Here is a 56436-nt window from a genome sequence, read left to right as displayed (position 1 = left end):
CTGGCCGCCTCGGGTGACGGTCAGGCGGTCCGTGCCCTCGCGCAGCAGGACACTCAGGGCGCTGCGGGCGTTCAGGGTCTCCTCGACCGCCACGGCTGGCAGGGGGGAGGCTGCCCCGCCTGTGCCCGCGCGGCCCGGCTGCAACCCATCTGGGCCGTGCAGGGCCACCATGAAGCGGCCCACCGGCTGACCCGCGAGCTGGCGCAGCGCGGCGTCCTCACCCAGGAACTGCCGCACGAAGTCACTGACAGGCCGGTAAATCAGGTCGTCGGGCGTACCGAACTGCTCAAGCCGCCCGGCGTTCATCAGGGCTACGCGGTCCCCGAGGCGCAGCGCCTCGTCGATATCGTGCGTGACCATCACGACCGTCTTGCGCAGTCGCCGCTGAATGTCACGGAAGGCGTCCTGAAGGCGGTCGCGGGCCAGGGGATCAAGCGCCCCGAACGGTTCGTCCATCAGCAGTACAGGTGGATCGGCGGCCAGGGCGCGGGCCACGCCCACCCGCTGCGCCTGCCCGCCCGAGAGCTCACCGGGCCGCTTGTGCCGGAAGGTGTCCGGGTCCAGGCCCACGAGGTCCAGCAGTTCATCCACGCGGGCGGCCGTGGCCCGGCGGTCGCGGCCCAGCAGGTCCGGCACGGTCGCCACGTTCTGCGCGACGTTCAGATGCGGGAACAGACCCACCTGCTGGATCACGTACCCGATGCCCCGGCGCAGCGCCTCGGGTTTCAGGGTGCGGGTGTCCTGCCCGCCCAGCAGCACGCGGCCCCCGCTGGGTTCAGTCAGGCGGTTGATCATGCGCAGCGTGGTCGTCTTGCCGCAGCCGGACGGGCCCAGCAGCGCCGTGAGTTCCCCGTCCGGGAAGATGAGGTTCAGGTCCTGCACGGCGAGCGACCCGCCGAACCGTTTCTCCAGGTGGTGCAGTTCGATCACGCAGCCCTCCCCAGGCGCCTTCCCAGCAGTGTTTCCAGGCCGCGCAGCGCCGCGTCGACCGCGACGGCCAGCAGCGCCGCCGGGACGGCGCCCAGCAGGATCAGGTCGGTTGCGGCACTCTGAAGGCCCTTGAAGATGTACGTGCCCAGCCCGCCCGCGCCGATCAGCGAGGCCACGGCCGCCACGCCCACCAGCAGCACCGCCGCCTGCCGCACCCCGCTGAGCCACACCGGAAGCGCCAGCGGCAACTCGACCCGCCAGAAGCGCTGCGCGGCCGTCATGCCCATGCCGCGCGCCGCGTCCACCGCGCCGGCCGGCACGCCCAGCAGGGCCACCACGCCGTTTCTCAGCACCGGTAGCAGCGCGTACAGGGTCATGGCCGTCAGGGCCGGGGCGACCCCGATACCACTCACGCCCGCCGATCGCAGCGCCGGGAAGGCGTTCGCCAGGGCCGAGAGCGGCGCGATCAGCAGGCCCAGCAGGGCCAGACTGGGAATAGTCTGCACGGCGTTCGCCACGCCCAGCACGGCCGCCGCCACCCGCTCGCGCCCGGACGCCCACACGGCCAGCGGCGCGCCGATCAGAACGGCCAGCCCCAGTGCCGTGCTGACCAGCCGCAGGTGCTGCGCGAGCTCCTGCACCCAGCGCGGCCCCTCGCTGCGCGCCTCGACGAGCACCGACCAGTTCGACAGTGTGCCGTTCAGCAGCAGCGCCCCCACTCCCGCCGCCCACAGCAGCCCAGTCCAGGCGGGACGGCCCGCCGCTCGGGTACACAGCCGCGCCCCGTACAGGGCCACGCCCGCCCCCAGCAGGGTCAGCCACGCGCCGCTGGCAGCACTGGCCCGCGCGAACGCCGCCTGCCCGACCAGCGCCGCGCCCGTGCGGGTGCCCAGCAGCCACACGGCCAGCAGCAGCGCCAGCGTGGCCGGGACCCAGGTCAGCGCAGGCCGCCAGCGGGCCGCGGCGAGCGGTAGCAGTGCCAGGACCAGCAGCGCCGCCACCCACACGGGCGGCAGGCGCAGGTACTCGCCCGGCGCCAGGCGGTTGGGGCGCAGCAGCACCCAGGGCAACCACGCCCCCGCCAGCATCGGCAGGGCCGCCAGGAGCAGCACCGCCTGCACGTCGCCCCGCGCGCCTGCCCCTGACCGGGGGGCAGAAGCAGGGCCAGCAAAAGAGGGGGCCGGCAGCCTCTCGGCTCCTACCCCCCTGTCTGCCGGATCACTCATGGACGGCCCGCATGCGGAGGGGGAAAGTCCCAGCGCGGAAAGAAACTTCGGCCAGCCCACCCCAGTGCAGCGCCCCCATCCACGGCGCTTACCTGATCAGCCCTTTGGCTTTCAGGTATTCCTGCGCCACGGCCTGCGCCGTGCGGCCTTCGAGCGCCACCTTGGCATTCAGGCCCTGCATGGTCGCCTGGGACAGCGTGGCGAAGGTCTTGTTCAGGATCGCCTCGATCTGCGGGTTGGCTTTCAGGGTCGCCGTACGGATGATCGGGGAGGGCTGGTACACCGCCTGGGCACCCTTGGGGTCTTTCAGGGCCACCAACTTCAGCGCCGCCAGCGTGCCGTCCGTGCCGTAGGCCATCGCAGCGTTCACGCCGTTCGTGCCGTTCGCGGCGGCCTGCTGCGTCTGGGGGGGCGTGGCGCCCGCCAGGATCAGCTTCTGATCGGCCTTCAGCTTGAAGCCGTACGCCTCTTCAAAAGCTGGCATGGTGTCGGGCCGGTTGAAGAATTCAGGGTTGCCCGCCAGTTTCAGCTTGCCGCCGCCGTTCACGTAACGGGCAAGGTCCGCGACCGTGTTCAGCCGGGCGCTTTTCGCCAGGACTCCGGGGACCGCGATCACCCAGGTGTTGTTCACGGCCGCCGGTTTGAGCCACGTGACGCCGTTCTTGCTGTCCAGCTGACGCGCCAGCCCGTAGATGGTGCCAGTATTGCCCGCCTGCTTGGCCGTGATCTTCGCCTTCGGGAAGAGGTACACAGCGTTACCGGTGTACTCGGGGTACACGTCGATCTCGCCCGCCAGGATAGCCTTGCGGTTCACGCCGGTATCCCCCAGGTTCGTGCGGTCAGTCACGTCCAGGCCCGCGTTCTTCAGGCTCAGCACGATCATCTGACCCAGGATCTGCGCTTCCGGGTCGAGTTTGCTGCCCACCACGATGGGCTTGGCGGACGCGGCGCTGGCCAGAGAGGTGCCCAGAAGCAGGGCAGGCAGAAGGAGTGTGCGGCGCATACGGTCAACGTACCCGCCGACCCAGGAGATACCGGTAGGGCAGGTCACAAAACCCGCAGGCCTCTAAAGACTTCTTAAACGCGCCCCGCTTCCCCCTACCGCTCCTGGCTCTCGTCGAGTCCCACCCCGAAGCCCTGATCCAGCAGCGCCTCGTTGTACGTGCGGAATGCCAGCATCGTCTGCGTGCGCGCGATGCCCTCGACCTTGCGCAGGTGCCCGGTCACCACGTCGTCCAGGTCCTCGTAGCGGGCAATTTTCAGGATCGCCACGATGTCCCACTCGCCCGTCACGGAGTAGACCTCGCGCACGCCCGGCACGCCGGCCAGCGCCTCGGCTGTCTCCTGCACCCGCTGCCGCTCTGCTTGAACCATCACGATCGCCGTTACCATGCCCGCCATTGTGCGCCCACACCGGCCCCCACTGCACCCGCCTGACCGTTCGTTCGGGGACGTTTCGCCGCCCCGCCGGCGCGTATGGTGCAGACATGACCGCACCCGCCGCCGCGCCCAAGCCTGCCCCCACGCCACGCGAGCAGCTCCTGAACCGCATTCAACGCGACATCCCCATCACCCGGCGGCCCTACGCCGTCATCGCGCAGGACGTCGGCCTGACCGAAGCCGAGGCCCTGAGCATCCTGCGCGAGGTGAAAGCCCAGGGCGTGCTGCGGCAGGTCAGCGCCATCTTCGACACCCGCACCCTGGGCTACCAGAGCAGCCTCGTGGCCGCCGTGCACGACGAGGACCAGCTTGACGCCGGGGCCGAGATCGTGAACCAGCACCCCGGCGTCAGCCACAACTACAAACGCAACCACCGCTTCAACCTCTGGTACACCATCGCCGTGCCGCCCGAAAGTGACCTGGAGGCGCACGTGCAGAAACTCCATGAACTGAGCGGCGCGCGCCTGACCCGCCTGATGCCCACCCTGCACCTGTTCAAGATCGGCGTGGAATTCGACATGACCGGCAAGGAAGACTGGAACGCCAAGGCCAAACCCCAGTACACCAGCGAGCAGCGCAACATCGGCTACGCGGTCACGGACCTCGACCGGGCCTTCGTCACGGAATTCCAGAAGGACCTGCCGGTCACCGAGGAACCCTACGCCGACGCCTGCGCCGCGCTGGGCCTGAGCATCGACGAGGTCGCCGCGCACGCCGAGAAGATGAAAGCCGCCGGAGCGCTGCGCCGCGTCTCCGCCGTGTTCCGCCACCAGAAAGCCGGTTTCACCTTCAACGCCATGGGCGTCTGGGCCGTCCCGCAGGACAGCGTGGCCGAAGTCGGCCGCCAGATGGCCGAATTCAAGGCCGTCTCACACTGCTACCTGCGGCCCACCTACCCCGAATGGCCCTACACCATCTTCACCATGGTTCACGGCCGCAGCAAGGAAGAAGCCTTCGGGAAGATCAGCGCCATCGAGCAGGAAGTCGCGCAGGGCGTTCCACACGACATCCTGTACTCCACCAAGGAATACAAGAAAGTGCGCCTGGAATTCTACAAACCGGAATTCTACGGCTGGGCCAAAGAACACCTGGGCACCGAGGCGTAAGCCGCAACGGGCAGAGCGAGTGGGAATAGACGGCAGTCCGTAGCAGATATGATACGGATTCCGATTAATTCGGCATACTTCCGGATCAATCCGAGCGGATGCGAGTGGGAACAGCATACGAATTGGGCGGTATGGAGCCGCAGGCGGCGCCTTTCCGACGGTGGTGTCATACGGGCGCTTACAGCACCAGCAGGATGGGCTGCTCCAGCGTCCCGGCCACCTGCGCCAGGAACTTCGCGGCGCGGGCGGCGTCCACGTCACCGTTCAGGCTCAGCGGAGCGCGGCCATCGTGCGTGCGGCCCACGCTGAGGGTCAGGGTGTGCGGGTAGTGCAGGTCATCCAGACCATGCGCGCTGGCGTCCACGATCAGCAGGTCCGGGGCGTCGCCGTCGTACGCGGTGTCCAGCTGCGCCAGCGCGTCGCGCAGACTGCCGGTCCCGACCGGGTGCGTGTGGCGGTCGCCCTGCACGGCCACACGGCCCAGGTTCAGGGTATCCGCGTGACGCACGGCGGCGCGGGCCACCAGCAGGCCCAGCGGAAGCGCCTGATTCAGCGCGGCGCTGACCTGACCTTGCAGGTCGTGCAGCGCGGCCACGTTCGCGTCGCGGCGCAGGTACGCACCGAACCACACGGCGTTCGCCGGGCTCACCTCGCCCGGCGCGTGCACGACCTGCGTGGAGTTGGTCGCGGCCACCACGACCGGCGCGACCAGCACCTGGGGTTCCTGCTCCGGGTCAGGCTGAAGCTCCCCGGCCGGAGCAGCTTTTATCGGCTCCTCCTCTGCGGCGGCTGGGGTCGCCTGTGCTTCTTTAACTGGCGCTGCGTCTTTAATCGGCGCTGCGTCCGTAGCAGGTGCGGCGGCCTGGGCCGGTTCCGTCCAGGCGTGATCGTCGGCCTGACGGCCATCCGTCCAGGTGGGCATGGCGGGCGTCCAGGCGTGATCTGGCCCGGGCCTGGCCTCTGGCACTTCCGGTTGGACAGCTGGGGTGGCGCCGAAGTGGAACGCGGGCACGCTGCTGGGCGCCGCTGGCGCCATAACCTGCACGTCGGGTACTGTCAGATCGGACAGGTGGAGCGGGGGTGCGGTCACTTCTGGCTCGGCGGCCATGGGCGCCGTGAAGGCGGGCGTCGTGACAGACACCGTGATCGCAGGCGCAGTGATGGCAGGAGCAGTGGCCTGCGGGGCAGTTTCCGGCGTGAGTTTCGGGTACAGGAGTGAAAGCTGGCTGCCCAGGCTGGCAGCCAGTCCAGGCGCGGCGGTATCGGCGATCTGCGGAGCGGCCAGGACTGGCGTACGGTCGTCCAGTTCGAATTCCAGGTCCACGTCGGCCAGGGTGCTGGCGGGCGGGGTGGCGGGCAGCTGCGGCGAGGCCGTGCGCGCCTGCTCCACGAACGGGGTGATGTCGCTATCGACGCCCGCGCGGCTGAGCATGTCGGCGTTCATGCCAGCCTTGTTCAGGATGTCGGCGCTGGGAATCTCATCCCCGGTCCAGCCGGCGGGGGTGGGGTCCACCGGCGTGCTGGGCGGATCTTCCTCGCCGCTCATGACGCGGGAAAGGTAATTCAGGATGTCCTGTTCGACGATCATCCCGTCGCTTCCGGTCCCGTTGAGTTTCTGCCAGTCAATCCCGTTCGCTTCTGCCAGAATTTTGGCGAGCGGAGCAATCCGTTCCATTCAATTCCCCCTCTGTTCGCCCCATTGTAAGGGACTTCAGTCTGCCGGAACACCAAGTTTTTTCATGTGGCTGCAGGGAACCACGCAGAATGCAGGGCGGGACACCAGCATGAGCATGCTTGCAGGGTCGGGCGTCTGACAGCGTTCACCGTGCTCTTTCACGCCGTTGCTGACCTCCGGGCCACGGTAGGCGGGTCCCGCGGCGCGCAGGGGACGGGGGGGCCAGGACCCCCGCGCGCCTCCCTGCTGTTGCGGCGGCGGGGGCGGTGGTAGGCTTCAGGGCGTTACCGCGCGCCGCAGCAGTGGCGGGCGGGCGCGGCACAGGAGTCCCGAATGTTGATACTTGAGGAGATGCAGTCACGCGGCCATGAAGCCCTGACGTTATTGCACCACGCTCCCAGTGGCCTGCGCGCCGCACTGGCGATTCACTCGACCGTGCTGGGGCCCGCCATTGCCGGGGTGCGGTTACGCGAACAGGATGAAGAACTGGCGGTGCAGGGCGCGCTGGCGCTCTCGGAAAGCCTGACCCTGAAAGCCGCGCTGGCCGGCCTGAATTACGGCGGTGGCGCGTGCGTCCTGATGATGCCGGAATCCGGCGTGGAAGACCCGCATGCCAGAGAAGCGCTGTTCCGCGCGCTGGGCCGGCAGGTGCGGCCCATGGAGTCCCGCGTGGTCCTGACCGAGGACATCGGGGTCAGCCCGGCCGACATTGCCTTCGTGGCGCAGGAAACCGGGTCCACGCTGGGCATGCACACCGATACCAGCTCCGTCACCGGGTACGGCGTGTACCGGGGCATGAAAGCCGCCGCCCGGCACGCCCTGGGGTCCGAGAGCATGCGTGGCGTGCGCGTGGCCATCATGGGCGTCGGGGCGGTCGGGCGCGCGCTGGCCGTTCACCTGCACCGCGAGGGCGCCCGCCTGACCGTGGCCGACGACCGCCCGGAGCGCGCGCAGGCCCTGGCCGAATCGCTGAGCGGCGTGAGCGTCGTGGGGTGCCATGAACTGCTGGACGTGCCGTGCGACATCCTGGCCCCCTGCGGGTACGGGCACTCCATCCGCAGTCAGGACGTGCCGCGACTCCAATGCCGATTGATCGCCGGTGGCGAGCACCACCCCCTGACCCGCCGGGGTGAGGAGGCTGTCAAGGAAGCCGGAATCGTGTACATGCCGGACTTCGCCATCAACTCTGCGGGGCTGATCTCGGCGGCCACGGGTCTGGACATGAACCAGTCGGCTGAGCGCATCTACCAGACGGTGAACCGCATCACGGGCGTCGCCGAGCAGTACGGCAAGGCCCCGCACGTCGTGGCGCGCCGCATGGCCGAGCGCCGCATTGACCTGATCGGCAGCCTGGGCGGGAAGGGCGCGTGAGCGTTCCGTTCATGATCGGCGTGGCCGGCGGGTCCGGCAGCGGCAAGACCACCGTGACCCGCCGCGTGATCGAAACGGTCGGGCCCGGGGGCGTGGCCGTCTTAAACCAGGACAACTACTACCGCAACCAGGACGACATTCCCTTCGAGTCCCGCCTGAAAACCAATTACGACCACCCCGCCGCGTTCGACTGGGCGCTGCTGGGCCGACACGTGGACGCGCTGCTGTCCGGGGTGCCCATCGACATGCCCGAGTACGACTTCACGAACCACACCCGCTCGGCGCAGACCACCAAGGTGCTGCCCGGCCCGGTCGTGGTGCTGGAAGGGTTTTTCGCGTTGTACGACGAGGCGCTGCGCGCCCGCATGCACCTGAAAGTGTTCGTGGACGCCGACGCCGACGTGCGCTTTATCCGCCGCCTGCTGCGCGACACGCAGGAACGCGGCCGCACGCCCGAAAGTGTGATCGAGCAGTACCTGGAGTACGTGCGGCCCATGCACCTGAGTTTCGTGGAACCCACCAAACGCTACGCGGACGTGATCATTCCGCACGGCGGCATGAACGAACCGGCGCTGGACATGCTGGCCGCCCGCATCCGTACCACCATCTGATACGGATTCCGCTCCATTCCGCCGCAGTCGGAAAGACACCCCCTGCGGCTCCATACCGCGAAGGGGCGTCTGCCCTTCCTCCTCGCATCCGCCCGGACTCCATCGGAACGGCACCGAATTGGCCGCAGTCCGTATGGCACGCCCTGCCCGGAGGCTGCCTGCCCCGACTGCGGGCCGCGGCCGCGTTCCGGACACTCCTTTGGATGGACGACCCGGCAGGCCCCTGCACCGCACCATGGACCGTTCCGGCCGCTCCGGGCTGAGCTGCTCGGTTTCCCGTTCGCCCACTGCCGCTGTTTTTCCCCTTTAGGATGTGCCTGTGACCGATGCTGCCCCCACCCGCGACGCGCCTGCCCAGGGCGGAATGACCGTTCCGCCGCCGTCCCGTCACCCCTGGACTCCAGCGCTGCTGGGTCTGATCCTGCTGTCCCTGATTCCGGCGCTGCTGCTGGCCGTCGGGCGCGTGAACTACGAACGAGGCGAGAAGACGGCCGCGCTGGTCATGGACTACCCGGCCGTGGCCACGCAGGCCCGCCGGTTCGGCATGGAACCGCAGGCGCTGATGGACCGCTACCAGAAACTGGGCGTGAACAGCGTCGCCATCTACGAGGACGTCATCGGGAACCTCGCGCAGCGCGGCGAGGTGTACCAGCGCAGCGGCGCGGACCTGAAAGCCGACTTTCCCGGCGCGGCCGTGAATCCGCAGAACGTGTACGTGCGGTCCCTGAAACCAGGCGTGGCCGAGGGCCTCTCCGCCCGCTTCACCATTCCGACCCGGCAGGTGCAGGTCGGCGGGTTCACCTGGACCGAGTGGCCCACGGACCCCACCTTCCTGCCGACCGGCCCGAACGCCGCCCTGATCAGCGAACTGAAAGCCAAGGGGTACATGGTCGTGTACCGCCCGTACGCCGACGACGCCGTGCGCGAGCCCGGCGCGGACTGGCCGGATGTGCCGTTCATCGCCTTTAACGGCGACGAGGTCATCGGGGCGCGCACACCGGAGTTGCTGGACCAGATCAACGAACGCATGGGCAAACGCATTCCCGCGCTGATCGAGGCGACCCCGCAGCGCGGCCTGGACACGCTGATCGCCACACACGGCGCGGCCCGGGCGTTCAGCGTGAACCCCGCCTGGCAAAACCGCCTGGACCCCCTCACGCTGGCCAGCAAGTACAACCTCGCGGCCCGCGAGCGCTCCATGCGCCTGCTGTACCTGCGCCCCTACCCGACCATCAACGAGACCGAGGAACTGCTGGCGCGCACCACCGAACTGCTGGGCAGGTCCGGCGTGAAGATCGCCGAGCCGGTCATCACGCCCTTCACCGAGAACACGACCCTGCGCCTCCTGAGCCTGATCGGGCCGGTCGCGGCGCTGCTGCTGCTGGGCCTGAGCTTCCCGCTCGCCCGCCTGGGCCTGCTGGTCGCTGCCGCCAGTGGCGCGCTGGCCCTGCTCCTGAACGGCCTTGATCCCTTTGCGGGCGGCGCGCTGATCGCCGCCGTGACTTTCCCTGCACTCGGCATGGTACTGCGCCGCGCCCGCGTGACCGACTGGTTCATCGCGACCGGCCTGAGCCTGTGCGGCGTGCTGTTCGTGTCGGCGCTCGGCGCGAACCGCGACAGCGTGCTGGGCCTCGAACCGTTCCGGGGTGTGGGCCTGACCCTGGCGCTGCCGCTGCTGCTGGTCGCCCTGAGCTTCCTGCCCCGCCAGGACCTGCGGCAGACCGCGCGGGACATCTACAAAGCGCCCATCAAGCTGGGTGACGTGGTCGTGATGGGCCTGGCGCTGGCCGTGTTCACGCTGGTGTTCCTGCGGCGCGGGAACGCCACCGGAGCCAGCGTCAGCGACACCGAGGCCCGCATCCGCCAGGACCTGCAAGACAGCCTCGTGCGCCCGCGCTTCAAGGAGATGGCCGGGCACCCACTGGGCCTCATCGGCCTGAGCGGCGTGCTGCCCGGTTACTTCGGCGCCATGCTGATCCTGGGTGGCGTGGTCGGTCAGTCCAGCATCCTGAACACCTTCTCTCACTTTCACACGCCGCTGCTGATCAGTGCCACGCGCTGCTTCCTGGGCCTGGGCATCGGGTTGATCGCCGGTCTGATCGGTATCTGGGCTGTGCGCACGGCGCTGCGCCTGTGGCACACGCACGGGGCGCGGCTGGCGAAGGCATGACCCGCGCCACCGTCACCGTCAGCGGCTACTACGGCTTCGGGAACACCGGCGACGAGGCCATCGCCCTGGCCATCACCCGCGAACTGCGCAAGTACAGCGCCGAGCCGCTGCTGCTGTCGAACACCCCCGCCGAGACCGCGCGCACCTACGACTGCCAGAGCGCCGAACGCATGAAACCCGCCGCCGTGCTGGGCGCCCTCATGCGCTCGCGCGTGCTGCTGTCCGGCGGGGGCGGCCTGCTCCAGGACAGGACGAGTGCCCGCACGCTCACGTACTACCTGGCGATCATCCGCCTTGCGAAATTCATGGGCCTGCGCGTGGTCGTGTTCAATCAGAGTGTCGGCCCCCTGAGCGAACAGGGCGGCCGCCGCGTGGCCCGCGCGCTGCGCGGCGTGACCGTGATCGTGCGCGACCAGGGCAGCCTGGACACCCTGGGCAGCCTGGGCGTGCGCGCCGAACTGGGCGGCGACCCCGCCCTGCTGCTGAGCGCCGCGCCCACCGTGCGCGACCTGAGACGCGTGATCGTCGCCCCGCGCGGCGACGTGACCGACGCCACCGGAAAACTCAGGGACGTGATCCGCCGCCTGCGCGACGAGGGCCGACACGTCACCGCCCTGAGCTTCATGCCCGACCAGGACGACGAGGCCGCGTACAGCCTCGGCGCGGACGACGTGATCAGCACCCGCGACCCGCAGGTAGCGCTGGACGCCATCGCCGCCAGCGGGTACGTGATCGGGGTTCGCCTGCACGCCGTGATCCTGGCCGCCGCGACCGGCACGCCCTTTACCGGCGTCGCCTACGATCCCAAGGTGCAGGGCTTCTGCGCCGACGCTGGCGCGCCCGCCCACCCCACCGACCTGAACGCCGCGCAGGTGGCCGAGGAAGCCCTGCGGCGGGTCGTGCCTGACTGGAACGCCGTCGAGGACATGAAACTCCGGGCCGCGCAGAGCTTCGGCCGCGCCCTGTACCGTTAGGTTCCTGCCCGCGTGACCCGACCGGACTACCGTCCACCGGCAGGCCACCGCCGCCTGCTGCTGCGGGTCGCCTGGGACGGCGCGCCGTTCGCCGGCTGGCAATCGCAGCCCGCGCTGCCCAGCGTGCAGGACGCCCTGCACGGCGCGCTGGCGCAGCTGGGCGGCGGTGAGTTCCGTCCCGTCGCGGCCGGCCGCACGGACGCCGGCGTGCACGCCGAGGCCATGCCCGTGCACGTGGACGTACCCGACACCTTCCGCGTGCCCCCCGCCAGACTGGCCCGCGCCCTGAACGCCCACCTGCCGCCCACGGTGGCCGCCCTGCACGCCGCCGACGCGCCCGCCGGGTTCCACGCGCGCTTCTCGTGCACCGAGCGGCAGTACGTGTACCGCCTGCTGATGCACCCGCAGCGGCACCCGCACTGGCACGGCCGCGCCCTGCACGTCCCCCAGCCCCTGAACCCAGACGCCATGAACGCCGCCGCCGCCGCGCTGACCGGCACGCACGACTTCGCGGCGTTCGCCACCCAGGAAGACCGCCAGACCGTGCGCGAACTCAGGGAGCTGCGCGTGCAGCCCGGCCCCCTGATCTGGGAAATCCACGTGCACGGCGAGAGCTTCCTGCGGCACATGGTCCGCGGACTGGTCGGCACGCTGCTGCTGGCCGGGCAGGGCCGCCTGAGCCCCGCGCAGGCCGCCGCCATCCTGCACTCGCGGCAGCGGTCACAGGCCGGCGCGAACGTCCCCGCGCACGGCCTGTCCTTCACCGGCGCCCGCTATTCGGGATTCGAGGCTGACGAGGGCTTCCCGGAGATCGGGTCCGCGTGACCCACGACCCCCACGCCCTCACCGGCCCGCGCCCCCCGCACGACGGCGGCCAGGGCAACGTGCGCGGCGCGCTGGTCGGTTGCGGCCCCCTGAGCGCCGCGTGCCTGCTGCGGTGGCACGCCGACCGACTGGAGCGGCCCCTGCCGCCACGCGGCCCCCTGCCGCCACGCGGCGCGCTGGCCGCCGAACTGCTGAGCGCGCAGCGGGCCTTCATCGTCCCCGCCAGCGGGGGGCAACGCGCCGCACTGCCCTGGGACTGGCTGACCGGCACGAACGCCTGGCTGCGCGCACAGGGCCCTGGGCTGCGGGCACGCGGCCTGTGGGGCGTGCGCCGCGCCGACGCGCTGGAACGCCACCTGCACCGCCTGTTCACCGCCGGAACGCCCGCTGTGGGTCTGGAATTCAGCGCGCGCCTCCGGCATCACGGCCTGCTGAGCGCCTACCAGCCCGGCGCGATCCTGCCTGCCACGCTCCTCGTGGACGGCAGCGAACTGCACCTCGCGCCCCGCGTCGGCGTGGGCGGCGTGTTCTGGATCGAGAGGGGGTAGCTCTGCCTCCCTGGCCTACCCGAGCTGCACCCTGAGTTCCTGCGGGCCGCGCAGGATGAGGTTCGCCTTGAACGGGGGCGTAGGGTCGGTGACGGTCAGGTTCGGGAAGCGGCGGGCGAGCGCGGCGTATACTTCCGCGATTTCCAGGCGGGCCAGGGACGCGCCCAGGCAGTAGTGCGCGCCGGCGGCGAAGGCGAGGTGCCGGGCGCTGTTGGGGCGGTCCCAGTCAATACGGTCGGGGTCGGGGAACACGCTGGGGTCGCGGTTGGCGGCGGCCAGCAGGGTCTGCACGTGCATTCCGACCGGGAGGGTCAGGGGCTGGCCGTCCGCGCCGCTGGTGGTCAGGTCGCCGGACAGGCTGCGCCCGTCGAGTTGCACGGGGGACACGACGCGCAGCAGTTCGTCCGCGACGTTCGGGTGGTCCGGGCGGGCGACCAGGGCGGCCCAGGCCTGGGGTTGCCGGGCGAGTTCCAGGAGGCCGCCGGGAATCAGGTTGCTGGTCGTCTCATGCCCGGCGGCCAGCAGCAGCACGGCGTTCGAGAGCAGTTCGTCGCTGCTCAGGCGCCCTCGCCCGTCCTGGGCGGCGGCCATGGCGCTCAGCAGGCCGGGTTGCGGGTGGGCGCGCAGTTCGTCGGCCAGGTCACGGAAGTACGCGCGCATCTCCCTGGCGTCCGCCTCGATGCGGGCCAGCAGCTCCGGGTTGCCTTGCGCGCCGCCCAGCAGGTCCGCGACGCTCTGGGTCCAGCGCATGAATCTTGCCTCGTCATCGCCGCGCAGGCCTAGCATCCGCATGATCACGCGGGCCGGGAGCGGCGCGGCCAGTCCGGCCACGAGGTCCACGTCCCGTTCGGTGGGCAGGGCGTCCAGCAGCTCGGTCAGTACCGTCTGCACCAGTTCGCGCTGCGCCTCGACCACGCGCGGCGTGAAGGCCGCCTGCACCAGCCCCCGCAACCGGGCGTGCGAGGGGCCGTTGTGGAACAGCATCATGGGTTGCAGCAGTCGGGTGGCCTGCGTGTCGCCCGGCACCTGCGAGATGGCGGCGCCCGAACGCGCCAGCGGGGAGCGCAGCACGGCGCTGTTCACCGCGTGCGACGTGACGAACGTCACGTGCCATTCCGGCACGCTCAGCACGCCCGACGGGTTCAGGTCGCGCAGCGCCGCGTACGCCGGGTACGGGTCCGGGATGGTTTGCGGGTGCCACAGAGACTGCACGGATGCCTGCACGGACGCCTGCATGCGCTGCTGTTCGGGCATGAACGGCGTCTGTGCTGCCGTCCCTGCCGCCGTCCCTGCCGTCGTCTGGGCCGCCTGCGCTGGATTGGTCATGCTCCAGCGTGCGCCCCGGTCTACTCGACCGTCAAGCACCCGCGTCGAGTAGACCGGGTGGGGCGCGCTACGCTGCGGGCATGCCGCGAGCCTGGACGCGCCTGGAAGACCCGCACGCCGCCCGGCTGGCCCTGAACCCCGCCTACACCGACCTGCTGCGCCTCCTGATGACCCGCGAGTGGACGGCCGCCCCGCTGGCCGCCGCCGCCGGGCAACCCCTGAACGCCGCGCACCACCGCCTGGGCCGCCTGCAGGGCGCCGGGCTGATCCGCGTCACGCGTCTCGAGGCGCGCCGGGGCCGCCCGCTGCGGCACTACCGGGCCGTCAGTGACGCCCTGCTCATCCCGTACCACCTGACGCCGCTGGGCAGCCTGGAAGACCTGATCTCGCTGCACGAGGACACCTTCAGTGAGCGCTTCCGGCGCGCGGTCGTGCAGGCCGGGGTGCCGCTGATCCGGCGCGAGAACGACATCGCCGTTCGCCTGTACCGCCACGCGGGCAGTGTGGTCATGGACGTCACGCCCACTGCCGAGGAGTTCGACGTGCACGACCTGCTGCGTCCCGAAGCGCCCGCCCTGAGCGTCGAGTGGGGCACCCTGCACCTGAGCCGCGAGGACGCCAAGGCCCTGCAACGCGACCTGCACGACCTGCTGGCCCGCTACGCCGCCCGGGACGGGCCGCACCTGTACCTGTACCGCGTGAACCTCGCGCCCGACACCGGCGAGTAGACCGGGGGGAAAGTCGGGAATGGAGGCGGGAACGCCAGTCTACCGCCCACTCCCGACCTTCCCCACCCGCCCACTTTTTCCTCAGGTTTTCTCAGGCCCGGCGGGTCACGCCGTCGAGCGTCAGCAGTGACCCGTACAGTTCGGGGCGGCGGTCGCGGAAAAAGCCCATGCCAGCGCGGAATTTGCGGGCCTCGGCGATGTTCAGGGTGTGGATCAGGGCGCCTTCCTCGGTTTCGGCCAGTTCCGCGACGATTTCGCCCGTGTAGTCACTGATGAAGGTGTGCCCGTAGTACGTCTGGTTCAGGCCGCCCACGACCTCGGTCCCGATGCGGTTGGCGGCGGCCACGTAGGTGCTGTTGCTCACGGCGTGGCCGACCATGGCGCGCTGCCACATGTGGTGGCTGTTGGGCGTCTGGACCTCGGCCGGTTCACTGCCGATGGCGGTGGGGTACAGCAGGAAATCCGCGCCCTGAAGCATGAGGGCGCGCGCCGTTTCCGGGTACCACTGGTCCCAGCAGATGCCCACGCCCACGCGCCCGAAGCGGGTGGGCCAGACCCTGAAGCCGGTGTCGCCGGGATTGAAGTAGTACTTCTCCTCGTAGCCGGGGCCGTCCGGGATGTGCGTCTTGCGGTAGTTGCCCAGCAGGGTGCCGTCCGCGTCGATGCACACGAGGCTGTTGTAGTGCGCCTGCCCGGCCGCCTCGAAATACGACACGGGCAGCACGACGCCCAGTTCGCGCGCCAGTTCCTGAAAACGCCCGATGAACGGGTGGCCTTCGAGCGGGTGCGCCAGCGCAAAGTACTCCTCGCGTTCCACCTGACAGAAGTACAGATTCTCGAACAGTTCCGGCAGCAAGATCACCTGCGCGCCCTGCGCGGCGGCGCTGCGCACGTGCGCGGCGGCGCGCGTGACGTTGTCTTCGAGTTGATCCGTGACGTGCATCTGCACGACGGCCAGCTTCACGGTGTCGGGGGCTCTCATGCCCCCCACGCTACCGGATGCGGCCCGTCAGGATGGTGCGCCCCGTCCGGTGTGCCCGGGAGGGCCGGTCTGGCTAGCCCCGCGCGCCGTGCGGAACGCGGGCGGCCTTTAGAGTGACCGTATGAAGTACGTTTCCACACGCGGCATGCGGGACCTGGGAGGTTTCTCGGACGTTCTGCTCATGGGACTGGCCCCGGACGGCGGCCTGGCCATGCCCGAGCGCATTCCGACCTTCACGCCCGCGCAGATCGGGGCGTGGCGCGGCCTGAGTTACGCGGACCTGGCCTTCGAGGTCATGCGGCCGTTCATCAGCGACATCCCGGAAGACGACCTGCGCGGTCTGCTGCGCGCCACATACACCCGGGAGGCGTTTCACAGTGAGGCGATCACGCCCCTGACCCCCCTGGGAGAGGCGGGACCGGACGGGGGCGGCCTGTTCCTGCTGGAACTGTCGAACGGCCCCTCGCTGGCGTTCAAGGACATGGCCATGCAGTTCCTGGGGCAGGTGTTCGAGTACGTGCTGGAAGCGCGCGACGAGCGGCTGAACATCCTGGGCGCCACCAGCGGGGATACGGGTTCGGCCGCCGAGTACGCCATGCTCGGCAAGGCCCGCGTGAACGTGTTCATGCTCTCCCCGCACGGCCGCATGAGTGCGTTCCAGCAGGCGCAGATGTTCAGCCTGCACGACGCCAACATCTTCAACATCGCCCTGGAGGGCGTGTTCGACGACTGCCAGGACCTCGTGAAGGCCGTGAACGCCGACGCGGACTTCAAGGCCCGCTACGAGATCGGAGCCGTGAACTCCATCAACTGGGCGCGGGTGCTGGCGCAGGCCGTGTACTACTTCCGCGCGTACCTGAGCCTGAACCTCCCGGAAGGGCAGGAGGCGGACTTCAGCGTGCCGTCCGGGAACTTCGGGAACGTGTTCGCCGGGTACCTGGCCCGCAGCATGGGCCTGCCTGTCGGGCAGCTGATCGTCGCCACCAACGAGAACGACGTGCTGAACGACTTTTTCACGGGCGGCGTGTATCAGGTTCGCCCGGCCGGGCAGGTCGCCATGACCAGCAGCCCCAGCATGGACATCGGCAAGGCCAGCAACTTCGAACGCTACCTGTACCTGATCACGGGCAGCGACGCCCCGCAGACGCACGGCTGGTGGCAGGACGTCGGTGAGGGCCGCCCCGTGGATCTGCGCGGCACGCCCCACTGGAACGCCGTGCAGGTCAGCGGCCTGAAGTCCGGGCGCAGCACCCATACGGACCGCCTGAACACCATCCGCCGCGTGGACCGCGAGCACGGCCGCCTGATCGACCCGCACACCGCCGACGGCGTCCTGATCGGGCAAGCCTACCGGCGGCCCGGCGTGCCCATGATCTGCCTGGAAACTGCGCTCCCCGCCAAGTTCGAGGAAACCGTGCAGGAAGCCGTGGGCCGCCTGCCCGAGCGCCCCGCGCGCTTCGAGGGTATCGAGCACGCCCCCAAGCGCTTCGAGGTCCTGCCGAACGACGTGCAGACCCTCAAGGACTTCATTGCCGAGAGGTTGGCCGGGACGCGGGCCGCCACCTGAACCCGGCCGCGCCGCCCTACACTGTTCCCTGTGGACCGCCGCCGCCCGCTCCTGCTGCTGACCCTGATCGTGGGTCTGGTGCTGTTCGGCACGCTCGGATACCGGGTGCTGGAAGGCTGGAGCTGGCTGGACTGCGTGTTCATGACGGTCATGACCCTGACGACCGTCGGGTACGGCTCACCCGAACCGCTGAGCACCGACGGCAAGGTGTTCAGCACCCTGCTGATGCTCGTCGGGATCGGCCTGATGCTGTACCTGCTGACCCTGCTGGCCGAGACGGTCGTGCGCGGCCTGACGGACCCGCTGGCCGTGCGGCGGCGAAAGGAGCGCAAATTGATTCACCTGCGGGGACATACGGTGGTGTGCGGGTACGGGCAGGTGGGCGAGGCCGTGTGCGTCGCCCTGCGCGCGGCGCGCAAGGACGTGGTCGTGATCGATCACCGATCCGAGCACCTGGAGTGGGCGCAGGGCCAGGGCATTCACACGCTCGTCGGTGACGCCACCGACGAGGACGTACTGCGCCGCGCCGGGGCCGAACGGGCCGAGTCACTGGTCACGGTCATCAACAGCGACCCCAGCAACCTGTACGTGGTGCTGTCCGCCAAGGGCCTGAACCCGGCGCTGCGCGTGATCGCGCGCGCCAGTGACGAGAGGGCCGCGCAGAAGATGCGCCGCGCCGGAGCGGACGAGGTCGTGAACCCCTACCAGCTCAGCGGAAACCGCATCGCCGCCATGATGCTCGCCCCGCGCCTGAGCCGCCTGCTCAGCGGCGACGTGACCAGCGATCACTTCATCATCCGCGAGATCAGCGTGCCCGACACCCTGGTCGGGCAGACGGTCGAAGCCCTGGGCCGCGAGACGGGCGCGCTGATCGTGGCCATCTGGCGGGGCGGGCACCCCATCCGCTGCCGCGCCGGAGACGAGTTACAGGCCGGGGACACCGTGCTGGTGGCAGGCGCAGCCGCCGAGGTAGAGGCCGTCGAGGGACACCGCACCGCCGGGAGCAGGGCCGCTGGGGCCAGTGCCGTAGGAGTGCAGCCCAGCTGATCTTTCCGCTCCGGCGGGGCGGGTGCTAGCGTGCCCGACATGACCGACGCGCACGCCACCCCCGGACAGCCCACCCCGCAGCCTAGCCACGTGTTCATGGATTTCCTGTGCCCTTACGCGTGGCGAGGCGTGGAACTGGCCGCCGCGCTGCGCGCAGAGGGCGAGGCGTTCACGCTGCGGCACTTCTCGCTGGTGCAGGGCAACCACGCTGACAACGCCGGGCAGGCGCAGACCGCGTGGTGGCTGACCGATCAGCCCGCCCACGAGGGCAGCGAGTACCAGCAGGGCGGTCTGGCCGCGTTCCTGGCCGCCCAGGCCGCCGCCCGGCAGGGCGAGGAGGCCGTGTGGGCGTTCTCACTGGCGTTGTTCCGCGCCCGCCACGAACACGGCCAGCCCCTGACCACCGATACCATCCAGGCCGCCGCCGTGCAGGCCGCGCTGGACCCGGAACGCTTCGCCGCCGACCTGAGCGACGACGCGGGCCTGCGCGCCGCGCTGCGCGCTGACCTGCATGAAGCCGCCGATATCGGCGTGTTCGGCACGCCCACCTTCGTCCTCCCGACCGGCGAGGCCGCGTACTACCGCTTCGAGAACCTGACCCGTGACCCCGCGCAGGCCCGCGCGTGGTGGAACCTGTACGTGACCGTCCTGCGCGACGGGGCGGGCGTGGCGACCATCAAACGCGCCCGGAATCGCCCCGCCCGCCGCGCCTGACGCTCACCCTGTGGACGGCGCGGACGCAGCCCCAGCGGCGGCAGCTGGAATGGCTGGGGGTGGGTCAGCCTTCCTGCTGCCAGGGCGTCCCGGTGGGCTGCTGCTGCGTCACGCAGTGGAAGCTGCCGCCCCCCTCGATGATCGCGCGGCTGCTCAGGCCGATCACCTCGCGGCCGGGGAACAGCGGCGTCAGGACCTCCAGGGCGCGGGCGTCGTTTGGGTCGCCGTACTGCGGGACGACCACAAAGCCGTTCCCGATGTAGAAGTTCGCGTAGGTAGGCGGCAGGCGGCCCTCCGCACCCTCCAGGTAGTTCGCAGGGAGCGGCAGTTCCACGATGCGGAAGGGCTGTCCGTCCTGGTCGGTCATGGCGCGCAGGTCCGCGAGGTTGTTCGCCATGACCGCGTGGTTCGGGTCCTCCGGGTCGCGCTCGACGCTGGTGACGATGGTCCGCTCATCAGTAAAGCGCGTGATGGTGTCGATATGCCCGTCCGTATGGTCGTTCTCCAGGCCGCCGTCCAGCCACAGCAGTTTGCGCACGCCCAGCGTGTCGGCCAGCAGCGCCGCGTACCCCTCCTCGGTCAGGCCGGGGTTGCGGGTGTCAGTCAGGAAGCACGAACGGGTGGTCAGGCCCACGCCCAGCCCGTTCACTTCCAGGCCGCCGCCCTCCAGCACGAACGGCTGCGCCCAGCGCTGCGTGCCCAGCTGCGCGGCCACGTACTCGGGCACGCGGTTGTCGTTCTCCCAGTGGAACTTGCCGCCCCAGGAGTTGAACTGCCAGTCCGTCAGGGCCAGGTCGCCGCTCCCCCCGGACTGCGCGCGCCGGACGAAGATCGGGCCGTTATCGCGCACCCACACGTCATCCAGCGGCACGCGGTGATACGTGACGTCCGCGCCTTCCAGGCGGGCTCGGGCGTCGGTCTCGCTCTCCTCGTCGCGGACCAGCAGGTGCAGCGGCTCGAAGCGCGCGACCGTCCGCACCAGCCCGGCGAACTCGGCGCGTACGCCGCTCAGGTGACCGAACCACAGGTCGTCGTCGGCGGGCCAGCTCATCCAGGTGGCGGCATGCTCGGCCCACTCGGCCGGCATGCTGAACCCCAGCTCGCGGGGCGTGGGGTCATGCGGGGCGTCGTGCGGAGTGACGGCAGGGGAGAGGTCGGACATGCCCGACATTAAAACAGACCCGACTGCGCCGATGGTCCGAACCGCACTCCGGTGGAGTGGTCTGCAACAACCCTTCCATCCGGGCGAGCCTGCAGAGCTGCGCCGCAGGGCGAGGAGAAGCAGCGCGGATTCCGCGTTGTTGACGTAGCAGAAGGCAGTCCGCGGCACTGCCCGTTGAACCGAAATATCAACTGTGCATAAAAGGAAAAATCCCCGTCTGGGACGAGGATTTCCTGTGGTGGTGGCCAGGGCCGGACTTGAACCGGCGACCCAACGATTTTCAGTCGTTTGCTCTACCAGCTGAGCTACCTAGCCTTCCTTGGCGGTCCGGACGGGATTTGAACCCGCGACCTTCTGCGTGACAGGCAGATATGCTAACCGCTACACTACCGGACCATGATGGAAGTTACTGGTGCGCCGCTGTAAAAGCAGCGGGGTTAAGGATAGCGGCGGCTCTTACGGTTGTCAACCAGTTGCAGGCGGCGAGGGTCGGTCACAGTGGGGCAGGTCAGAAGCGGGCGGGTTAAGTACCTTGAAGCTCACATGGCGCCATGCCGGGAAAGCACCGGAACCTCTCCATTCCCGCTCCAACGTACTTTCTTGTGCTCCGCGCTCCGCGCAGTTTATCGACAAGATAAACGCAGTGTACTTAGAAGGGGACGGCGCGGACACTGATCAGCGGGTCGGGCTGTTCGGGGTTCAGCATGAGTTCCAGGTACTCGCGGCTGTGCAGGGCGTCAATCATGGCGAGGTGGTGTGTTTCGTCGAGCAGGATGCCGTCCTCGATCTGGGTGTGGCCGTACACGCCGAAGCTCAGGCCGGCCATCTGCACGTACTCGGGTGTTTCGAGGAACCAGCGTTTGGGGCTGCGGTCGGCGTAGAACAGGTCGTCGTAGTGCGTGTGGCCGGGAAGAGGGGAGACGTGCGCGAACTGCACGGTGCCGACCCTGAGTTCGCGGGCGAAGGACTGCATCCAGTGTTTCAGCTGGTCGGGCAGGTGGATGCCGCCGTGATCCGGGTCGAATTCGGCGTGGACGAGGCCGCCGCTGGTGCCGAGCAGGAAGCTGGTGTTCAGTACGGCGTCGTCGTGGTTGCCCAGGATGATGTGAATGGCGTGCGGCGCAGCGCTCTGGTACTCGCGCAGGCGGTCGAGGTGCTTGACCTGTTCGCGCGCCGCGAGGAACAGGTGGTCGGGGTTCTTGGGCTCGAAGCTGGGCAGGCCGGTCAGGCGGCTGTACTCGCGGTCGTTCTTGGGGTGCACCAGGTCGCCGATCAGGACAACCTGGTACAGTCCGGCCTGCACGGGCGGGGTGGGCTGGCCGTTCGTGTCGGCGCAGCTGGCGGCGCGCAGGGCGGCCCAGAGGGTGTCGAAGTCGGCGTGCACATCACCGAAAGCCAGGAACTTCCGCATCGGTTGTCAGTCTACGGGATGCCGGGCTTCCCCCCCGATGGGGGCTGGCGGGCGACTGGCGGAGCCCCGCGTCGCGCGTGGGTCGGGTGCGTGCGGGCGTGCGGAGTCTGGAACTCCGTTTTCAGCCTTTGAGGATGGAGTGCAGTTCCTTGTAGATGGCGCGGCTTTCTTCCAGCGTTTCGCCGTAGCCGCGCATGAGGATGCGGGCGGCCTCACCGCCGCGCCCGGCAACGTTCAGTTGATCGAGGAGGTCTTCGATGTGTCGGCGCGCTTTTTCCATCTGCGGGTCGCGGGGTGGCGTGGGGGGCAGGGGTCGTTCGGGGAGGTCGGCGGGGGCGGGCGTGTCGGTTTCCAGTTCGGTGGTGTTCGCGCCGTCTTCCGGGTCGTACTCGACCCAGACGGGGTCGCTGGTGGGGCGCACGCCGTAGCTGCGGGCCATCTCGGCCAGCGCGGCCAGTTTCGCGTCGTGCAGGGTGTGCGCGGTCGCCAGTCCCTCGCGGGCGGCGCCGTGCACGGTCAGGCGGGCGCGCACGACGGGCGGCGTGACGCTGTCACACGCCCAGGTGAGACTCCAGGCGGGGTCGATCTGATCGAGGTACGGGGCGAGCACATCGAGGTCCGGGGCGAGGGTCACGCGGGCCTGATCGTCCCGGACGGTCAGGGTGGCCCAGGCGGTCATGCTGGCGCGCAGGGCGTCGCGCACGCGGTGAGGTTCAGCCATGCCCTGGAGTGTACCGGGTTGCCCGCGCCGCAACTGTCTTTCATGAACGCACTGGCCTCTTCACGCCCCCGCCTTCCCTAAACGCCCACGCCGCGGGAAGGCGGGGGCGCGTTGAGAGGGGGTTCAGGGATTCAGGGTCTGGGATTCAGGGTCAGGGTGCTGACGCGGCCCCAGTCGGCCTGATCGGTACTCATGGGCAGGTACTCCCCGGCAATCCAGCGGGGTTGCTGGTCGGCGGCGTGCGCGCCCAGCGGGTTGCCGTCCTGGCCCAGGCTGCCTATGAACACGCTGCGGTTGGGGTCGGCAAGGTCCACGACCTGCCGGTAACTGGGGCCGTGCGTCTGCCGGAAGGTGCCGTGTTCGGGCCGGCCGACGTTCACGGTGTTCGTTCCGCCGGGCGTGGGCGCCGAGTGGTTGAACAGCCACGCCAGGGCCCGCACGTTCCCGAAGGCGCGGTGGTGACTGGCGACCGTGTGCAGTCGCCCGTAGGTCCAGGTGTTCATGTCCGGTCCGAGGCGGCCTTGCAGGTCGGTTAGGGCGGTGTCCAGCGTGCGGGTCAGCAGGGCCGCGCAGTCGCCCTGGCCCTTCACGGCGCACAGTTCGCCGCGACCGTCCGCGCCGCGCAGTTGATTCAGGACGGACAGGCTGTTCATGACGGTATCGGTGCCCAGTTCGTCGCGCGCCATCTCCTGCAACTGCATCAGCCACGCCTCGAACAGTGTGGCGGGCACGCTGTCGGTCGTTTCGTTGCCGTCCCAGCCGCGCAGCTTCTCCAGTGCCTGCCGCGCCCGGTCGCTGCCGGGCCGGGTGGACAGCAGCGGCCCCCTCAGGTCCGCCCAGACGAGGCTGGTGGTGTCCAGTTGTACGCGCTGCACGTCCGGCACGGTCAGTTTCGCCTTGGCGCCTAGCAGGTCCGTGATGCGCTGGGCGCGGTACGGTTCGGCCCAGTTGCGGTCGTTGCCCAGCGCGCGCGAGTCGGGGCTGGGCAACACCTGATTGTTGGCCGTGACGATCAGCCCGTCGGCGGGGTTCAGGGTGTGCGGCAACTGCTCGAAGGGAATGAAGCCCTCCCACTCGCGGCTCCCGTCGCCACTGACGGGCAGGCTGCCGTCCCAGCCACGGCGGATGGGCACACGCCCCGGCGCGTAGTACCCGGTGTTGCCGTCCACGTCGGCGTACACGAAGTTCTGGCTGGGCGCCACGTATGAGCGCAGCGCGCCCGTGAACTGCGCCCAGTTCTGCGCGTAATTCAGGCCCAGGAAGGCGTCCATGGTCGTGTCGCCGCCTTGCAGGGCCGTCCACTTCAGCGCCACGCGCGGCCCCACGGCGCCCGCCCCGGCGTCACTGATGATCGGTCCGTGCGCGCTGCTGCGGACTGTGAGGGTCACGTCCGGCTGGCCCTTGACCCGGATGACCTCGCGGCGGCTGGTCAGGGGCGCGCCCTCGGGCTCGATGTACAGGTCCTGCACGTCCGGGTTCACGTTCGTCACGCCCCACGCCACGCGGTCGTTGCGTCCGATCACGATGGCCGGCAGGCCCGGAATGCTGGCCCCGATGGCCCGCAGGCGGTCGCCGCGTACGTCCGCGAGGTACCACAACATCGGCGCGCTCAGGCTCAGGTGCGGGTCGTCCGCCAGGATGGGTTTCCCGGTCGCGGTGCGGCTCCCGGCGATCACCCAGTCGTTGCTGCCCTTGCCCGGCACGGCCTGCATGCCCAGGGCCCGCGCGGCCAGCAGGTGCGAGCGTAGCGCCTGCACGGTCGCCTGCGGCAACCCTCGCTTCTGCGGGACAGCTACCTGTGTCCCGTCCGTTCCTGCACTGACGGCGCCGGCCAGGGACTGTGCACCCCCGGCCAGGGACTGTGCCCCCCCGGTCAACTCGTCGGCGCTCAGGATGGTCGGGCCGTCCGCCGGGTACGGGGCCGTCACCTGATTCAAGCCGTCCTCGCCGAGCGCGCGGACCACCTGCGCGCCCAGCACTTCTTCCTCGTAGTTCCCGCCCAGGTCGAAGGCCATCAGCTTGCTCCAGGAGACGCTGTCCACGTCCTGCCAGGGTTGCGGCGTGTAGCCCAGAATCCGGAATTCCAGCGCAGTCTTCCCCTGCGCCTGTGCGGCGTTCACGCCCGCCGTGTATGCGCCGATCAGTGCGCGGGACTGCGCGGACAGGGCCGGGAGGGCCGCCTCGGCCGCCCGCCCGAACCCCCAGGTGCGCAGAAAGCGGTCCTGTTCCAGCGCCGCCCCGCCCAGCACCTCGGACAGGCGGCCCTGCGCCACGCGCCGCTGGAAGTCCATCTGCCACGCGCGGTCCTGCCAGTGCACGAAGCCCAGCGCGTACACGGCGTCCGTGTCCGTCGCGGCGCGAATGTGCGGCACGCCCCAGGCGTCACGCGTGACCGTGACTGGCCCTGACACGCCGGCGACTGTCACGGCCCCGCTGCGCTGCGCCCCGGAGGTACTTTTCAGCCACGCGAACGCGCCCCCGCCTGCCAGGAGCAGCAGCGCCGCCAGTCCCAGCAGCCCCTGGCCCAGCACCACCCACGGGGAGCGCCTGCGCTTCTTTCCGCTCCGACCTGCCCGGTCTGCCTGCCGCTGCGCCATGTTCAGCCTCCTTGAAGGTGACGGCCAGAGCGCCCGGTGGCGACCCCAGCGTCCTGAGATTGTCGATGCGGGCAGCATAGCCCACGCTCCACGGCAAGGCCCCCCGTCGGGAACTGGAGACGGCAGTCGGTATCCCCCAGGAAACCGCGCCCGCATGAGCGCCCTGCTGCTCCCGCTGGGCGTCCTGGTTGACCTGGGCTACGGCGCGTTCATCACCGGCTGGAACACTGGTCGCCCGCACCCTCCCCGAAGGTCAGCAGGCTGCCGCGTGGGGCGCCGTCATGGCCGTCGAGGCGCTCGGGTACGCCGCCAGGCCCGTGCTGGGCGGCGCGGCGTGGCAACTGGCGGGCGTGACCGACGTGTCCAGCCTCGGCGCGGCCGTGCTTCCTCAGCGCCCCGCTGTACGACCTGGCCCGCCACCGCAGCAGACGCGCCGCAGCGACCGGAGCGCCCTAACACGAACTGCCGTTTGTGCTGACAGATCGGAACACCACCGATCTGTCAGCTCCACGCCCGGAACCCGTGTTTCTCCTCCTCGCATCCGCTCGGACCCAGTGGCCTTGCAAGCCATTCAATCGGAGGCCGTATTACAGCGTGCGCGTGGCCTGCACCCACCAGTGCGGGTACTGCCGGGCCAGGGCGTGCGCGGCGTCGTGCGCGTGGGCGTCGTCGCGGGCCAGGGCGAAACAGGTGCTCCCCGAACCGCTCATCAGGGCCGAGTGCAGCCCGGCGGTCTCCAGGGCGCTCAGGGCCTCACGGATGGGCGCGTGGCGGGCGGCGACCGGGCCTTGCAGGGCGTTCAGGTACGGCGCGGGACGGCCTGCGCTCAGGGCGTCCAGGATGGCCTCGGTATCCAGGGCCGGTGTGAAGGCTTCCTCGGCGTCCAGCCAGGCGTAGGCGTCGCGGGCGGCGACCTCCACGCCGGGGTTCACGAGCACCAGCGGAACGGGCGGCACGGGCAGCGGTTCCAGGATCTCGCCCACGCCGGACGCCACGGCGGCGCTGCCCAGCAGGAAGAACGGCACGTCCGCGCCGAGTTTCAGGGCCAGGGTAGGCAGGTCCACGCGGGCCGGGTACAGCCGCGCCAGGGCCATCAGGGTGGTCGCGGCGTCGCTGCTGCCACCACCCAGCCCGGACGCCAGCGGCAGGCGCTTATGCAGCGTGATGGCGGCGCCGCCGGGGTGACCGGCGGCGTCCAGGTACGCGCGGGCGGCGCGGTACACCAGGTTGCGCCCGTCGGTCGGGAGGTCCGCGCCCTGCACGTTCAGGGTCAACGAGTCGGCCGGGGCGATGTCCAGGTCATCCCCGACGTTCAGCGCAACCATCAGGGAGTGCAGTTCATGGTAGCCGTCGGCGCGCAGGCCCCTCACGCTCAGGCCCAGGTTCACCTTCGCGGGCGCGAAGTACGTGGCGGGCAGCGGGGCGAGGTCAGCGGGACTCATGTCGGCTCTCAGCATTCCATACCCGCGCCGTCCCACACCCGCGCCAGGGCCTGCGCGATCAGCAGGTCGCCGGGCGTGGTGACTTTCAGCAGGCGGGCGTCGCCGGGCACCAGGGCCACGGGCTGCCCGGCGCGGGCGATCAGCCCCGCGTCGTCGGTGGCGGCGTGAGCGTCGGCCAGCGCGGCCTCGTGCGCGGCGATCAGGGCCGCGCGCCGGAAGGCCTGCGGGGTCTGTACGGCCCACAGGCCCTCGCGGGGGGTCAGGGCGCCCCAGCCGCCCGCCTCGCTGGACCGTACCAGCGTGTCGGCCACGGGGAGCGCGGCGGTGGCCGCCCCGACCTCCTGCACGGCGGCCAGCAGGTCGCGGATCACGCGCGCGGGCAGGAAGGGCCGCGCGGCGTCGTGAATCACGACCACGTCGGCGTCCGTGGCGCGCAGCAGTGCCAGCACGCTCGCCTGCCGCGTGTCGCCGCCCACCACGGCGCGGCCCGGCACGTCGCCCGGCAGGTGTAAACCGGCTGGCAGGGCAATCAGGACCTCGTGCACGTGCGGCGCGAGCGCAGCGGCCGAGCGGCCCAGCAGCGTGCGCCCCTCGACCGGCACGAACGCCTTGGGGCCCAGGCCCAGGCGCGTGCCGGACCCGGCGGCCGGGATCAGCGCCGCGACCCTCACGTACCCCCCCTCATGCCCCGTCCTCACGCCAGCGCCGGAAGCCCGGCACGTCCAGCCCGAACTGATCGAGGACCCGCGCCGTCACGAAGTGCAGCAGTTCCTCCACGCTGCGCGGCGCGTGGTAGAAGCCCGCGCTGGCCGTCATGACGGTCGCGCCCGCGTCGTGCGCGGCCAGCATGTTCAGCAGCGCCGGGCGCGGCAGCGGGTCCTCGCGCAGCACCAGCACCAGCGGGCGGCGCTCCTTGAGGGTCACGTGCGCCGCGCGCGCGAGCAGGTTGTCCGCGAAGCCGTGCGCGACTTTCGCCAGCGTGCCCGCGCTGCACGGCACGATCAGCATGCCGTCCGTGCGGAACGACCCGCTCGCCACGCCCGCCGCGAGATCCCGGTCGTCATGCACGTGCCGGGCCAGCGCCGTCAGGTCCGGCAGTTGCGGCCCGCTGCCCTCGGCCGTCATGACCCGCTTGGCACCGCTGGACACGATCAGGTGCGAGTCCACGTTCAGGTCATGCAGGGCGCGCAGCACCGCGTGCGCGTACGGAATGCCGCTTCCACCGGAAACACCGACCACCAGCTTCATGCGCGCACCCTAGCAGGGCCGCCGCCGGGCGCGCTGTACGCCCGCACCCGGCGACCACGCCCGGAATGAAGCTTCAGGGAGTGGGGCGCGGCTCGGCGTCCGGGTTGTCGCGCCGCAGCAGCCGCGCGTGCCGCACCTCGGCCGTCACGAAGGTCACGGTATTCAGCACGTACGTCAGGATCAGGGCGCTCAGCAGCGCCGTCTGCGAGCCCGCCTGCTCCAGGAGCGGCAGGTTCGGGAAGAACACCAGCCCCGTCACGTGGGCCAGCGCCGCGATCACGCCGCCCCACGCCAGCAGCAGCACCCCGCCCCAGGGGCTGTCCATCACGCCCGCACCGGGAAGCGCCAGGGCCAGCAGCCGGAAGCCGGGCGGGCGCGAGCGGCGCAGCGGCGTGACCGGGCGCGGCAGCAGCAGCGCCAGCGCCAGCAGCGCCGTCAGGGCCGCCGACGCCAGCAGCGCTACCGACACCCCCGTGCCCACCGCCGGGTTGCGCAGCAGGCCCGCCGGGTCACTCAGGGCCGCGCGCAGCGTGACGCTCAGGTCGCCCGTCACGGCCCGCGTCACGCTGCGCTGGTCCGGGTAGCACAGGCGCGGCTCGCCCGGACGGTTGGTCCGCTGAAACTCCAGGGACGCCAACCCCGGATTCAGGCCCAGGTTGAACGCCGCGGCACTCAGGTCCGGGTTGTCCGACAGCGCCGCGCGGTACAGGTTGCGCGCCTGCGGTTCGTCGCTGCGCACCTGCGCGATCACGCCCAGGTTATTGCGGGCGCAGGCGTCCGGCAGCGCCCGCGTGTACAGCGTGCGCGCCAGGCTGTTGTCGCCGTCCAGCTGCGCGGCCAGCCCGCTCAGCAGCGCGGCGTCCGGGCCGGGGCGCAGCGTCAGGTTCGCCAGTTGCGCGTTCCACCAGCCGCCCCCGTACGTGCCGCTGGACAGCGCCGGGGACTGGAGCTGCACGCTGACCTGATTGGCCCACTGCACGCCGCCCACGGCGCCCACCAGCGCCGCGCCCAGCAGGGTCAGCAGCAGCCGCTCGCCGGGCGACGCGTACGCCACGAACACCCGCCGCGCCCGCGACAGCGGGTGGCGCACCCACGAGCGGTAGCGGCCGCCCAGCGCGCGGGTATCCTCCCGCTGGGCGGGCCACGATCGGGCCGCCACGGTAAGCAGGGCTGCCAGGAGCGTCAGGAGCAGCGCCGCCGCGGTCAGGCGCGCCGCGCCGCGCACGCTGTTCAGGCCCTCGGGACCCAGGTTGTACAGCGTGCCGCTGCGCAGGGACCGCGTGAACTGCCGCCACTCCTCGGCCTCACCCTCGCGGCCCTGCTGATCCAGAATCTGCGCGTAGCGGGCGTACAGCGCCGGGCCGCCCTGAAAGCGGGGGTGCAGCTCGCGCAGGTAGGACATCCAGGTGACCGCGCGGGCCAGCCGGTTCTGTTCCAGCAGCGTGCCCACGTACCCACTGGGATTCCCGAACGCGCCGAGTGCCGACCGGGAGATCGGGATGTCCGGGTCCACGCCGCGCGCCGCTGCGTCCCGCCGCGCCCGGTCCAGTGCCAGGTCCGCTGCCGACGGGAAACCCGCGCCGTCCAGCCGGGCCGCCAGTTGCACCCACGCCGGGAACGGCACGCTGACATTCAGCGCGCGCCGCACGGCACTCAGGGCCGCGTAGGGGTCACCCGGACTGGCCTGCGCCTGCCGCAACGCCAGGAACGGATTGAGCGGGTCCTGCGCGGCCGCCGCCTGCACGTCGGCCGGGGGAACGCTGTCGGCGGCGCGCGCCAGCCAGCCGGTCACGGTCGCGTCGGGCGGGAACACCACGCGCTCGAGCACACTCAGGGTGCCGGTCTCGCCGGACAGCGTGAAGCGTTCGTTCACGCCGCTCAGTTGGGTCGTCACGCGCACCACCCCCCCCGAGGCGTCCAGCGAGGTGACCAGTCCCGGCAGGTCCGCGCGGCCCAGCGGCGCGCCCGTGGCGCTGCTGTACGCGAACACCACCGGCCCCACGCCCAGGTACACGGTCTCCCCGACTTCCAGCGGCCCGGACAGGCCGCCCAGCGCGTCCGGGTACGAGCGGGACCACAGCAGCTGCGCGCCGTTCTCGGAGCGCAGCGTGCGGTCCTCCAGCACGGCCGTTGCCTGCGCCGTCCCGGTCAGCCCGGCGGCCAGCAGGCCCGCCAGCAGCGCGCTCCGCAGGCCGCGCCGCACCCCGCCGCTCCGCACGGTCACGCGGACCCTGCCGCTCCGCACGGTCACGCGGACCCCGCCGGGCGCAGCAGCAGGTGAACGCTGCGCGCCGCCATGGCCGCCCCGCCTGCGAGCAGTTCCGGCACTCCCCCGTAGCGCGCGGCCACCAGCAGTCCCACCGGTACGGCCACCGCTGCCGCGAACGGCACGGCGTTCAGGCCCACGCGCCGCTGCCCCCACGCCCGGTACGCCGGAATGACCAGCGCGGCCGTACCCAGCATGGCCAGCAGCGTCAGCGGCGCCAGGACCGCCAGCGCCCCCAGCAGCGGCGCGATGCCCGCCCCACCCCGGAACTGGAAGAACACCGGGTAGCAGTGGCCCAGCACCACGCCCAGCACGGCCAGCCAGCCCAGGTCCGCAGCCCCGCCGGGGTCCGGAGCCCAGTGCTGCGCGATCAGGGCCGCCAGCACGCCCTTCAGGATGTCACCGCCCGTCACCAGCGCCGCCGCCGCCGCGCCGTACTGCCGGTACGTGCCGCTCCCGCCGGGCAGGTCACGCCCGCGGATGTCCGCGCCGCGAGCGCGGGAGTACAGCACGCCCGACACCAGCGAACCCAGCAGGTAGGAGGACAGCAGGATCAGGGCGGGCATACGCGCGGCATTCTACGGCGCGCCGCCCCGCACCGGCACCGGTACGGCTGCTTAACCGGCAGACCGGTGCCGGGTTCTACACTCGGCGGATGACCGATCCCGCCCGCCCGCCCGGCCCTGATCTAATCGGCCCTGATCTGACCGCCCGTGGCCTGACCGGGTCTGGCCTGACCCGAACCGAGTTGCGCCGCTACTCCCGGCAACTGCTCGTGCCCGAGTGGCTGGACGCCGGGGCGCAGGAACGCGTGCGCGCGGCCTCGGTGCTGGTCGTCGGGGCGGGCGGGCTGGGCGGCCCGGTCTGCCTGGCGCTGGCCGGGGCGGGCGTGGGCCGCCTGATCGTCGCGGACGACGACACGGTGGACCTCAGTAACCTGCACCGGCAGACGCAGTTCACGCTGGGCGACGTGGGGCGCGCCAAGGCGGCCGTCACGGCGGCGCGCGCGCAGGCTATCAACCCCTTCGTGGCGGTGCAGGCCGCGCCCCGCCTGAACGCTGCCAACGTGCAGGCGCTGCTGGCGCAGGCGGACCTGATCATCGACGCCACCGACAACTTCGGGACGCGCTACCTGATCGCGGATACCTGCGCCGCGCTGGGCCGCGAGTGGGTGTGGGGCGCGGCCAGCGGCACCAGCGGCATGGTCAGCGTGTTCGGCCCGCACCTGGGCTTGCGGCAGCTGTTCCCGGAGCCGGGCGACGACCTGTCCTGCGACGAGGCGGGCGTGATCGGCCCGGTCCCGGCCGTGGTGGGGAACCTGATGGCTCTGGAAGCCCTGAAGGTGCTGGGCGGGGTAGGTGAGCCGCTGCGCGGCCGATTGTGGACCTTCGACGCCCTGAGTGCCCGCACCCGCACCCTGAACCTGCGGCCTCCCACCGGTCCGGCCGGGGGGGAGATGGGCGGCTGATCCGGGCGCCCCTGCTACCCTGACTGCATGACTGACGCTGCTGTCCGCGCGAAACTCGCGGCCCTGGTTCCGGCCCTGCGGCATTTTCACGCCGCGCTGCTGGACTTCACGAAACGTGATTACGAGTTCCTGAACGGCCCGGTAGGGGGGCCGTTCGAGCTGTACTCGCTGGTGATGAACCACCCGCAGTTCCAGTGGCTGCGGCCCCTGTCGGGCCTGATGGCCACGCTTGACGAGGTGCTGGACGCCAAGGACACGACCCTGACGGAACGGAACGTGACCGACATCCGTCAGGCGCTGGGGCTGCTGTTCGCCGAGACCGACACGCGCTTCGCGGAGTTCCGGGCCGGGTACGCCCGCGCCCGCACGGACCTGCGTGTCCGCGAGACCGAGGCGAAGTGGCGCGAGATCCTGCACAGCCTGGAAGCCTGAGGACCGGCCCGTGAAACTGGTGGTGGGCCTGGGTAATCCGGGCGTCGGGTACGCGCAGACGCGGCACAACGTGGGCTGGCTGGTCGTCGAGGAGGTCGCGCGCCGCGCCGGGGTCACGTGGCGTAAAGAAGGCAAGGACGCCGAGGTGGCCGAGGTGCGCCTGGGGCCGGGGGCGGGCGAGAAGGTGCTGCTGATCAAACCGCTGACGTTCATGAACGCCTCGGGCAAGGCCGTCGCGCCGCTGATGTCGTTCTACAAGCTGGACGGCGCGGACCTGCTGGTCGTGCAGGACGACCTGGACAGTCCATTCGGGTTGCTGAAGCTCCGCATGGGCGGGCGTCACGGCGGTCAGAACGGCCTGCGGGACATCATCCGGCTGCTGGGGCACGAAGCGTTCGCGCGCCTGAAGATCGGCATCTCGCGTCCCCCGGTGGGCTGGGCGGTGCCGGACTGGGTGCTGAGCCGCTGGCGGGACGAGGAGAAGAACGACCTGAGTGAACTGGTGCGGCTGGGCGCGAACGCTGTCGGGGTCTGGGCGGCGTCCGGGCTGGCGGAGGCGCAGGGGCAGTTCAACGGCACCGACCTACGCCCGCCGCCCCCACCCCCGCCCCCTGCATCCGCGCACCCTGCATCCGATCAACCGGCGGGACATGCGGGCAGCCCCGCAGAGAGCCCGGAAGAAGGGTAGGGAAGGCCGCCGCGCCCGTTCCATCCATAGCGTGGTGGAGGCCGTGAACGAGACAGACCTGCGCGCCGGGGTGGGCGGGCTGGTGTCAGCGCAGGTAAGCGGTCGGCCCGCCTCCCCTGGCCTTTCTCCTGCCCGGCTGCTCGAACGTTCTCCGTCTGGTCTTCGCGGCCTCCGGTGGAGTCCCCGGCCGGGGGAGGGTTGGAACGGTGCCTCACAGCGGCGCGTACTGTAGGGCGTATGGAACTGTTCTCCGGTCTGCTGTCCTCGCTGGGCCTGTCGGGCGCGGCGGGCCTGAACGCCTTCGTGCCGCTGCTGCTGGTGGGCCTGCTGTCCCGTTTCGGGGTGCTGGGCCTGAACGAACCCTTTGACCTGCTGGGCAATACCTGGGTGCTCGTGGGCGTAGGCGTGCTGGGCCTGCTGGATTTCGTGGGCGACAAGATTCCGGGTGTGGATCACGCGCTGCACCTGCTGGGCGGCGTGGTGAACACGGCGGCCGGCGCGGTGCTGTTCGCCTCGCAGTCCGGCGTGGCCGACGTGCCCCCGGCCCTGAGCATGGCGCTGGGCCTGCTCGTGGCGGGCGGCGTGCATGCCACACGCACGGCGGTGCGCCCGGTGGCAACCGCCACGACCGGTGGCCTGGGGAACCCGGTCGTCAGCAGTATTGAGGACGGCGCGAGTGTCCTGCTCAGTGTGCTGGCTGTGTTCGTGCCGGTGCTGGGAGCCGTGCTGCTGGCCGTGGTGGCCGTGCTGGCCGTGCGCTTCTGGACGCGGCTGAGACCCCACCGGTTGGGGTAATACGGATTCCGATTGATTCGCTGCAGTTCCAAATCAATCCGAGCGGATGCGCGTAGAACCAACCTATGCCCCTGCGCGGTATGGAGCGGAATCCGTATGCCCCGGCAGAAAGCCGATTTGAGAAAGTATGCTGCAATCCGTCCGGGCGAATCTAGCCAAATTGTCAAAGGGATTTTGACATTCTGCACATGTGTCTCTAAGCTCGGGCTATGCAGGGATGCAATTACTGCAAATTGAGCTGAAAGAAGGAGACGCCATGAAACTGGTCACGGCTGTCATCAGGCCCGAGAGGGTCCAGCAGGTCAAAGAAGCGCTGTTCCAGGCTGGGATCAGCGGCATCACGCTCTCCCGCGTCAGCGGTCACGGCGGCGAGCAGGAAGTCGTGGAGCATTACCGGGGCACGCGCGTCATGGTCGAGTTCCGCGACAAGGTCGAGGTCCGCATGGCTGTCAGCGAACCCTTCGTGCAGATCGCCATCGAGGCCATCTGCAAGGGCGCCCGAACCGGCGAGGTCGGCGACGGCAAGATCTTCGTGCAGACCCTGGACCGCGTGGTCCGCATCCGCACGGGCGAGGAGGGCGCGGCGGCCCTGACGCCCGTCACCGAAACCCGCCTGGCCCCGGGCTGACCCAACCCGGTCTAACCCGGCCCAGTCTGGCCCGACTCAACCCGGCCTGGCCCGCCTCCCCCCCCCTTCCGGATCTCCCGACTTCAGGCCCCTCCAAGGAGAGTGACCATGCTGACCACCCCCACCCGAACTCCCCGCGCCCGCCTGGGTGCGCTGCTGCCCCTGGCAGTCACGCTGGGCGGCGCGGCCCTCGCGCAGACCGAGGCGCCCAAACTGGATACCGGCGACACCGCCTGGATGATCGTCGCCTCGGCCATGGTCCTGCTGATGACGCCCGGCCTTGCGTTCTTCTACGGGGGCCTGAGCCGCACCCAGAGCGTTCTGAACACCATGATGATGAGCGTCGTGTGCATCGGCCTGATCGGCGTGCTGTGGATGCTCGGCGGCTACTCGATCGCCTTTGCGCCCGGCGGAAACGCCTACTTCAGCGGGCTGTCCAACGCGGGCTTTAGCGGCCTGGCGGGGCAGCTGACCGGCACGATTCCCTCGTACATCTTCGCGGCCTTCCAGGCCATGTTCGCCATCATTGCCGTCGCCCTGATCAGTGGGGCCGTCATCGAGCGCATGCGCTTCGGGGCCTTCGTGCTGTTCGCCGGCCTGTGGAGCCTGCTGATCTACGCGCCGCTGGCGCACTGGGTCTGGAACGCGGACGGCTGGCTGTTCAAGATGGGCGCGCTGGACTTTGCGGGCGGCACCGTGATTCACATTGCCGCCGGTGTCAGTGGCCTGGTGGCCGCCTCGGTACTGGGCGCCCGCATCGGGTTCCCCAAAACCGCGCACGTTCCCCACAATGTTCCCTTCGTGCTGCTGGGTGCCGGCCTGCTGTGGTTCGGCTGGATGGGCTTTAACGCCGGCAGCGCCCTGGCCGCCAACCAGACGGCCGCGCTGGCCTTCATGACCACGCTGATCGCTCCGGCCGCCGCCATGCTGACCTGGCTGGCCCTGGAAAGCGTGCGGAACGGCAAACCCACCGCCGTTGGCGCCGCGACTGGGCTGGTCGTGGGTCTGGTCGCCATCACGCCCGCCTGCGCTTTTGTCAGCCCCGCCGCCTCGGTGATCGTGGGCGTGCTGGGCGCCGCCGCGAGCTTCGCCGTCGTGCAGATGAAAAACCGCATGAAGGCCGACGACGCCCTCGACGTGTTCGCCTGCCACGGGGTGGCTGGCATCGTAGGAGCCGTTCTGACCGGCGCGCTGGCCTTCACCACCGGTAGCGGCAAGCCCTGGGGCGAGCAGATGCTCATCCAGTTGCTCGGCGTGCTGGCCGCCATCGTGTGGACCGGCCTGGGCACCTTCATCCTGCTGAAGCTGGTGGGACTGGTCATGCCGCTGCGCGTCCCGGTCAGTCAGGAAATTGCCGGTATCGACATCAGCGCCCACAGCGAGCAGGGCTACTCCGACAGCGAGACGGGCCTGGGTGCGCCGGTGTTCGTCGGCGGCGACTGATCCAGCTTCCAGTGCCGCCTGCCCGTTCCCGCTGCACCTGCTGAACCCTCCACGCGGGTCCCGTCCGGAGTTCCGACCCGGCCCGCCCTGACAATTCAGACACTCCACGTTTGGCCGGCCCCTGACCGCATCCCCAGGGGCCGGCCCTCTGCTATGGACTCGGGTTGAAGGGGCTGCACAACCGTTGAACCGGAATCCGTCTGATTCCTCCCGCCGCCCGGTCTCATATGGGTTCCGATTGATTCGGCGTATTTCCGAATCAATCCGAGCGGATGCGAGTGGGAACAGCACACGGATTGGGCGGTATGGAGCCGCAGGCGGCGCCCTTCCGACTGTGGTGGAATGGAGCGGAATCCGTATCATCCGGACGCGGCGCCGGGGTGCCACAGCCGGGCTGACGCAGCACATCCAGGCCAACAGGGACGCTTGACCCCCCAGAGCGGTGAGAAGGCTGTGTTAAGATTGAGTACGAGTCTGACGCAATTATCACAACGGGTCGGGCCACCGAAAAACTCACCGCACCCCCGCCACACCTCATGACGTTCATGGGGCGCCTTGACCGGGGTGCTTGAGTCACGAAGGCAAAGGAGGAGTGAGTTTTGGACGTCTCAAGTCGAGTCTTAAGTGAACTGGCCAGCCGTGAAGCGGCCCTGGACGGGCAGATCGAAGCCGCGCGCACCCAGGCGCAGGCGATGGTCGCGGCAGCCGAGGCGGAAGCTTCCGGCATCCTCCGCGAAGCTGAAGCCCGTGCCAAGGCCATGCAGGCCGAGCAAGAGCAGCAGCTTGCCGCAGAAGTCGAGCAGATTCGCGCTCAGGCCAGTGCCGGCGCCCAGCAGCAGGCCGACGCGACGCGCACGCGCGCCGAGGCCAAGCTGGGCCAGGCCGTGGACACCATCATGAGGGCGGTGCTTCCGTGATCAACCCCATGCAGCAGGTCGTGATCGCCACGCGCAAACGCGACAGCGAAGCCGTCATTGCGGCCCTGCAGAATGCCGGGGTGCTGCACCTCAAGCCCATCACGGGCGGTCCACTGAACACCGGGACCCTGGCCGGAACAGACGCCCAGAGCCGCCGCGAGGACGAGCGCCTGCTCGCCCGCGTGGAGAGCACACTGGCGGAACTGGGCAGCTACCGCCCCGCGCCCGCGCCGCTGCCCGCCCAGAACACCTGGGCTGACACCATCGAGCAGGCCGCGCTTCCCGTGGCCGCGCTTGCCCGTCAGCGTCAGGAACTCCAGGCTGACCTGGACGCCGAAGCCGCCTACGGCGACGCCGTCCGCGCCCTGGCCAAACTGGCCGGTGGCCTGGACAGCAGCCGCCGCGTCAGCACCGTGCCCTTCTTGCTTCAGCCGACCGATAACGTCGCCGAACTGGAAGCCGCGCTGAACGAAACCCTGCGTGACCGCCACGCCCTGGCCACCGATACGGTCGGCCAGAACCGCGTGGGACTGATCGCCGCCCTCCGCACCGAACGTGACGCCGCGCGCGCCGCGCTGGGCAAAGTCCGCCTCGGCGAACTGCGCCTGCCCGGCCGTTTTGACCGTCTGAGCCTCAGTGAGGCCGCCAGCGCCATGACGCAGATCAAGCAGAGTGGCGAGAGCCGCCAGCGCGAACTGAACGCCGAACGCGACCGGCTGGCCCAGACGCACACCCCCGCGCTGTACGCCCTGCGTGACGCCCTGAAAGACTGGGTCGCCATTCACGACGTGCGCGCCGTGTCCGCCCGCGGCAAGTACAGCCTCGCCATGCAGGGCTACGTGCCCGAAGACCGCGTGCCCGCCCTTCAGGCGGCGCTCGGTACCTTCGGTGACGCCGTCAGCTACGAACTGCACGCCGTGGACGAACACCACGACACGCTGGTCCCGGTCGAACTGAAGAACAACGGGTACGTGCAGCCCTTCCAGACCGTCATGGGCCTGATGACCCTGCCGAAGTACGGCACCTTCGACCCCACCTGGGTCGTCGCGCTGTTCTTCCCGCTGTTCTTCGGGATCATCATGGCCGACATCGGCTACGGCCTGATGTTCCTGGCGTTCGGCATGTGGCTGCTCGGCAAGGCCCGGCGCAACGAAGGCTGGAACCTCAGCTTCTTCGGCGCGTTCGTGCCGCCCGCCACCCTCAAGGACCTGGGCTTCGTGACGAACGTCATGGCCGCCTGGACCATCCTGTGGGGCTTCCTGACCGGCGAGTTCTTCGGCACCCTGCTGGAGCACATGCACTTCTTCTACATCAACCCGGAGCTGCTCAACAGCCTCTGGAGCTGGACCGGCGTGACCTACCCCATCGAGGAAGGCGTCAAACACTACGGCGTGATCCCGATCGTGTTCCCCCGCCTGGAAACCGCCTACTTCAGCAACGTCGCGCTGGTGTTCGCGCTGTGCTTCGGCATTCTGCAGGTCCTGTGGGCCTGGGCGATCCGCATCCAGCAGGGCATCAAGCACAAGGACAGCACCCACACCTGGGAAGGCATCGCGCTGTTCGGCGGCGTGCTGGCCCTGATCATGCTGGCCTTCGCCACCAAAGCCGGGAAGGACTTCAGCGCCTTCACGAACTTCAGTGACGTGCGCGTGCTGGTCATGTACGCCGGGTTCGCCGCGTTCATCATCGGCTGGCTGCGCGTCATCAAGCACTACCCGCTGCTGCCGGTCGAACTGCTCTCGCAGGGCGGCGCGGTCGTCAGTTACGCCCGTATCTTCGCGGTCGGCCTGGTGTCCGCCATCCTGGCGAAACTCTGCACCGACCTCGGCTGGAGCCTCGGCGAAACGCTGGGCTTAATCGGTATCCTGATCGGCGTGATCCTGGGCATCGTCCTGCACTTCTTCGTGCTGGCCCTCACCCTGATCGGTCACATCCTGCAACCCCTGCGTCTTCACATGGTCGAGTTCCTCAACCCGACCGGTTTCAACGCTGAATCCAGCCCCCGTTACAACCCCCTTCGCCGCCTCAGCCCCGCCCAGGGGCCGGTTAAATAACTTTCAGGAGTGTTCACCATGACCAAGTACAACAAGATCGTCGTCGCTTCCCTCGTCCTCGCCCTCGCCACCAGCGGTCTGGCCCAGGAAGCCGGCGCCGCCGCCGGTAACTCCGACAACATGTACCAGGGTCTGCGCGCCATCGGCGCCGGCCTGGCCCTCGGCCTCGGCGCCATCGGCACCGGCATCGCCCAGGCCCGCATCGGCTCCAGCCTCGTCGGCGCCGTCGCCGAGGACCCCAGCAAGGCCGGCAGCCTGCTGCTGTACTTCCTGCTGCCCGAAACCCTGGTCATCTTCGGCTTCCTTGCGCTGTTCATCCTGAACTGATATGGCGCTCGACAAGCTCCTCGAAAACGAAGCCCAGGCGGAAATCGAGCGCCTGCGCGCCGACGCACAGGCCCGCGCCGAGCAGATCGTCGCCGACGCCCGCGAACGCGCCCAGGCCCTCCTGGACAGCCGGACCCGACAACTGGAAACGGCCCGTCAGGCCGGACTGGTCCGTGCGCGCAGCGCCGCCGACCTCGAAGGCAACGCCCAGCGCCTGACCTCCTCGGACAGCCTGCAGGTTCAGGCCTTCAAGGTCTCCGAGCAGTACCTGCACTCCTCGGTCACCTCGCCCGAGTACCCGCAGATCCTGGCGAAACTGATCGCTGAGGGCCTGCAGGTCCTCCCGAACGCCGAGGCGGTCGAGTCGGCGCTCAGCGAGCACGACGCCGTCCGTCAGGCCCTGGCCCAGCTGGGCCGCACCCTTGAACTGCGCGTCAACGAGCAGGTCAAGACCGGCGTCCGACTGGTCGGCCCCGGCGGCAAGTCCAGCATCCAGAACACCCTCACCGGCAGGCTCGAACGCGTGCGCGGCGAACTCGCGCCGCAGATCAGCCGACTGCTGGCCGAGTAAGGAAGTCCGCATGCCCGACGACTACGCTTACATCAACACGCGCGTCCGCATCATGCGGACCAAGCTGCTCGACGGACGCTCGCTTGACTCGGCGCTCGCCGCGGGCAGCTACCAGGAGTTCCTGCGGGTCCTGAGCGAAACCGACCTCGCCGCGAACCTGCGCGCCACCACCACCGAAACCGCCGGACTGAGCGAACTGGACCAGGCCCTGAGCCGCAACCTGTTCGACACCACCCAGAAAGTCCTGGGCTTCGCCGACGGTGACGCCAAACGCGAGATTCAGGCCCTGCTGATGAAGTGGGACCTCGTGAACCTCAAGACCGTGGCGCGCGGCGTCGCCGGAGGCCGCGGCGCTGAAACCATCAGCGCCAGCCTGATCCCCGGCGGCACCATCAAGGCCAGCGCCCTGCAGACCGCCGCGCAGAGCAGCGACCTGCCCAGCGCCGCCGCTGCCATCGCCCTGAGCGGACACCCGCTCGCGGCCGCGATGCGTACCGGCGCGCAGGCCTACGCCAGCAGCAACCGCCTGCTGGACCTCGAAATCGCGCTTGACCAGGGCTACTACCGCTACGCCCTGAGCGTGGCACGCAACACCAGCCTGCGCCGCTACCTCAGCCGCGAGATCGACGTGACCAACGCCCTGATCGCCCGCTCCAGCGCCGGACGGCCCCTCGACCCGACCCTGTTCGTGGCCGGCGGGAAACTCGACGCGGCCGGGTATGCCCGCCTCGCCGCCGGGGACGCAGGCGGCCTGAGCGACGTCGCCGCGATCCTAGAAGCCCCCACCCTCGAAGACGCAGAGGTCGCCGCCCGCGTCGCCCTGGACACCGCCGCGCGCAGCATCGCGGCCGGTGACCCCGACGGCGTGGGCATCATCCTCGACTTCCTGCGCCGCAAGGAAATCGAGATCGCCAAACTGCGCCTGATCGGCCGAGGCAAGTTCTACGACCTGCCCACCGACCAGATCCGCCGCGAGGTCCAGGCATGACCAGAGGCACCTCCACCCAGCGCGTCGCCGTTCTCAGTGACGCCGAGACCGCCACCGGCTACCGCCTCGCGGGCGCCGAGGTGATCGAGGCGACCCCCGAGACGGCCGTGGCAGAACTGGAACGCGTGATCATCAGCGGCACCTACGGCCTGATCGCCGTGGATACCGGCCTGATCCCCGACCCGGCCACCGCCACCGCCCGCGTCATGCGGGGCCGCGACCTGCCGATCCTGCTGCCCATCCCCAGCCTGCGCGACGCGTTCAACCCGGACACCGTCGATGCCAAGGCCTACATGGGCAAACTGGTGCGCGACACCATCGGCTTCGATATCAAACTGTGAGGGGGTTGATGGCAGATGGTCGATGGATAATGGTAAAAACCAGTTCTAACCGAAGTGTTTCTATCTCTTTCCATCAACTTTCTACCATCAACCGGCCCCCTCTTCCAAGGAGTACCAAATGACGCAGAACAAGACTGGCGTCGTGCAGAGCATCGCCGGACCGGCCGTCATCGCTGACGGCATGTACGGCGCGAAAATGTACGACATTGTGCGCGTGGGCACCGAACGCCTCGTGGGCGAGATCATCCGCCTCGACGGCAACACCGCCTTCGTGCAGGTGTACGAGGACACCAGCGGCCTGACCGTGGGTGAGCCCGTGGCCACCACCGGCCTCCCCCTGAGCGTCGAGCTCGGGCCGGGCATGCTGAACGGCATCTACGACGGCATTCAGCGTCCCCTGGACAAGATCCGCGAGGCTTCGGGCGACTTCATTGCGCGCGGCATCGAGGTCTCTTCCCTGGACCGCACCAAGAAGTGGAGCTTCACGCCCGCCGCGCAGGTCGGCGACACCGTCGGCGGCAGCGCCATCCTGGGGACCGTGCCGGAGTTCAGCTTCACGCACAAGGTCCTGACGCCCCCCGACAAGAGCGGCAAGCTCTCGTGGATCGCGCCCGCCGGTGAGTACACCATCGACGACACCATCGCCAGGCTCGAGGACGGCACGGAACTGCGCATGGCGCACTACTGGCCCGTGCGCGCCGCCCGCCCCGTCGCCAAGAAACTCGACCCCAGCCTGCCGTTCCTGACCGGGATGCGCATCCTGGACGTCATGTTCCCCCTGGTGATGGGAGGCGCGGCCGCGATCCCCGGTCCCTTCGGTTCGGGCAAGACCGTGACGCAGCAGAGCGTGGCGAAGTACGGCAACGCCGACATCGTGGTGTACGTCGGTTGCGGCGAGCGCGGCAACGAGATGACGGACGTGCTGGTCGAGTTCCCGGAACTCGAAGACCCCAAGACCGGCGGTCCCCTCATGCACCGCACCATCCTGATCGCCAACACCAGCAACATGCCCGTGGCCGCCCGTGAAGCGAGCGTCTACACCGGCATCACGCTGGCCGAGTACTTCCGCGACCAGGGCTACTCCGTGTCCCTGATGGCCGACTCCACGAGCCGCTGGGCCGAGGCGCTGCGCGAAATTTCTTCGCGCCTGGAAGAAATGCCCGCCGAGGAAGGCTACCCGCCCTACCTGGGCGCCAAGCTCGCCGCGTTCTACGAGCGTGCCGGGGCCGTCAAGACCCTCGCGGGCGACGACGGCGCGGTCAGCGTGATCGGCGCGGTCAGCCCCGCCGGCGGTGACATGAGTGAACCCGTCACGCAGGCCACCCTGCGAATCACGGGGGCCTTCTGGCGACTGGACGCCGGCCTCGCCCGCCGCCGTCACTTCCCCGCCATCAACTGGAACGGCTCTTACAGCCTGTTCACGCCCATCCTGGACTCCTGGTACCGCGCCAACGTCGGCGAGGACTTTCCGGAACTGCGCCAGCGCATCGGCAACCTGCTGCAACAGGAAGCGGCGCTGCAGGAAGTCGTGCAGCTCGTCGGCCCCGACGCCCTGCAAGACAACGAACGCCTGATCATCGAGGCGGGCCGCATGCTGCGCCAGGATTTCCTGCAGCAGAACGGCTTCGATCCCGTTGACGCCAGCGCCAGCATGCCCAAGAACTACGGTCTGATGAAGATGTTCCTGAAGTTCTACGACCAGGCCGAACTGGCCCTCAAGGACGGCGCGACCATCGACGAGATCGTCCAGAGCCCCGTCATCGAGAAACTCGCCCGCGCCCGCTACACCGCCGAAGGTGACTTCGCCGCGTACCGTGACGACGTGCTGGGCGAGCTCGACACCACCTTCAAGGGAGTGAAAGCGTGACCCTTCTCCAGAAGGAATACAACGACGTCGCGTACATCTCCGGGCCGCTGCTGTTCGTGAACGCAGCCTCGGACCTCGCGTACGGCGCCATCGTGAACATCAAAGACGCCACCGGCAAACTGCGCGGCGGTCAGGTCATCTCCGTGAGTGACCAGAACGCCGTGATCCAGGTGTTCGAAGAAACCCGTGGTCTGGACCTCGCGACCGCCAGCGTCAGCCTCGTCGAAGACGTGGCCCGCCTGGGCGTCAGCAAGGAAATGATCGGCCGCCGCTTCGACGGCCTGGGCCGCCCCATCGACGGGCTGCCCGAAGTGATCGCCGAGAAGCGACTGAGCATCAACGGTCAAGCCATGAACCCCGCCGCGCGCGCCAAGCCCGAGGAGTTCATCCAGACCGGCATCAGCACCATCGACGTGAACACCAGCCTGATCCGTGGTCAGAAACTCCCGATCTTCTCGGGCTCGGGTCTGCCGCACAACGAACTGGCCGCCCAGATCGCCCGTCAGGCCAAGGTGCCCGGCCACGAGGGTGACTTTGCCGTCGTGTTCGCCGCGATGGGCCTGACCCAGCGCGAAGTGTCGTTCTTCACGCAGGAATTCGAACGGACCGGCGCCCTGGCCCGCAGCGTGCTGTTCCTGAACAAGGCCGACGATCCCGCCGTGGAACGACTGCTGACCCCCCGCATGGCCCTGACCACCGCCGAGTACCTGGCCTTCGAGCACGGCTACCACGTGCTGGTGATCCTGACCGACCTGACGAACTACTGCGAGGCCCTCCGTGAAATCGGCGGCGCCCGCGAGGAAATCCCCGGTCGCCGTGGCTTCCCCGGGTACATGTACACCGACCTTGCGAGCCTGTACGAACGCGCCGGCGTGGTGCAGGGCAAACCCGGCTCGGTGACGCAGATTCCGATTCTGTCCATGCCCGACGACGACATCACGCACCCCATCCCCGACCTGACCGGCTACATCACCGAAGGTCAGATCGTGGTGGACCGCGCGCTGAACGCCAAAGGCGTGTTCCCCCCGATCAACCCGCTACCCAGCCTGTCCCGCCTTCAGGGCAACGGCATCGGCAAGGGCAAGACCCGCGCCGACCACAAGAACGTCTCAGACCAGCTGTTCGCCGCGTACGCCAACGGCCTGGACCTGCGCAAACTGGTCGCCATCACCGGTGAAGACGCCCTGAGCGAAACCGACAAGCTGTTCCTGCGCTTCGCGGACGACTTCGAGAACTACTTCATCGGCCAGGGCAACCAGGACCGCTCCATCGACGACAGCCTCACCGTCGCCTGGGGCATCCTGAGCAAACTGCCCCAGAGCCAGCTGACCCGCCTCGGCAAGGACTCCATCGACAAGTACTACGGCACCAAGATGGACGAAATGTGGAAAGGCAACCGCATGTGACCCCCTGACGGAAGGCGTCCGGGCCTAGGGGGCCCGGAACCCCCGCCTTCCGTCGTGACCGACCGACCAGGGAGGTGAATACTTATGGCAGAACAGATCAGCCCCACCCGCAGCGCCATGCTGGCCAGCAAGGCCAGCCTGAAAACCGCGCAGAGCGGCGCGGACCTCCTGAAACGCAAGCGTGACGCCCTGATCGGGGAATTCTTCGCGCTTGTCAAGGACGCCCTCGCCGCGCGCGAGGAACTCGCCGGCGTCAGCAAGGGCGCGTACACCAGCCTGTTCAGCGCGAAAGCCTGGGACAGCCCCGAAGCCGTCGAGAGCCTCAGCCTTGCGGGCAGCGGCGACTACGTCGTTGACATGCAGATCGTGAGCATCTACGGCGTGAAAGTCCCCAAGATTGAAATCCCGGAACGCGCGAAGACCGCCACGTTCAGCCCCATCAACGTCGGCGCGCGCACCATCCAGGCCGCCACCGACTTCGGCGGCGTGCTGGAAGCCATCGTCAAGGTCGCCGCGACCGAGACGAAACTGCGGCGCATCGGCGAGGAAATCAAGAAGACCAGCCGCCGCGTGAACGCCCTGGAACAGATCCGCATTCCAGGCATTCAGGACGACATCCGCTTCATTCGCGGCGTGCTCGACCAGCGCGAACGCGAGGCCAGCTTCACCCTAAAGAAGATCAAGGCGAAACTGGAAGCCGAGGCCGCCAAGGACAAGGCCAACGCGCAGGCCGGACACCACGGCAGCGCCGCAGACTGAACCTTTCACGGCACCCTCTGAACCGCCCCCCACCCGGAGGGCGGTTTTTTTGTGCGCTGCCCGGACAAGAGCGCCCTGTCACGCCGCAACCCCGTGTATGCCGCGCCGCTTGCCCCGAACGGCGCCACAGCTGCGTTTGCACGTCGTCTTTGGCGCGTCTTCAACCGTTATGAGTAGGGCGGCCGTCAGGGCGGTCGTCAGGGCGTCATGGGTTCAGCCGTGCCGGGCCGCGAGGGCCGCGCCGATCACGCCGGCGTTCGTGCCCAGCTGCGCGCGGCGGATCGTGACGGGCGCGAAGCCCTGCGCGTACTCGTCGGCGGCGGCCTGCACGCCGTGGAAGAAGTAATCCCCGACGCTGGCGACCCCACCACCCAGCACGAACACCTCCGGGTCGATGGTCTTTTGCAGGTCGGCCAGGGCAATGCCGATGTGCCGCATGGCCTGCGCGATCACGCGCCGCGCAGCAGGGTGCCCCTGCTGCGCCAGCTGGAAGGCCTCGGCGGTGCTCACGTCGCGGTTCAGGGCGAAACTGGCGTCCCGGGCGATGGCGGTGCCGCTGGCGACCGCTTCGAGGGCGCCGTCCAGGCCCGCGCCGCTGACCGGGCCGCCGGGCAGGGCCGTGATGTGCCCGATCTCCCCGGCAATGCCGTGCCGGCCACGCCAGATGCGGCCGTTCAGGACGATGCCCGAGCCGATGCCGGTGCTGACCGTCACGTAGATGCTGCTCTCGGCGCCGCGCGCGGCGCCCAGGTGCGCCTCGGCCAGCGCGGCGGCCTTGGCGTCGTTCTCCAGGACCACGCGCTGCGCGAGGCGGTCGCGCAGGCCGTCCACGAGGGGCACGTCGGTGAAGCCGTAGATGTTCGGCGCGAACTTCACGCGGGTGCGGTCGGTGTTCAGTGGTCCCGGAATGCCCACCCCGATCAGTCGGGCGTGCGGGTGGCGGTCCTGGAGACGGCGGATCTCACCGGCAATGGCGTCCAGTACGGTTTCCCAGCCGGTTTCCGGGGTGGGGATCACGTGAGCGTCAAGCAGTTCGTCGCCGCGCAGGACGCCGCTGGCTATCTTGGTGCCGCCCACGTCAATGCCGATGCTGATGGGTTCGGGAATGGAGGGATTGGTCATGCTTGCTCCTGGGTTTGCTGTGAACTCGTGGCGGGGCCGGGCTGACCCCACGACTGGGAACGCTTCCAGTGCAGGCTCCCACTACGGTCTGACCCCGGCCTGCCGGAACGAAGAAACGGGAACGGTCAGGTCTACGCTCTTCACTGTACCGCGCCGCCCAGGGCCGGAATTAAGACGGACTGCGGTGAAGTACGTCTAGCATTGCGAGAGTCCGTCAGATGCGAGCAGCACTAACAACGAAGTTCGCAGCATGGAGCTTCAGGCAGTGCGCACCCACGTGAGGCGGTATAGAGCGGAATCCGTATCACGTGCCTGAGCGGTCTGACCCCTCTGGGCGTATGGCAGCGGCGTGCTCATCCGGCTCCGGCCCGTCTGGTCCCGGGTTGCCGGACTCGGGGGCAAAGCCCAGCAGGTCCAGCGCCTCGGCCAGTTGCACCTCGGGTACGTAGAGGCCCACGTCGCCCTGATACCCGCCCGTCTCGATCTCGATCACGGGACTCCCCATCGACCACTGAAACGGCGTGCGGACCACGCTGACCACGCCGCCGTCCATCAGGTTGCGCCGCCAGCCTTCCGCCAGGATGCGCGGCAGGGTATCGATCCGCACCCACACGTCGCCCTGGTACAGCACCCGGTCCTCGTACGTGGCGCTCACGGCGTGGTCGTCCGCACCAGCACCGGGGCGATCCGCTCCGTGAAGCCCGGCGGAATCACGGCCGGGAGCCCCTGACCGTCCACGCGCACCTGCACGGACCGCGCGAACGCACACGGCACGCCGTCCGCCAGGATGCGGGCCACACCCGTCCAGCTGGTGCGGCCCACCCGCTCGATCAGCGTTTCGATCACGACCTCCTGCCCCAGACGGATGTCCCGCACGTAGTCCAGTTCCAGCCGCGCCAGCACCGAACGGTCATCGGCGTCCCGCACCTCAAGCGCGCGCGACAGATCCATGCGCGCCACCTCCAGGAACTCGGCGTAGCGGGCGTTGTTGACGTGCCCCATGGCGTCCAGGTCGCCGTACCGCAACTGGATGACCGTGCGGTGGGCGTCGCCCCAGTTCAGCGCGGGAATGCGCGTGGGGGAGGCCGCGCCCGCCGGGACTGCGTCTGTAGAAACCGTCATGCTCCCAGTGTAAAGCGCCCCGTCCGGCCGGGTGCGCCGCCCCGCCGGCGCGTATCTCATACGGACTGCCGCTCCATTCCACCACAGTCGGAAAAGCGCCGCCTGCGGCTCCATGTCGCGCCATCCGTCTGCTGTTCCCACTCGCATCCGCTCGGATTGATCCGGGACTGGGCCGAATCACTCGGAATCCGTGTCACCCATCCAATCGGGCGCGCCGCCCGCTATGCTGGCAGGCGTGACTGACCTTCCGCCTCCTCCCGTCCCGCCGACCCGGGCGACGTGGTGGCAGCGACTCCAGCGGCGTATTCAGCGCCTGCAACGCCTGCCGCTCACCATGATGATCGCCAGTCTGCTGGCCGGACTGGGAATCGTGCAGCTGAGCTTTCAGCTGGTCAACTCGGCGTACCGCAGCGTCACCTGGAGCGCCCAGACCCGCGATACCCTGACCCGCACCGGCACCCTGGAACAGGACGTGCGTGTCCTTCAGGACGCCGTGAAAGCCCACCAGGACCCCACTTACCTGCGCGCCCTGGCCCGCTGCCGGGGCTTTGTCGCCGTGGGCGAGCGCGTCGTGGTTGCCAGCGACGCCCCGGAAACCCCGCCCGGCGAGAACTGCAAGGCCCTGCGCGTTCCGTAGAGGGGTGATGCCCGAAAGGTGATGGTTGACAGAGGGGGTCTCCCTTCCATCAACCATCACCTTTCTGCCTTCGACGTCGTTCAGAACACGCGGTCGAGGATCAGCGGCTCCGTGGCGGGCGCGTGTTCGCTGAGGGTCAGACCCTCGCTGAGGAGGCGCGTGGCGACTTCCAGGCCACGGGCACTTCTGTGGTAGATGCGGATCACGCTCTCGCCCGCCTGCACGGCCTCGCCGGGCTTACGCAGCAGTTCCACGCCCACGCCGTGATCGATGGCCTCGCCCTTGCGTTCGCGCCCGCCGCCGAGGGCCAGCACAGCGCGGCCTACGCTCAGCGCGTCGATGCCCGCCACGAAGCCCGCGCTCTGGGCGGTCACGTCGGCGCGGCCCGGCGCCACGTCGAACTTGCTCACGTCGTCCACGTAGGTCGCGTCTCCGCCCTGCGCGGCCACGAACGCCCGGAATTTCGCGAGGGCCGAGCCGTCGCGCAGGGTGGCGAGCGCCCGCCCGCGCGCCTGCGTCTCGTCCTCACCCTGGGCGGCCAGCGCCTCGACGGCCAGCGCCACGCACAGGTCCGTCAGGTCCTGCGGGCCCTCGCCGCGCAGGGTCGCCAGGGCCTCCAGGACTTCCAGGCTGTTGCCGACCATGTGGCCCAGCGGGGTGTCCATGTCGGTCAGGACGGCGCGCACCTGCCGCCCGGCGCGGTTACCGATGTCCACCATCGCGCGGGCCAGTCCGCGCCCGGCGTCCAGGGTACGCATGAATGCTCCGGCGCCCACCTTCACGTCCAGCACGACCGTGTGCGCGCCCGACGCGAGTTTTTTACTCATGATGGAACTGGCGATCAGGGGCAGGCAGTCCACGGTGGCGGTCACGTCGCGCAGGGCGTACAGTTTCCCGTCAGCCGGGGCGAGGTCCCTGCTCTGCCCGACGAGTGCCAGCCCGATCTCGCGGGCCTGCGCGATGAAGTGGTGCTCATCGAGTTCGCTGGTCCAGCCGGGAATGCTTTCGAGCTTGTCGATGGTGCCCCCGGTGTGCGCCAGGCCGCGCCCACTCATCTTGGCGACCGTCTGGCCCAGCGCGGCCAGCATGGGCGTCAGGATCAGGCTGGTCTTGTCGCCCACACCGCCCGTGGAGTGCTTGTCCACGGTGCGGGGCAGGTCCCCGAGGTTCATCAGGTCACCGCTCTCGGCCATGACCACCGTCAGGTCAGCCGTTTCCTGCTCGGTCATGCCCCGCAGGAACACGGCCATCAGCCACGCGCTCATCTGGTAGTCCGGCACGTCGCCGCGCGTGTAGCCCAGCACCAGGGTTTCCAGTTCGGCGCGGGTGTGGGTTTCCCCATCGCGTTTCTTACGAATCAGGTCGGGGATGTTCACGGCATTGGGCGTCGAGGTGGTCATAGCGTAGTGTACGTCTGCCGCAGTTCTGCCCCGCCGCGCTACAGGGGACCGGGCGTGCTTTTCCAGCCGACTTTCGCGTGCGTGCCGTCGCAGTAAGGTTTGTTGCTGCTCTGCCCACAACGGCACAGCGCCGCGCGCACTTCCCGCTGTTGCCCGCCGGGCGTTTCGATCACGAGGTTGCCCCGGATCATCACCGGCCCGTCGGGCGTGGGGGTGACGGTGGTGGGTTCCTGCGGCATCTCGGTCTCCTGGTCAGGCTGATCAGGCTGATTCGGCTGGTCGTGCAGGGCGTAGTGCAGCGCCCCGGTCGGGCAGGTGCGCACGACCGCCGCGACCGCCTGCGCCCCGGCGTTGGCGGGCTGAATCCAGGGCCTGCGGGCCGGGTCGAACACGTCCGGCAGGCCCCTGACGCAGTTGGCAACGTGCAGGCAGCGCCGGGCGTCGTAGTAGACCGTGATGCCCGGCGCGGTGTACGCCCGGCCCTGCGCGAGATCCTGCTGGCTTGGCTTGGTCATGCCCCAGTGTACGCAAGTTGCGCCGCGCCACCGCTCGGGTGCCGGGCCCGAGCGGCGTACTTCAACGGAACCGGGAGGCGCCCACGGCCAAGAAAACCCCCCTCGCAGCGGAGGGGGGCCAGTCAGGGGTGGGAGATCAGGCGGGGGGCAGCTTCGCCAGTTCCGGCGTGGGCTGCGGCGCGCCGTTCACGCGGGCCACCGCCTCACGCACCACGTCACCCGTGATGAGTTCCTGTGACAGCAGGGCCTCGGCGACCTCGTGCATGGCGGCGCTGTACTCGGTGATGATCTCACGCGACCGCTCGAAGGCGCGGGTCAGGATGCGCTTGACGTCCTCATCGACCAGCTGGCTGGTGTGCTCGCTGAACGCCTTGGGCCTGGCCATGTCCTCGCCCAGGAAGACGGGGCCGCTGTCGGTGGTAAGGGCCATGTTCTTGAAGTTCTCGCCCATGCCCCACTCCAGCACCATCTTGCGGGCGATGTTCGTCGCCTTGCGGAAATCATCGGCCGCGCCGCTGGTCACGTTGCCCATGAAGACTTCCTCGGCGGCGCGGCCACCGAGCGCCACGACCAGCTGGTTTTCCAGGCGCTCTTTGCTCATCAGCACCTGTTCTTCGGGCAGGTAGAACGCCGCGCCCAGCGCCCGGCCACGCGGGATGATGCTGACCTTCTGGAGCTTGTCGCTGCCGGGGATCACGGCGGCAGTCACGGCGTGCCCGGCCTCGTGGAAGGCGATGGCGCGTTTCTCGGCGTCGCTGATGGTCAGACTGCCGTTCTCGAGGCCCAGGGTGATCTTGTCGAGCGCGCGGTAGAAGTCGCTCATGTCGATCACGGTCTTGCCGATGCGGGCCGCTTCGAGCGCCGCCTCGTTCGTGACGTTCTTCAGGTCCGCGCCGCTGAAGTACGGGGTGCTCTTGGCAATCTCGTTCACGTCCACGCCGCTGCCGATGGGCTTGTTGCGCAGGTGCACCTTCAGGATCGCCTCGCGCTCCTTGAGGTTCGGCAGGTCGATGGTCACCTGACGGTCGAAGCGGCCGGGGCGCAGCAGCGCGGGGTCCAGCACGTCCGGGCGGTTGGTGGCGCCCAGCACGATCACGCTGCTGGCCTTGTCGAAGCCGTCCATTTCCGAGAGGATCTGGTTGAGGGTCTGCTCGCGCTCGTCGTGACCGCCGCCGATGCCTGCGCCGCGCTTCCGGCCGATAGAGTCGATCTCGTCAATGAACATGATGGCCGGCGCGCTCTTGCGGGCGTCCTCGAACAGGGTGCGGACGCGGCTCGCGCCGACCCCCACGAACATCTCCATGAACTCGCTGGCGCTGACCGAGAAGAACGGCACGTCGGCCTCGCCGGCGATGGCGCGGGCCAGCAGGGTCTTACCGGTGCCGGGAGGGCCGACGAGCAGCACGCCCTTGGGAATCTCCGCGCCGATCTGGTGGTACTTGGCGGGGTTCTTCAGGAAGTCCACGACCTCGATCAGTTCCCGCTTGGCTTCCTCATGACCGGCCACGTCCGTGAACTTGGTCTGCACGCGGTTTTCCTTGCCGTATTTCTTGGCCTTGCTCTGCCCGAACTGCATGACGCCGTTCTGGCCGCCCTGCGAGCGCATGAAGAAGAAGTACATCATGCCGATCAGCAGAATGATGGGCAGGAAGTTCAGCAGAATCCCGAGCCACTGGCTGGGCTGTTCGAAGCGCAGATCCACGTTCCGCGCCTCCAGTTGCGTGATCAGGCCGCTGTCGGGCGTGGCGAGGCTGCTGGGCAGGCGCACCGTGAAGGACCGGGTTTCGGTCGTGCGGGGTTGCTGGCCTGCCGGGGTGGGCAGCGCAACCCGGGTGGGCTCCTTGAGGGTGACGGTGGCGGTGTTCTCACGCACGATCACCTGGGAGACTTTGTCCTGCTCCAGCAGGGCTTTGAATTCGTTGTAGTTCACGCTGGTTCTTCCGCTGATGGGTGCCTGCGAGAACATCACGAACAGGGCCAGTACGAACAGAACGATCAGCCAGGGATTGAGCCGTTTCAAGAACAGTCCTCCGGGGGAGTGAATGGGGCGTTCGGGGCACCCTTGGCCCCACCGAAGTTGAGTGTACCAGACTCAAGGTGTATGAAATTGTCCCGATTTCACAGCCTTCCTCACCGGCGCTTTAGCCTTCGGTAACCTTGACCCGCGCCTCCTGGCGACCGCGCCGCCACACCAAGCCAAGCGCCAGCAGACCCAGCAGCACGCCCACCCACAACGCCAGAACCAGCGCCAACGGTAGGAAGTTCAGCGCGATCCCGAGCCACTGGCCACGCCTCTCGAAGCGTAGGTCCACGTTCTGGGCCTTCAGGTGGGCGGCCAGCGCCGAATCCATCATGACGGCGCTGTCCGGCCGGCGCACCCGTACCCGCTGACCGCCGCGCAGCCAGGCCTGAACGTCCACTCCGTCCCGCACGACCACCCGCTCCACCCGCCCGTCCGCTGCGTGTCATGGCCCTCACTTCATCACGGCGCGCCCTGGCCCGCAAGCACCCAAAGCATGACTGGGCGCGCTATCCTGAGGAAGAATGATTGACGTGGACACCACCTGGCAGCAAGTCTGCGCGGCACTCGCGGGCGGCGACTACGACGCGGCCTTTACCATCCTGGAGGCCGCCATGCAGGAGGCCCGCAAACCCGAACGCGCCCGCCTGTCCCTGCTGACTGGCAGCGTGCACGCCCTGTACGGCGATTCGGCCCTCGCCGAGATCGGCGCGGCGCTGCGCGAGGCCCGCATCCTCGACCCGGCCGTCCGCGCCGACCCGCTGCACCTCGCGCTGATCGCGGAACTCGACGCCCGCACCCACGGCCCAGACGCCACCGCGCCCGCGCAGGCCGTACGGGACGCGGCCGACCCGCTGGCCCGCTTTCACGCCATGTGCGCCCTGGTGCTGGCCGAGAAACCGCAGGAGGCGCTGGACCTGCACATTCCCAGCGCGGACCTGCCTGTTCACCTGCGCTGGCGGCTGCGGTCCTGGGAGGCCGACGCGCACGAGCAACTGGGCCAGACGGCCGAGGCCATCAACCTGTACGCCGAGGCCGCGCATCACGCCGAGGGGCTGAACCGCGCCGTAATGCTTCAGGAACAGGCGGCGCTGCTGCTGCAAGACGGCCAGTCGGAAGCCGCGAACGCCGCGCTGAACCAGGCCCGTCCCCTGTACCCCGCGCACCCCCGGCAGGACGACCTGGAAGAATTCAACCTGAACCTCGCCACCTGGCATTACCTGCGCGCCCAGACCCTCCTGAACCTCGGGCAGCCCGGCACGGCGCACGACATGATCCGCGAGGCCGCCCGCCTGGAAGCGCAGTACGGCGACCCCAGTTACGGCGTGGCCCTGGTGCGCGGCCAGGTCCTGACCCACCTGGGCCAGCAGGACCAGGCCATCACCGCCTTCGAGACGGCGCTGGCCCTGGCCACCGAAACGGACCGCCCCTACGCCAACCACGAACTGGGCGTGGCCCTGCTGGACCTCGACCGGCCCGTCGAAGCCCGCGAGAAACTCGAGGCGGTCCTGAACGAACCCGAGTACCCCTACCTGCCCGAAGTGCTGGCCGACGTGGCCGAGTGCGATTACCGGCTGGGCCGCCTGCAAGAAGCGCAACTGGAGGCCGAGCAGGCCCTGGCGCAGGGAGCCGTGGTGCCCGCCAGTCTGGTGCTGGGCAGCGTCGCCCTGGATTACTTTCAGCTGGACGAGGCGCTCGAACACTACGGGCGGGTGATCCGCGAGGCCGCCCCCGACAGCCGCGACTGGATCGCCGCGCACCAGATGGCCACCGACGTGATGGCCCAGCAGGGCTTCCCGGACCCCGCCGCTGCGTACGCCCACGCGCAGCAGGCCCTGACCCACACCCCGGAAAGTGACGACTGGCACGGCACGCTGATCGAGCACATGCGCCGCGCCGAGGCGCTGATGGCCGAGAAGGGCGGCAGCGGCGGCCGCATGCTGAACTGATCCGGATTCCGGGTTGAAGGGGTGGCGAAGACCCTTTAACCCGAGCGAATCGAGTGGGAGCAGAAGCGGGCGGTCAGCGCCAGCCCCCCCCAGAGGGTCAGCCCTTCAGGGCGTCCGTCAGGGCGGCGTTCAGGGCGTTGGGATCGGCCTTGCCGTCCGTGGCGCGCATGACCTGCCCGGTGAAGAAGCCCAGCAGGGCCGTGCGTCCGCCCCGGTAGGCGTCCACCTTGTCGGGGTTGGCGGTCATGACCTGCGCGATGGCGGCGGCCAGTTCGTCCGGGGTCAGGCCCCCGGCGAGGTTCTCGCGTTCGATGATGGCGGCGGGAGCCTCGCCGGTCTGCGCGGCGCGGGCCAGCACTTCCCGGGCCACGCGGGTCGTGATCTGGCGCGCGCCCAGCATCGCGGCCAGCGGCTTCAGATCGGCCGCCTGCACCCGCACCTCACCGGCACGCAGCCCCGGCGCGAGGTCATTGGCGGTCCAGGAGGCCACCTGCGCGAAGGTGCCGTCCGGCGTGGCCCCGGCCAGGAAGGCCAGCAGGGCCGGGTCGCGCGCCAGGGTGCGGGCCTCGGCGTCCGATACGCCGCGCGCGCTCAGGCGGGTCGCTTCGGCCTCCTGTTCCGGGCTCAGGGGGGCGGGCGCGGGGGTGGGTGTGGCAGCGTCCGGCGCCCGGTTCACGTCCGGTTTCTGCGGCCCGGTCTGCTTCCCGCGCGGCCTGGGGGGCGCTTTCGTCTCCCTGGGCGCCTCGCGGGTCCAGGTGTCTTTCAGGGTGATGATCCGCCCGAACACCAGGGCGTCGGGGCGGCTGTCGACCGGGTCGCGCCAGAAGTACCCCTGCCGCTCGAACTGGTAGCGGGTGTCTGCCGGGTCGCCGGTCACGCTGGCCTCCACGAAACCGTGCGTGACACGCAAACTGTCTGGATTCAGGAACCGCAGGAAGCCCGTTGCGGCCGGCCGGTTTTCAGGCAGGTCGGCGTCGTCGTGGCCAGGCTGTTCCGGGCCGAAGTCCGGTTCCAGTTCGCCGCTAAGGTCAGCAGCAAGGTCGGCAGCAAGGTCGGCAGCAAGGTCGTCCTCGTTGGCGCCCTCGGGGTTCGGCACGCGGAACAGCCGGTCGTACAGGCGGAACTCGGCGGGCACGGCGGTCGCGGCGTCTACCCAGTGAATCACGCCGCCCGCGCGGGCGTCCTCGCCCAGCAGCGTGGCGTGCACGGCCGTGACCTGCCCGCTGCCGTCCGTCTCGAAACGGTCGGCACGGATGATGCCGGCTCCGCGCAGCCGGACCGTGCCGCCCGGCGTCAGGCGCTTGAAGCCCTTCGGCGGCTGCGGGTTGAAGTCCTCACGCTCGATGAACAGCTCGCCGCTGAGGGTCACGGGACGCGTGGCCTGCTCGGGCGGGACGCGCAGCCCGCCGGGCAGGCCCACCAGTCCATCCGGCGAGTCGCGGATCACGTCGTGCGGCCAGTACGGCAGGTCCAGCGTGCGCGCCGGTACCGGCTGGCCGTCCGGGCCGCTCAGGGTCACGCGCAGGGGGTCCGTGACGGCCATCACGCGCGGCGCGTGGTGGTTCAGGTCGTCGCGCACGGCGTTCTCGTACACGGCGAGGTCCACGGTGCGGTTGGTGCGGCTCACGCCGATCTGCGACGCGAAGGACCGCACGGCCTGCGGCGTCACGCCCAGGCGGCGCTGGGCGCGCAGGGTCGGCATGCGCGGGTCGTCCCAGCCGCTCACGTGTCCTTCCTGCACCAGCTGGCGCAGCTTGCGTTTCGAGACGACCGTGTACTCCAGGCTGCGCCGACCGAACTCGTACTGATGCGGGCGCGGCTCGAAGCCCAGCCTCTCCATCAGCCAGTCGTAGATGGCGCGGTTGTCCACGAACTCCAGGCTGCACATGGAGTGCGTCACGCCCTCCAGCGCGTCCTGAAGCGGGTGCTGGAAGTCGTACATGGGGTAGATGCACCACGCGTCCCCGGCGCGGTAGTGGTGGGCGCGCAGGATGCGGTACAGCACCGGATCGCGCAGCTTCATGTTCGTGCTGGCCAGGTCGATCTTCGCGCGCAGGACGTGCGCGCCATCCGGGAATTCCCCGGCGCGCATGCGGCGCAGCAGGTCCAGGTTCTCGTCCGGCGTGCGGTCCCGGTAGGGGCTGGGCGTGCCGACCTCGTTCGCCGCGCCGCGCAGCCGGGCCATCTCGTCGCCGCTGACCGAATCCACGTACGCGTCACCCTGGCGGATCAGCTGCTCGGCGTACTCGTAGTACCGCCCGAAGTTGTCGCTGGCGTAGTACAGGTGCTCACCCCAGTCCCAGCCCAGCCAGCGCAGATCATCAATGATCGCGTCCGCGAACTCCTGCGATTCGCCCAGCGGGTTGGTGTCGTCCAGGCGCAGGTGGTAGCGCCCGCCCAGTTGCGCCGCCGTCTGGAAATCCAGGAACGACGCGAACGTGTGGCCCAGGTGCGCGTACCCGTTCGGTTCGGGCGGAAAGCGGGTCACGACCTGCGGGTACTTCCCGGCACTCAGGTCGCGCTCGATGATCTCGGTAATGAAGTTCGGTGCCACGCGCGGCGCAGCGTCACCGGCGGCAGGAGAGGAGTCGGGGGCCGTCATGCTGCCCAGCATAGCGGGGTGCGGCGCTGGGCCGCCCAAACCGCACGCCAGTTCATGCCCCCGGCTCACGGGCCTGCGGGGCGCGCCGGGGTCTCAGGGCCGCGCTGCCAGGCTGCCCAGCATGCCACGCACCTGGGTCTGCAGATCGCGGTCCAGGGCGCCCTGCGCGTCCAGGGTGGCGGCGCGGGTCAGGACCGCGCGGGCCTGCGGGTGCCGGAGCAGGCTCATGGCGATCCCGGCGTGCGCCTGCACGAACACGCTGTCCGGTGCGGCGCGGGCGGCGCGCGTGGCGAGGTCG

Annotated in this window: 53 protein-coding genes and 2 tRNA genes (1 of these 55 only partly in view); 28 read left to right on the top strand and 27 right to left on the bottom strand. The window is 69.6% G+C overall.

The features are described from left to right. From QZ271_RS03595 to QZ271_RS03580, 4 genes are all read right to left on the bottom strand, one after another. On the bottom strand, positions 1 to 930 hold the 5' portion of the coding sequence (locus QZ271_RS03595; RefSeq protein ID WP_291429046.1) for an ABC transporter ATP-binding protein. 57 nt of this gene lie to the left of the window's left edge; the window shows 930 of its 987 coding nt (coding positions 1–930); the start codon lies at positions 928 to 930; its stop codon lies off the left edge, out of view. After that, the gene (locus QZ271_RS03590) at positions 927 to 2051 is read right to left on the bottom strand and encodes an ABC transporter permease (RefSeq protein ID WP_291429044.1); all 1125 of its coding nucleotides are present in this window, start codon (positions 2049 to 2051) and stop codon (positions 927 to 929) included. The genes QZ271_RS03595 and QZ271_RS03590 overlap by 4 nt, the downstream gene beginning before the upstream one ends. A gap of 193 nt (positions 2052 to 2244) precedes the next feature. Then, entirely contained in the window at positions 2245 to 3159 is a 915-nt protein-coding gene (locus tag QZ271_RS03585) for a glycine betaine ABC transporter substrate-binding protein (protein ID WP_291429042.1), read from the bottom strand. 95 nt (positions 3160 to 3254) lie between these two features. Continuing rightward, positions 3255 to 3548, bottom strand: coding sequence for an Lrp/AsnC ligand binding domain-containing protein (locus tag QZ271_RS03580; protein ID WP_291429040.1), 294 nt, complete (start codon positions 3546 to 3548; stop codon positions 3255 to 3257). A 95-nt stretch (positions 3549 to 3643) separates the two neighbouring features. Between QZ271_RS03580 and QZ271_RS03575 the strand changes: the two genes are divergently transcribed. Next, the gene (locus QZ271_RS03575) at positions 3644 to 4702 is read left to right on the top strand and encodes an Lrp/AsnC family transcriptional regulator (protein WP_291429038.1); all 1059 of its coding nucleotides are present in this window, start codon (positions 3644 to 3646) and stop codon (positions 4700 to 4702) included. A gap of 178 nt (positions 4703 to 4880) precedes the next feature. On the opposite strand, the gene QZ271_RS03570 is transcribed toward QZ271_RS03575, so the two are convergent. Continuing rightward, positions 4881 to 6377 (bottom strand): E3 binding domain-containing protein, encoded by a 1497-nt coding sequence (locus QZ271_RS03570; RefSeq protein WP_291429036.1) that lies wholly within the window; start codon positions 6375 to 6377, stop codon positions 4881 to 4883. Between the two features lie 333 nt (positions 6378 to 6710). Here QZ271_RS03570 and QZ271_RS03565 point away from each other — a divergent pair, with 333 nt between their 5' ends. The 6 genes from QZ271_RS03565 to QZ271_RS03540 all read left to right on the top strand — a co-directional run bounded on the left by QZ271_RS03565 (position 6711) and on the right by QZ271_RS03540 (position 12876). Next, positions 6711 to 7748, top strand: a complete 1038-nt coding sequence (locus QZ271_RS03565; protein ID WP_291429034.1) for a Glu/Leu/Phe/Val dehydrogenase dimerization domain-containing protein — start codon at positions 6711 to 6713, stop codon at positions 7746 to 7748. Between the two features lie 11 nt (positions 7749 to 7759). After that, entirely contained in the window at positions 7760 to 8359 is a 600-nt protein-coding gene (udk, locus tag QZ271_RS03560; RefSeq protein ID WP_291429056.1) for a uridine kinase, read from the top strand. Between the two features lie 319 nt (positions 8360 to 8678). Next, complete coding sequence (locus tag QZ271_RS03555) at positions 8679 to 10529, top strand: DUF5693 family protein (RefSeq protein WP_367114298.1); 1851 nt, start codon at positions 8679 to 8681, stop codon at positions 10527 to 10529. Beyond that, positions 10526 to 11503, top strand: coding sequence for a polysaccharide pyruvyl transferase CsaB (gene csaB / locus QZ271_RS03550; RefSeq protein WP_291429032.1), 978 nt, complete (start codon positions 10526 to 10528; stop codon positions 11501 to 11503). The genes QZ271_RS03555 and csaB overlap by 4 nt, the downstream gene beginning before the upstream one ends. Positions 11504 to 11515: 12 nt before the next feature. After that, the gene (gene truA, locus QZ271_RS03545; RefSeq protein ID WP_291429030.1) at positions 11516 to 12328 is read left to right on the top strand and encodes a tRNA pseudouridine(38-40) synthase TruA; all 813 of its coding nucleotides are present in this window, start codon (positions 11516 to 11518) and stop codon (positions 12326 to 12328) included. Further along, on the top strand, positions 12325 to 12876 hold the full coding sequence (locus QZ271_RS03540; protein WP_291429028.1) for a hypothetical protein: 552 nt from the start codon (positions 12325 to 12327) through the stop codon (positions 12874 to 12876). The genes truA and QZ271_RS03540 overlap by 4 nt, the downstream gene beginning before the upstream one ends. 15 nt (positions 12877 to 12891) lie before the next feature. Here QZ271_RS03540 and QZ271_RS03535 read toward each other — a convergent pair whose 3' ends face one another. Next, positions 12892 to 14202: a cytochrome P450 gene (locus QZ271_RS03535; RefSeq protein WP_291429026.1), complete on the bottom strand. Its 1311-nt coding sequence runs from the start codon at positions 14200 to 14202 to the stop codon at positions 12892 to 12894. Between the two features lie 80 nt (positions 14203 to 14282). Here QZ271_RS03535 and QZ271_RS03530 point away from each other — a divergent pair, with 80 nt between their 5' ends. Beyond that, complete coding sequence (locus QZ271_RS03530; RefSeq protein WP_291429025.1) at positions 14283 to 14930, top strand: helix-turn-helix domain-containing protein; 648 nt, start codon at positions 14283 to 14285, stop codon at positions 14928 to 14930. Positions 14931 to 15021: 91 nt separating this feature from the next. On the opposite strand, the gene aguB is transcribed toward QZ271_RS03530, so the two are convergent. Further along, a complete protein-coding gene (gene aguB / locus QZ271_RS03525) occupies positions 15022 to 15912 on the bottom strand; it encodes an N-carbamoylputrescine amidase (RefSeq protein ID WP_291429023.1) in 891 nt (296 codons plus the stop codon). Between the two features lie 121 nt (positions 15913 to 16033). Between aguB and thrC the strand changes: the two genes are divergently transcribed. The 3 genes from thrC to QZ271_RS03510 are packed head-to-tail and all read left to right on the top strand — an operon-like array spanning position 16034 to position 19240. Continuing rightward, positions 16034 to 17479: a threonine synthase gene (thrC, locus tag QZ271_RS03520; RefSeq protein WP_291429021.1), complete on the top strand. Its 1446-nt coding sequence runs from the start codon at positions 16034 to 16036 to the stop codon at positions 17477 to 17479. A 30-nt stretch (positions 17480 to 17509) separates the two neighbouring features. Beyond that, the gene (locus QZ271_RS03515; protein WP_291429019.1) at positions 17510 to 18526 is read left to right on the top strand and encodes a TrkA family potassium uptake protein; all 1017 of its coding nucleotides are present in this window, start codon (positions 17510 to 17512) and stop codon (positions 18524 to 18526) included. 39 nt (positions 18527 to 18565) lie between these two features. Beyond that, on the top strand, positions 18566 to 19240 hold the full coding sequence (locus QZ271_RS03510; protein ID WP_291429017.1) for a DsbA family protein: 675 nt from the start codon (positions 18566 to 18568) through the stop codon (positions 19238 to 19240). A 64-nt stretch (positions 19241 to 19304) separates the two neighbouring features. Here QZ271_RS03510 and QZ271_RS03505 read toward each other — a convergent pair whose 3' ends face one another. The 11 genes from QZ271_RS03505 to QZ271_RS03455 form a co-directional block, all read right to left on the bottom strand. Next, positions 19305 to 20402: an agmatine deiminase family protein gene (locus QZ271_RS03505; protein ID WP_291429015.1), complete on the bottom strand. Its 1098-nt coding sequence runs from the start codon at positions 20400 to 20402 to the stop codon at positions 19305 to 19307. A gap of 239 nt (positions 20403 to 20641) precedes the next feature. Then, a tRNA-Phe gene (locus tag QZ271_RS03500) sits at positions 20642 to 20717 on the bottom strand. Positions 20718 to 20722: 5 nt separating this feature from the next. After that, a tRNA-Asp gene (locus QZ271_RS03495) sits at positions 20723 to 20798 on the bottom strand. Positions 20799 to 21051: 253 nt separating this feature from the next. Next, complete coding sequence (locus tag QZ271_RS03490) at positions 21052 to 21813, bottom strand: metallophosphoesterase (protein ID WP_291429013.1); 762 nt, start codon at positions 21811 to 21813, stop codon at positions 21052 to 21054. A 121-nt stretch (positions 21814 to 21934) separates the two neighbouring features. Beyond that, positions 21935 to 22534 carry a single-stranded DNA-binding protein gene (locus QZ271_RS03485; RefSeq protein WP_291429011.1) on the bottom strand — a complete coding sequence of 200 codons (600 nt, stop codon included), beginning with the start codon at positions 22532 to 22534 and terminating at the stop codon, positions 21935 to 21937. A 131-nt stretch (positions 22535 to 22665) separates the two neighbouring features. Continuing rightward, positions 22666 to 25131, bottom strand: a complete 2466-nt coding sequence (locus QZ271_RS03480) for a penicillin acylase family protein (RefSeq protein ID WP_291429008.1) — start codon at positions 25129 to 25131, stop codon at positions 22666 to 22668. 587 nt (positions 25132 to 25718) lie between these two features. Then, positions 25719 to 26573 carry a 4-(cytidine 5'-diphospho)-2-C-methyl-D-erythritol kinase gene (locus tag QZ271_RS03475; RefSeq protein ID WP_291429006.1) on the bottom strand — a complete coding sequence of 285 codons (855 nt, stop codon included), beginning with the start codon at positions 26571 to 26573 and terminating at the stop codon, positions 25719 to 25721. Between the two features lie 8 nt (positions 26574 to 26581). After that, a complete protein-coding gene (gene ispD / locus QZ271_RS03470; protein ID WP_291429004.1) occupies positions 26582 to 27244 on the bottom strand; it encodes a 2-C-methyl-D-erythritol 4-phosphate cytidylyltransferase in 663 nt (220 codons plus the stop codon). A 10-nt stretch (positions 27245 to 27254) separates the two neighbouring features. Further along, complete coding sequence (locus tag QZ271_RS03465; RefSeq protein ID WP_291429002.1) at positions 27255 to 27821, bottom strand: UbiX family flavin prenyltransferase; 567 nt, start codon at positions 27819 to 27821, stop codon at positions 27255 to 27257. A gap of 73 nt (positions 27822 to 27894) precedes the next feature. Continuing rightward, on the bottom strand, positions 27895 to 30072 hold the full coding sequence (locus tag QZ271_RS03460; RefSeq protein ID WP_291429001.1) for a hypothetical protein: 2178 nt from the start codon (positions 30070 to 30072) through the stop codon (positions 27895 to 27897). After that, the gene (locus QZ271_RS03455; RefSeq protein ID WP_291428999.1) at positions 30069 to 30653 is read right to left on the bottom strand and encodes a glycerol-3-phosphate acyltransferase; all 585 of its coding nucleotides are present in this window, start codon (positions 30651 to 30653) and stop codon (positions 30069 to 30071) included. The genes QZ271_RS03460 and QZ271_RS03455 overlap by 4 nt, the downstream gene beginning before the upstream one ends. Before the next feature lie 152 nt (positions 30654 to 30805). On the opposite strand from QZ271_RS03455, the gene QZ271_RS03450 reads away from it, so the two are divergent. The 15 genes from QZ271_RS03450 (at position 30806) to QZ271_RS03380 (ending at position 44771) form a co-directional block, all read left to right on the top strand. Continuing rightward, the gene (locus QZ271_RS03450; protein WP_291429052.1) at positions 30806 to 31555 is read left to right on the top strand and encodes a HesA/MoeB/ThiF family protein; all 750 of its coding nucleotides are present in this window, start codon (positions 30806 to 30808) and stop codon (positions 31553 to 31555) included. A gap of 27 nt (positions 31556 to 31582) precedes the next feature. Further along, positions 31583 to 31987, top strand: coding sequence for a hypothetical protein (locus tag QZ271_RS03445; RefSeq protein ID WP_291428996.1), 405 nt, complete (start codon positions 31583 to 31585; stop codon positions 31985 to 31987). Positions 31988 to 31997: 10 nt separating this feature from the next. Continuing rightward, positions 31998 to 32675 (top strand): aminoacyl-tRNA hydrolase, encoded by a 678-nt coding sequence (gene pth / locus QZ271_RS03440; protein WP_291428994.1) that lies wholly within the window; start codon positions 31998 to 32000, stop codon positions 32673 to 32675. Between the two features lie 237 nt (positions 32676 to 32912). Further along, positions 32913 to 33470 (top strand): DUF4126 domain-containing protein, encoded by a 558-nt coding sequence (locus tag QZ271_RS03435; RefSeq protein ID WP_291428992.1) that lies wholly within the window; start codon positions 32913 to 32915, stop codon positions 33468 to 33470. Positions 33471 to 33726: 256 nt separating this feature from the next. After that, entirely contained in the window at positions 33727 to 34098 is a 372-nt protein-coding gene (locus QZ271_RS03430; protein ID WP_291428990.1) for a P-II family nitrogen regulator, read from the top strand. Between the two features lie 108 nt (positions 34099 to 34206). After that, positions 34207 to 35541 (top strand): ammonium transporter, encoded by a 1335-nt coding sequence (locus tag QZ271_RS03425; protein ID WP_291428988.1) that lies wholly within the window; start codon positions 34207 to 34209, stop codon positions 35539 to 35541. Positions 35542 to 36140: 599 nt separating this feature from the next. After that, positions 36141 to 36458 (top strand): V-type ATPase subunit subunit G family protein, encoded by a 318-nt coding sequence (locus QZ271_RS03420; RefSeq protein WP_291428987.1) that lies wholly within the window; start codon positions 36141 to 36143, stop codon positions 36456 to 36458. Continuing rightward, positions 36455 to 38512: a V-type ATP synthase subunit I gene (locus tag QZ271_RS03415; RefSeq protein ID WP_291428985.1), complete on the top strand. Its 2058-nt coding sequence runs from the start codon at positions 36455 to 36457 to the stop codon at positions 38510 to 38512. The genes QZ271_RS03420 and QZ271_RS03415 overlap by 4 nt, the downstream gene beginning before the upstream one ends. A gap of 18 nt (positions 38513 to 38530) precedes the next feature. Continuing rightward, on the top strand, positions 38531 to 38839 hold the full coding sequence (locus tag QZ271_RS03410; RefSeq protein ID WP_273990223.1) for a V-type ATP synthase subunit K: 309 nt from the start codon (positions 38531 to 38533) through the stop codon (positions 38837 to 38839). A gap of 1 nt (position 38840) precedes the next feature. After that, a complete protein-coding gene (locus tag QZ271_RS03405; protein WP_291428981.1) occupies positions 38841 to 39410 on the top strand; it encodes a V-type ATP synthase subunit E in 570 nt (189 codons plus the stop codon). Between the two features lie 10 nt (positions 39411 to 39420). Next, on the top strand, positions 39421 to 40398 hold the full coding sequence (locus QZ271_RS03400) for a V-type ATPase subunit (RefSeq protein WP_291428979.1): 978 nt from the start codon (positions 39421 to 39423) through the stop codon (positions 40396 to 40398). Further along, positions 40395 to 40739, top strand: a complete 345-nt coding sequence (locus QZ271_RS03395; protein WP_291428978.1) for a V-type ATP synthase subunit F — start codon at positions 40395 to 40397, stop codon at positions 40737 to 40739. The genes QZ271_RS03400 and QZ271_RS03395 overlap by 4 nt, the downstream gene beginning before the upstream one ends. A 118-nt stretch (positions 40740 to 40857) precedes the next feature. Further along, the gene (locus QZ271_RS03390) at positions 40858 to 42606 is read left to right on the top strand and encodes a V-type ATP synthase subunit A (RefSeq protein ID WP_291428976.1); all 1749 of its coding nucleotides are present in this window, start codon (positions 40858 to 40860) and stop codon (positions 42604 to 42606) included. Further along, the gene (locus QZ271_RS03385) at positions 42603 to 44012 is read left to right on the top strand and encodes a V-type ATP synthase subunit B (protein WP_291428974.1); all 1410 of its coding nucleotides are present in this window, start codon (positions 42603 to 42605) and stop codon (positions 44010 to 44012) included. The genes QZ271_RS03390 and QZ271_RS03385 overlap by 4 nt, the downstream gene beginning before the upstream one ends. Positions 44013 to 44096: 84 nt before the next feature. Beyond that, entirely contained in the window at positions 44097 to 44771 is a 675-nt protein-coding gene (locus QZ271_RS03380; protein ID WP_291428972.1) for a V-type ATP synthase subunit D, read from the top strand. 213 nt (positions 44772 to 44984) lie between these two features. Here QZ271_RS03380 and QZ271_RS03375 read toward each other — a convergent pair whose 3' ends face one another. The 3 genes from QZ271_RS03375 to QZ271_RS03365 all read right to left on the bottom strand — a co-directional run bounded on the left by QZ271_RS03375 (position 44985) and on the right by QZ271_RS03365 (position 47015). Further along, positions 44985 to 45893, bottom strand: coding sequence for an ROK family protein (locus tag QZ271_RS03375; RefSeq protein ID WP_291428970.1), 909 nt, complete (start codon positions 45891 to 45893; stop codon positions 44985 to 44987). 304 nt (positions 45894 to 46197) lie between these two features. Beyond that, positions 46198 to 46548 carry a hypothetical protein gene (locus QZ271_RS03370; protein ID WP_291428968.1) on the bottom strand — a complete coding sequence of 117 codons (351 nt, stop codon included), beginning with the start codon at positions 46546 to 46548 and terminating at the stop codon, positions 46198 to 46200. Beyond that, positions 46545 to 47015 carry a thioesterase family protein gene (locus QZ271_RS03365; RefSeq protein ID WP_291428966.1) on the bottom strand — a complete coding sequence of 157 codons (471 nt, stop codon included), beginning with the start codon at positions 47013 to 47015 and terminating at the stop codon, positions 46545 to 46547. Before QZ271_RS03365 ends, QZ271_RS03370 begins: the two co-directional genes overlap by 4 nt. Positions 47016 to 47250: 235 nt before the next feature. Here QZ271_RS03365 and QZ271_RS03360 point away from each other — a divergent pair, with 235 nt between their 5' ends. Further along, positions 47251 to 47652 carry a cell division protein FtsB gene (locus tag QZ271_RS03360; RefSeq protein ID WP_291428965.1) on the top strand — a complete coding sequence of 134 codons (402 nt, stop codon included), beginning with the start codon at positions 47251 to 47253 and terminating at the stop codon, positions 47650 to 47652. Positions 47653 to 47732: 80 nt separating this feature from the next. Here the strand turns inward: QZ271_RS03360 and QZ271_RS03355 are convergent, their stop codons facing one another. From QZ271_RS03355 to QZ271_RS03340, 4 genes are all read right to left on the bottom strand, one after another. After that, positions 47733 to 49052 (bottom strand): thymidine phosphorylase, encoded by a 1320-nt coding sequence (locus QZ271_RS03355; protein ID WP_291428963.1) that lies wholly within the window; start codon positions 49050 to 49052, stop codon positions 47733 to 47735. Between the two features lie 38 nt (positions 49053 to 49090). Next, a complete protein-coding gene (locus QZ271_RS03350) occupies positions 49091 to 49567 on the bottom strand; it encodes a (4Fe-4S)-binding protein (RefSeq protein ID WP_291428961.1) in 477 nt (158 codons plus the stop codon). Between the two features lie 136 nt (positions 49568 to 49703). Beyond that, positions 49704 to 51587 (bottom strand): ATP-dependent zinc metalloprotease FtsH, encoded by a 1884-nt coding sequence (ftsH, locus tag QZ271_RS03345; RefSeq protein WP_291428959.1) that lies wholly within the window; start codon positions 51585 to 51587, stop codon positions 49704 to 49706. 121 nt (positions 51588 to 51708) lie between these two features. Beyond that, positions 51709 to 51999, bottom strand: coding sequence for a hypothetical protein (locus QZ271_RS03340; protein WP_291428957.1), 291 nt, complete (start codon positions 51997 to 51999; stop codon positions 51709 to 51711). Positions 52000 to 52111: 112 nt separating this feature from the next. Between QZ271_RS03340 and QZ271_RS03335 the strand changes: the two genes are divergently transcribed. After that, positions 52112 to 53536 (top strand): hypothetical protein, encoded by a 1425-nt coding sequence (locus tag QZ271_RS03335; protein ID WP_291428955.1) that lies wholly within the window; start codon positions 52112 to 52114, stop codon positions 53534 to 53536. 97 nt (positions 53537 to 53633) lie between these two features. Here the strand turns inward: QZ271_RS03335 and QZ271_RS03330 are convergent, their stop codons facing one another. Together QZ271_RS03330 and QZ271_RS03325 are read right to left on the bottom strand one after the other, a co-directional pair. Then, the gene (locus QZ271_RS03330) at positions 53634 to 56138 is read right to left on the bottom strand and encodes a glutamine--tRNA ligase/YqeY domain fusion protein (protein ID WP_291428953.1); all 2505 of its coding nucleotides are present in this window, start codon (positions 56136 to 56138) and stop codon (positions 53634 to 53636) included. A 93-nt stretch (positions 56139 to 56231) separates the two neighbouring features. Then, on the bottom strand, positions 56232 to 56436 hold a 205-nt coding region (locus tag QZ271_RS03325; RefSeq protein WP_291428951.1), incomplete at its 5' end, for a hypothetical protein.

This window comes from Deinococcus sp. (assembly GCF_018260555.1).
Classification (GTDB): domain Bacteria; phylum Deinococcota; class Deinococci; order Deinococcales; family Deinococcaceae; genus Deinococcus.
This window is presented reverse-complemented; position numbering and strand designations above follow the sequence as displayed.

What these genes read in the sequence shown, in the direction of transcription:
- QZ271_RS03380 (WP_291428972.1), top strand. Translation starts at nt 44,097, where the DNA reads ATGGCAGAACAGATCAGCCCCACCCGCAGCGCCATGCTGGCCAGCAAG.
- QZ271_RS03350 (WP_291428961.1), bottom strand. Translation starts at nt 49,567, where the DNA reads ATGACCAAGCCAAGCCAGCAGGATCTCGCGCAGGGCCGGGCGTACACC.
- QZ271_RS03430 (WP_291428990.1), top strand. Translation starts at nt 33,727, where the DNA reads ATGAAACTGGTCACGGCTGTCATCAGGCCCGAGAGGGTCCAGCAGGTC.
- QZ271_RS03535 (WP_291429026.1), bottom strand. Translation starts at nt 14,202, where the DNA reads ATGACCAATCCAGCGCAGGCGGCCCAGACGACGGCAGGGACGGCGGCA.
- QZ271_RS03435 (WP_291428992.1), top strand. Translation starts at nt 32,913, where the DNA reads ATGGAACTGTTCTCCGGTCTGCTGTCCTCGCTGGGCCTGTCGGGCGCG.
- QZ271_RS03585 (WP_291429042.1), bottom strand. Translation starts at nt 3,159, where the DNA reads ATGCGCCGCACACTCCTTCTGCCTGCCCTGCTTCTGGGCACCTCTCTG.
- QZ271_RS03570 (WP_291429036.1), bottom strand. Translation starts at nt 6,377, where the DNA reads ATGGAACGGATTGCTCCGCTCGCCAAAATTCTGGCAGAAGCGAACGGG.
- QZ271_RS03445 (WP_291428996.1), top strand. Translation starts at nt 31,583, where the DNA reads ATGACTGACGCTGCTGTCCGCGCGAAACTCGCGGCCCTGGTTCCGGCC.
- QZ271_RS03575 (WP_291429038.1), top strand. Translation starts at nt 3,644, where the DNA reads ATGACCGCACCCGCCGCCGCGCCCAAGCCTGCCCCCACGCCACGCGAG.
- QZ271_RS03565 (WP_291429034.1), top strand. Translation starts at nt 6,711, where the DNA reads ATGTTGATACTTGAGGAGATGCAGTCACGCGGCCATGAAGCCCTGACG.
- QZ271_RS03490 (WP_291429013.1), bottom strand. Translation starts at nt 21,813, where the DNA reads ATGCGGAAGTTCCTGGCTTTCGGTGATGTGCACGCCGACTTCGACACC.
- csaB (WP_291429032.1), top strand. Translation starts at nt 10,526, where the DNA reads ATGACCCGCGCCACCGTCACCGTCAGCGGCTACTACGGCTTCGGGAAC.
- QZ271_RS03410 (WP_273990223.1), top strand. Translation starts at nt 38,531, where the DNA reads ATGACCAAGTACAACAAGATCGTCGTCGCTTCCCTCGTCCTCGCCCTC.
- QZ271_RS03405 (WP_291428981.1), top strand. Translation starts at nt 38,841, where the DNA reads ATGGCGCTCGACAAGCTCCTCGAAAACGAAGCCCAGGCGGAAATCGAG.
- thrC (WP_291429021.1), top strand. Translation starts at nt 16,034, where the DNA reads ATGAAGTACGTTTCCACACGCGGCATGCGGGACCTGGGAGGTTTCTCG.
- aguB (WP_291429023.1), bottom strand. Translation starts at nt 15,912, where the DNA reads ATGAGAGCCCCCGACACCGTGAAGCTGGCCGTCGTGCAGATGCACGTC.
- QZ271_RS03355 (WP_291428963.1), bottom strand. Translation starts at nt 49,052, where the DNA reads ATGACCACCTCGACGCCCAATGCCGTGAACATCCCCGACCTGATTCGT.
- QZ271_RS03395 (WP_291428978.1), top strand. Translation starts at nt 40,395, where the DNA reads ATGACCAGAGGCACCTCCACCCAGCGCGTCGCCGTTCTCAGTGACGCC.
- QZ271_RS03335 (WP_291428955.1), top strand. Translation starts at nt 52,112, where the DNA reads ATGATTGACGTGGACACCACCTGGCAGCAAGTCTGCGCGGCACTCGCG.
- QZ271_RS03455 (WP_291428999.1), bottom strand. Translation starts at nt 30,653, where the DNA reads ATGCCCGCCCTGATCCTGCTGTCCTCCTACCTGCTGGGTTCGCTGGTG.
- QZ271_RS03425 (WP_291428988.1), top strand. Translation starts at nt 34,207, where the DNA reads ATGCTGACCACCCCCACCCGAACTCCCCGCGCCCGCCTGGGTGCGCTG.
- QZ271_RS03365 (WP_291428966.1), bottom strand. Translation starts at nt 47,015, where the DNA reads ATGACGGTTTCTACAGACGCAGTCCCGGCGGGCGCGGCCTCCCCCACG.
- QZ271_RS03480 (WP_291429008.1), bottom strand. Translation starts at nt 25,131, where the DNA reads ATGGCGCAGCGGCAGGCAGACCGGGCAGGTCGGAGCGGAAAGAAGCGC.
- QZ271_RS03505 (WP_291429015.1), bottom strand. Translation starts at nt 20,402, where the DNA reads ATGTCCGACCTCTCCCCTGCCGTCACTCCGCACGACGCCCCGCATGAC.
- QZ271_RS03330 (WP_291428953.1), bottom strand. Translation starts at nt 56,138, where the DNA reads ATGACGGCCCCCGACTCCTCTCCTGCCGCCGGTGACGCTGCGCCGCGC.
- QZ271_RS03580 (WP_291429040.1), bottom strand. Translation starts at nt 3,548, where the DNA reads ATGGTAACGGCGATCGTGATGGTTCAAGCAGAGCGGCAGCGGGTGCAG.
- QZ271_RS03510 (WP_291429017.1), top strand. Translation starts at nt 18,566, where the DNA reads ATGACCGACGCGCACGCCACCCCCGGACAGCCCACCCCGCAGCCTAGC.
- QZ271_RS03390 (WP_291428976.1), top strand. Translation starts at nt 40,858, where the DNA reads ATGACGCAGAACAAGACTGGCGTCGTGCAGAGCATCGCCGGACCGGCC.
- udk (WP_291429056.1), top strand. Translation starts at nt 7,760, where the DNA reads ATGATCGGCGTGGCCGGCGGGTCCGGCAGCGGCAAGACCACCGTGACC.
- QZ271_RS03465 (WP_291429002.1), bottom strand. Translation starts at nt 27,821, where the DNA reads ATGAAGCTGGTGGTCGGTGTTTCCGGTGGAAGCGGCATTCCGTACGCG.
- QZ271_RS03400 (WP_291428979.1), top strand. Translation starts at nt 39,421, where the DNA reads ATGCCCGACGACTACGCTTACATCAACACGCGCGTCCGCATCATGCGG.
- QZ271_RS03475 (WP_291429006.1), bottom strand. Translation starts at nt 26,573, where the DNA reads ATGAGTCCCGCTGACCTCGCCCCGCTGCCCGCCACGTACTTCGCGCCC.
- QZ271_RS03485 (WP_291429011.1), bottom strand. Translation starts at nt 22,534, where the DNA reads ATGGCTGAACCTCACCGCGTGCGCGACGCCCTGCGCGCCAGCATGACC.
- QZ271_RS03375 (WP_291428970.1), bottom strand. Translation starts at nt 45,893, where the DNA reads ATGACCAATCCCTCCATTCCCGAACCCATCAGCATCGGCATTGACGTG.
- QZ271_RS03530 (WP_291429025.1), top strand. Translation starts at nt 14,283, where the DNA reads ATGCCGCGAGCCTGGACGCGCCTGGAAGACCCGCACGCCGCCCGGCTG.